Source organism: Rhodococcus sp. 14-2470-1b (genome assembly GCF_002259415.1).
Classification (GTDB): domain Bacteria; phylum Actinomycetota; class Actinomycetes; order Mycobacteriales; family Mycobacteriaceae; genus Rhodococcoides.
The window spans coordinates 56,483-106,400 of record NZ_NPFY01000023.1 but is presented as its reverse complement, the minus strand read 5'-3'; the positions used below and the strand labels follow the sequence as shown (position 1 = coordinate 106,400).

The window sequence follows — 49,918 nt, the reverse complement described above, 5'->3', positions numbered from 1 at the left end:
AAGATGTCACACCCACACCCCAAAAGGCATGAGCACCAAAAACATTCGGCACTGACATTCATCGACACACTGTTGAGTTCTCAAAGAACACGCACACACCGAACAACCAAGAAACCGTAACTTCAGGGTGTTTGGGGCAACTTCTCCAGCCTATCCCAGCTTGGTCTCGGAAGCAAGCTCCGACTCTTGGTGGGTAGAACTGGAATTTCATGTTCCGTCAGGCTCCGACGTCCAACCTCGTGTCCGGGACCGTGTAGGCCCTGGTCGGTGTCCGTGTCGCTCTGACTCGACAAAAGTTACGCGAGCAGAATCCCTCGCGCAAATCGCCAGGTCGAGGAAATTTTGGACAAGATTTCCGCAGGTAGCCCGCTCGTCACGACGAACCGGAAGGCGCCTAGTCACAAAATTCGTAGATGTGACGCCGGACATAGACGCGTTCACCCTTGGCGCACGAGGGCCAGAACATGCTCGGGCACAGGGATTCCCGCGTCCACGTCCGCAGCCCGAGTCGGCTCGGCGAAGTCGTCGCGCACGGGAACGACGCCTGCCCACACTCCACCCGCTTCGACATCTCGCTCGTCGTCCGCCGGGTCGCCGGTTCGCGCCTTCACCGATGCCTCGTAGAGCGGCAGGGCAAGTACCGCCGTTGCCGCCAACTCTTTCCGCGTATGCGCACGAAGATGCTCACTGCGCCCCTCCACCACCTGATCGACGATTGCAGCAAGTGCGCGCACGCGTTCCTCGTCGTCGACAACCATTCGCGGCCGGCCGTACACAATGGCACTTCGGTAGTTCATGGAATGGTGAAACGCCGACCTCGCCAGAACCAAGCCGTCGAGAACAGTGACAGTCACACAGATCTCCCCGTTCGGAGCGTCCACCAAGCTGCGAGCGGCCACCGATCCGTGCACGTACAGAGTCCCGCCCCTGTCGGGACCGTCATGATCGACAGCGAACACCGTAGGAAGAACACGCACACTGCCGTCGACCACCACGCCCAGATGGCATATCCGCGCCGCCGCCAGAACGTCGACAAGGTCGGAACGCTCGGTCCGCGCTCGCGCTCTCCCTCGCCTGATGGTGGTGCGTTCTGTCGGCGACAACTCGGTTTCGATACTCACATCGTCGATCATCGGTCACCATTGGCCTAGTGTCATGATCCAATCGAGTCGCTTTTCAATAGACCACTTGGAGGCGAGCATGCTGCCGATGTCCCTGATCATCTCGGTCGACCGGACGGATCCCCGCACGCTTCCGGTGCAGATCGCGGACGGGATACGACAGGCCATCGACTCCGCTCACCTCGCTCCGAACACCCGATTGCCAAGCAGCAGAGCCCTTTCCGTCGAACTCGAAGTCGCTCGGGGCGTGGTCGAGAGTGCCTACGATCAACTGACCGCGGAGGGGTGGCTACAACCGCGCGCGGGATCGGGAACGTTCGTGCGCCGTCTCACCGGCGCCACCACACCGACGCGGCCGTCGACCACCTCCCGTACGAGCGGAACCACGGACACCCACGGCCGTATTCGACTTGCCACCGGAACACCGTGGGTTCCCCCCATCTCGACGGCGTGGAAGCGCGCGTGGCGGGACGTCGGCACAGTGCCGCAACCGCAGGAATACCCAGACCCTCGCGGGGACCGCAGGCTCCGAGTCGCCATCGCAGACTTACTCGGTCGCGCGCGTGGACTCCACACATCAGCCGAATCGGTTGTCGTCACCACCGGAAGCATGCACGGGATGAGCCTGGCCCTGGCCGCGCTGTCGCCCGAAGACGGCACTTCCCCTCCCGTCCTGGCGCACGAGAACCCGGGCTACCGGGTCGCGACCACAGCCGCCCGACGCTGGGGGTGGTCCGTCTTCGACGTTCCGGTCGACCACGACGGAATTGTCACCGATGATCTGGACATCACGCCCCAGACCACCCGTGCGGTGTACTCGACGCCGTCTCACCAGTACCCCACCGGCGGCCTGCTCCCCGTCGGCCGCCGACGCGCCCTCGCCGCGTTCGCGCGATCACGCAACGCGATGATCATCGAGGACGACTACGATTCCGAATTCCGTTACGACGTAGCACCTTTGCCCACCATCGCGGAACTGGCTCCCGACCGTACCGTCTATCTCGGAACCGTCGCGAAGACGCTCGGCGGCGGTATCAGACTCGGCTGGCTCGTCGCCCCGCCCGACGTCGTCGAACACGTCGCGCACGTTCGCGCAGACCTGGGCGACTACCCGTCGGCACCCGTCCAACAGGCCATGCTCTCTCTGCTGCGAGACGGCGAATGGGACAGAACCGTTCGAGCCGCCCGACGCGTCTACCGCCAACGCGACAGACTGGTGGCCGCCGCACTCGCGCCCTTCGGCGAACTGCGCGGTGTCGGCGCGGGAATGCACACCACACTCCTGCTCGACGCCGCCACCGCGACCGCCGTGGCAGAACGAGCGGCGGCTGCCGGCGTCGATGTCGACACTCTCGCTAGATCCACACGTTCCCCGTCGCCCATGACGGGACTGATCGTCGGGTACGGATCGGTGTCCGACGACGAACTGACCTACGGCCTCGACATGCTGGTCGACGCGCTGACGTCCGTCAGCTGACTCGCTCGATGCTTCCGCCGAGATCGGTCAGGTTCTCCACAAATCTCGGGTAGCCCCGATCGATGTGGTAGACGTCGTGCACCTCGGTGACCCCGTCGGCGCAGAGTCCCGCCAGTACCAGCCCGGCACCCGCTCTGATGTCGGACGACCACACGGGAGCACTAGACAGCTGGGCTACGCCGCGCACTACCGCGTGGTGACCGTCGGTACGGGCGTCGGCGCCGAGCCGAATCATCTCCTCGACGAACCGGAAACGCGCTTCGAAGACGTTCTCGGTGATCATCGACGTTCCGTTGGCCACCGCGGCGAGACCGATCGCCATCGGCTGCAGATCGGTAGGAAAACCTGGGAACGGCAATGTCGCGAAGTTCACGGCGGTCGGCCGCTCACGCTGAACGACGCGGAACCCGTCGGCCTCGGACGTCACCTCCGAACCTGCAAGCCTCAGCTTGTCCAACACCAGTGACAGGTGCTTGGGGTTGACCCCTCGAACTCGCACGTCGCCCCGCGTCATCGCGGCAGCGATTCCCCACGTCGCAGCGACGATTCGGTCACCGATCACCTTGTGCGTCGTGGGCTTCAACGACTCGACGCCCTTGATGGTCAACGTCGACGTGCCGGCACCGCTGACCTGCGCGCCCATCTCGTTGAGCATGTTGCAGACGTCGACGATGTCGGGTTCACGCGCAGCGTTGTCGATGACGGTTTCGCCCTTTGCGAGAACCGCGGCCATCAAGATGTTCTCCGTCGCGCCGACGGACGGGAACGCAAGGCGAATGTTCGCACCCCGCAGTTCCTCGGCTTCCGCAACCACGCAACCGTGCTGGATCTCGCTGTGCGCTCCGAGCAGGCGAAGGCCCGACTGGTGCATATCCAACGGACGAGACCCGATCGCGTCGCCACCGGGAAGCGCAACCACCGCTCGTTTGCACCGGGCGACGAGCGGACCGAGGACACACACCGATGCTCGGAACTGCGTGACCGCCGGGAAATCTGCATGGTGCTTGGGTTCCGCCGGCGTGGTGATGTGCACGACGTCGCCTTCCAGCACGACCTCGCACCCCAGTCCGCGGAGGACCTCGGCCATCAACGGCACGTCGAGGATGTCCGGGCAGTTGGTGATGGTGCTCGTGCCCTCGGCGAGCAGCGCTGCCGCCATCAACTTGAGCACGCTGTTCTTCGCGCCGCCGACCGACACCTCACCGACGAGCCGGTTACCACCGGAGACCAAAAAGCGTTCACTCACAGTTCGACAGCGTAGCCAGGGTTCGGTCGCCCCATCCGGGCGGTACCGTAGCGCCATGGCTGTGCACCTGACTCGCATCTACACCCGCACCGGTGACGACGGAACCACCGGTCTCAGCGACTTCTCGCGAGTCGGAAAGAACGATCCGCGGCTCGTTGCGTACGCGGACTGCGACGAGACCAACGCGAGCCTCGGAGTCGTTCTGGCACTGGGCAATCCGTCGGAGAAGGTCGTCTCGGTCATTCGAACGATTCAAAGCGATCTGTTCGACGCCGGGGCCGATCTCTCGACACCCGTCGTCGCGGACCCCGAGTATCCACCCCTACGCATCGACCAGTCCTACGTCGACCGCCTCGAAGGATGGTGCGACGAGTTCAACGAGGGCCTGCAGGCGCTCGACTCGTTCATCCTTCCCGGAGGTACTCCCCTCGCGGCGCTGCTGCACACATCCCGCACAGTGGCGCGCCGAGCAGAACGCTCGGCATGGGCAGCGGTGGACGCCAACCCCGAGAACACGAGCGTCCTACCAGCGAAATACCTGAACAGGCTCTCCGATCTGCTGTTCATCCTGAGCAGATACGCGAACCCCGAGGGTGACGTGAAATGGGTGCCGGGAGCATCTCGCTCCACCGACACGTAGATCAGGCGGCGGGCCGACCTCGCCGAGAGCGGCCGGACGGCCTCGATTCCAGCCACGACATGAAAGCTGTGAGTGCACCCCGGTCGAGAGCGATTTCGTAACACTGGCCCTGATCGGTCAGCTCGAGAATCGCGATCTCGTCGGACATGATGTCGAATTCGTCGTTGCGTGGCGTGCGACGCTCTCCGACCTCGATGCCTTGACGGCTCATCCGGTGGTCCGGGCCGGGCCGCAGGCTCGACAGCTTGAAGAACACCAGGGTGTTGTCCCCGTACCGGATGACACCGTGCCGCCAACCACTTCCACCCGCGGCGGGCGTCGTGCGCAGAATGGCGGCCGTCCCACCGCGACGAAGAATGGTGAGGCGATACAGAAAAGCCGCGACGAGGCCTGCGAGCAGCACAACCAGAATGATCAGAACGATCACTCCCATGTGCATCACAGAACCTCGTCGCGGCTTTCTCGTGTAACCTAGGCCCGCTCGACGGCGCGAATTCGGCCCTTCGCCACAGCGAGGGCTTCCTTGTCGTCGCCGCCGGCGTCGAGGACCGAACGGGCAGCGTCGACGTCGATGTCCTGAGCGAAGTCCGCGGACTCCGCCAGGACCGTCACGGTCTTACCCGTCACGGACAGGAACCCACCGTGAACCGCAGCAACGATCTTCTCGCCGTCGGTCGTCGTGATGGACACCGTGCCTGCCTCGACGAGCTGGCCGAGCACTGGCTCGTGGCCGGCCATGATGCCGATCTCGCCCTCGGTCGTCTGAGCACTGACCAGGGTCGCGTTGCCGGACCACAGCTCGCGCTCGACCGCGACGAGAGCGACCTCCATGCCGGAGCTTTCCGCAGAAGTCACGTCGGGCTACTTTCCGGCGATCTTCTTGGCTGCAGCCTCGACGTCGTCGAGTCCACCGCAGCTGTTGAATGCCTGCTCGGGAAGGTGGTCGTACTCGCCCTTGGTGACCTTGTCGAACGCCTCGATGGTGTCCGAGAGGGACACGACCGAGCCGGCCTCACCGGTGAACTTCTCGGCGACGATGAAGTTCTGTCCGAGGAACTTCTGGAGGCGACGTGCGCGACCGACCAGAACCTTGTCCTCTTCCTGAAGCTCGTCCATACCGAGGATGGCGATGATGTCCTGCAGTTCCTTGTACTTCTGCAGGATTCGCTTGACCTCGTTGGCGACGCGGAAGTGCTCCGCACCGACGATGCCCGGCTCGAGGATTCGCGACGTCGAGCTGAGCGGGTCCACAGCGGGGTAGATACCCATCTGCGAAATCGGACGCGACAGCTCGGTGGTGGCGTCGAGGTGGGCGAACGTCGTCGCAGGCGCCGGGTCGGTGTAGTCGTCGGCGGGAACGTAGATCGCCTGCAGGGAGGTGATCGAGCGTCCACGGGTCGAGGTGATGCGCTCCTGGAGCTCACCCATCTCGTCCGCCAGCGTCGGCTGGTAACCCACGGCAGAAGGCATACGTCCCAGCAGGGTCGACACCTCGGAACCTGCCTGCGTGAAACGGAAGATGTTGTCGATGAACAGCAGGACGTCCTGGCCCTGAACATCGCGGAAGTACTCCGCCATGGTCAGTGCGGACAGGGCGACGCGCATACGCGTGCCCGGCGGCTCGTCCATCTGGCCGAAGACGAGGGCGGTGTCCTGGAGGACGCCCATCTCTTCCATCTCGAGGTGGAGGTCGGTTCCCTCACGGGTGCGCTCGCCGACGCCGGCGAACACCGACGTACCGGAGAACTCACGCGCGATACGGGTGATCATTTCCTGGATCAGAACGGTCTTGCCGACACCGGCACCACCGAACAGACCGATCTTTCCACCCTTCACGTACGGGGTGAGGAGGTCGATGACCTTGATGCCGGTTTCGAGGATCTCCGTCTTGCCCTCGAGCTGATCGAAGGCTGGTGGCTTGCGGTGGATGCCCCACTGCTCGCCGTCGCGTCCGAGGCCCGGGCTGTCGAGGCAGTCACCGAGGGCATTGAACACGTGGCCCTTGACGACGTCGCCGACGGGCACCGAGATCGGCTTGCCGGAGTCGGACACCGAAGCGCCACGAACCAGGCCGTCGGTCGGCTGCATCGAGATGGTGCGGACCAGGTTGTCACCGAGGTGCTGTGCAACCTCGAGTGTCAGGGTCTTCGCCACCGTCGGCAGCGTGATCTCTGCGTGGAGTGCGTTGAACAAGGCGGGGATGGAGCCGCGCGGGAACTCGACGTCCACAACGGGGCCGATGACCCGAACGACACGGCCGGACTGAGTGTCCGCTCCGCTCGCGTTCTCTTGGGCTACTGCTGCGGTCATTGCTTAGTCACTTCCTGCGCTGTCAGCCAACGCGTTTGCGCCACCAACGATTTCGCTGATTTCCTGGGTGATCTGGGCTTGCCGAGCCTGGTTTGCCTGACGGCTCAGGGTCTCGACCAATTCGTTCGCGTTGTCCGTGGCCGCCTTCATGGCAGTACGGCGCGCGGCCGACTCGGATGCAGCCGCATCGAGCAGCGAGGAGTAGACCCTCGTGCTGATGTACTTCGGCAGCAGAGCCGACAGGAGAGTTCCGGCTTCGGGCTCGAAATCGTACTGAGCCTGAACCTCGGACGCCGACGGGGAATCGGTCAAAGCATCCGCGCCCAGCTCGATTTCCTCGTCCGTGTACGACACCTCGAGCGGAGCCATACGCCGGACCTCGGGCTTCTGCGTCAGCATCGACACGAACCGCGTGTAGACGATGTGCAGCTCGTCGACGCCCTCCACGGTGCCTTCACCGTTGGGAGCCTCGACCTCGGAGCCCGAACCCGCCATGAACAGCTCGACCAGGTGCTTGCTCGCCTTTGCTGCGTCCGCGTAGCCGGGCTCCTGCGAGAAGCCCGTCCACGCACCCTTCACGTCGCGCTGACGGAAGGTGTAGTAGCCGAGGCCCTTTGCGCCGAGCACGTAGATGACCGGATCCTTGCCCTCCTTGCGCAGAAGCTGGAACAGCTCCTCCGCTTCTTTGAGGACGTTGGAGTTGTAGCCACCGCACATGCCGCGGTCACTGGTGACGACCAGAACTGCTGCACGCTTGGGCTCTTCGCGCTCGTTCAGCAACGGGTGGTCGAGCGAACCCGACGCACTGGCCAGCGCGGAGAGGACCTTGGTGATCTCCTCTGCGTACGGCTTCGAAGCCGCAACGCGTGCCTGCGCCTTGGTGATTCGCGACGTGGCGATCAGCTCTTGAGCTTTGGTGATCTTCTTCGTCGAGTTGACCGACTTGATCCGGGAACGTAGCTCGAGAATGCTTGCCATCTAGCTGTTCACGCTCCCTTCTCTGCTCGTAAAGACACTTGGCATCTCGTAAGACCTACTTACTGACTGTCTTGCGAGTGACGTTGACCTGCTCCTGGCTGACCTCGTCGGGGTTCAGCGTGTCCGCCTCTGCCTCGTTGACGACGCGGTTGCCCTCGGAGTCGAGGAACCCTGCCTTGAACTTCTCGGTTGCCTCGAGCAGCGACTTCTGAGCGTCGTCGTCGAGAGCCTTGCCACCGGCGATGCTGTCGTAGACGCCGCTCGCGTTGCGGTGCAGGTCCTCGAGCAGCTCGCTCTCGAAGCGACGGACGTCGCCGACGGGAACGGAGTCGTACGTGCCCTGACCGGCGAGCCAGATCGAGACGATCTGATCCTCGACGGCAACCGGTGCGTACTGGTCCTGCTTGAGGAGCTCGACGAGGCGAGCACCGCGGTCCAGCTGAGCCTTCGATGCAGCATCCAGGTCCGACGCGAACGCCGAGAATGCTTCCAGCTCACGGAACTGAGCGAGCTCGAGGCGAAGCGAACCGGAGACCTTCTTCATGCCCTTGGTCTGCGCAGCACCACCGACTCGGGACACCGAGATACCGACGTTGATCGCGGGACGAACACCCTTGTTGAAGAGGTCCGACTCGAGGAAGACCTGTCCGTCGGTGATCGAGATGACGTTGGTCGGGATGTACGCCGAGACGTCGTTGGCCTTGGTCTCGATGATCGGCAGCGCCGTCAACGATCCACCGCCGAGCTCGTCGGACAGCTTTGCCGAACGCTCGAGCAGACGCGAGTGCAAGTAGAAGACGTCACCGGGGTATGCCTCGCGGCCCGGCGGACGACGCAGCAGAAGCGAGATGGCGCGGTACGCCTCGGCCTGCTTGGTCAGGTCGTCGAACACGATGAGGACGTGCTTGCCCTGGTACATCCAGTGCTGGCCGATGGCCGAACCGGTGTACGGAGCGAGCCACTTGAAGCCGGCCGAATCGGATGCGGGAGCCGCGACGATGGTCGTGTACTCGAGTGCACCCTGCTCTTCGAGCGCAGCCTTGACGCCTGCGATCGTGGAGCCCTTCTGACCGATGGCGACGTAGATGCAGCGAACCTGCTTCTTCTCGTCCCCGGACTCCCAGTTGGCCTTCTGGTTGAGGATGGCGTCGATGCAGACGGCCGTCTTGCCCGTCTTGCGGTCACCGATGACGAGCTGGCGCTGTCCGCGACCGATCGGCGTCATGGCGTCGATGGCCTTGATGCCGGTCTGCAGCGGCTCTTCCACCGGCTGACGCTCGAGCACGGACGCAGCCTGCAGTTCGAGGGCGCGGTTCTCGCTGGACTCGATGTCACCGAGGCCGTCGATCGGCTGGCCGAGGGGGTTGACGACGCGGCCGAGATAGCCGTCGCCGACCGGCACGGACAGAACGTCGCCGGTGCGCTTGACTTCCTGGCCTTCTTCGATGTGCTCGTAGTCACCGAGGATGACGGCACCGATTTCGGTGGCATCCAGGTTGAGCGCCACACCGAGAACGCCACCGGGGAATTCCAGCAGCTCGTTGGACATCGCCGACGGCAGTCCGGACACGTGAGCGATACCGTCGCTCGTGTCGGTAACCGTGCCGACCTCCTCGCGAGAGGACTCCGGTGAGTAGCTCGCGGTGAAGTTCTCGATCGCGCTACGGATCTCGTCGGAGGAGATCGTCAGCTCCGCCATATTTTTTCCTGCTCTTCCTTCAATGTTCGCGGTGTGAAGGGTTTCGAAGGTTCGAAACGCTTCTTCGTAAGAAGTGGTGTCCGCTCGCGGACTACTTGAGGGTCTTTCGTAGTGCGGCGAGACGACCCGCCCCGCTGCCGTCGATGACCTCGTCGCCGACCCGGACCACCAGTCCGCTGAGCAGTTCGGCATCGACCTCGACATGCACGGTGACCGGCTTGCCGTAGGTGCGTGTGAGTGTCGCGGTCAGCTTCTCGAGCTGGCTGGCGCTGAGCGGAGCAGCACTCCGCACGTGTGCGACAGCCCGATCGCGAACCTGTGCCGCCAGGCCTGCAAGCGCATCGAGTGCGTCCGCAGGTGCCGTCTTGCGCAGGCGGCTGACCGTCTGGATTGCCAGGGCTTCGGTCACCGCGGTGACCTTGCCGTACAGCAACCGGCCGAGCAGCTCACGCTTCGCCTGAACCGGCTTGCCGAGATCCGACAATGCCTGTTCCAGCTGAGGGTTCGCGGCGACGATGCGACCGAGGCGGAACAATTCGTCCTCGACCGTGTCGAGCTGATCCTGATCGGCCGCGGCGCGAAGCAGTGCTTCCCGACCCAGTTCGACCAGAGAGTTCAGCAGGTCCGACGCCTTGGACCAGTTGTCCGCGACGGCGGACTTCAGGATCTTCGCCGTGGTGGCGGAGACCTGACCGGCGAACACTTCCTCCGCGAGCGCGCTGCGACGTTCGGCAGAGACCGAAGCGTCGGCCAGCGCAGTACGCAACGTGCGCTGGCCGTCGAGGGCCTCCACGACTGCGAAGAGCTCTGCACCGGTCTGAGCGGCGACCGCTGTCGCGTCCCCCGCCTGTCCCAGTGCTTCGTTCGCAACCGAACGCGTGCGAGCGAGAGCCTCGCGAGAAGTTGCGTACATGGTTATCTCACTTTCCCGCTGCAGAGTCAGCGGTGACGGAGTCGAGTTCGCTCAGGAAGCGGTCGATCGAACCAGCGCGCTTGGCCTCGTCGGACAGCTGCTCTCCGATGACCTTCTCCGCGAGTTCGACTGCAGTGCGTCCCAGGTCGCTACGGAGTTCCGTGACGATCTGCTGGCGCTGCGCAGCGAGCTGGTTGTGGCCTGCAGCCACGATCCGGTCGCTTTCTTCCTGTGCCTTCGTCTTCATTTCGGCGAGGATGGCCTGGCCTTGGGTGCGCGCTTCCTCACGGATCTGCGCAGCCTCGGCGCGGGCGTCGGCGAGCTGCTTCTGGTACTGCTCGAGAGCAGCCTTCGCTTCTGCCTGAGCCTCTTCGGCCTTCTTGATGCCGCCTTCGATCAGATCGCTACGCTGCGCCAACACTTCCTGGAACTTCGGGAGGATGTACTTCCAGAAGACGAAGCCGATGACAGCGATGCAGACCGCAGACCAAACGATGTCGTATGTCGCGGGGAGGAGAGGATTGATGTCCTCGCCTTCCTCCGCGGCCAAGATCGCGATGTTGGTTGCCATAGTGGATTAACCGAACAGGAAGCCGGCGACGATACCGATCAGCGCGAGCGCTTCGGTGAACGCGATGCCGAGGAACATGTTGGTACGGATGGTGCCCTGAAGCTCAGGCTGACGAGCGATGCCCTCGATAGCCTTTCCGACCACGATGCCTACACCGATGCCAGGTCCGATGGCAGCGAGGCCGTAACCGATTGCGCCGTAGCCGCCACCCGTGACGGTGGTTTCGGTGACTTCCTGTGCCAGGTACGCGAGGCTCATTTGATTTCCGTTCCCTTTCTGTTGCCCATCACCGGTCGGTGCGTGGGTCAGGTAGATCTTGGTCGTGCGGTCTAGTGAGAATCGGCGTGCAGATCAGTGCGAGTCTGCATGCAGGGCGAGATCGATGTACACCGCAGTCAGCAGTGCGAACACGTACGCCTGCAGACCGATGACGAGCATCTCGAACAGCGTGAAGCCGAAGCCCGCTGCAAGGGAGAACACGCCGAAAATCTTCATTCCCGCCGCGGCCTGGAAGAAGAAGAACTGAGTCGCGCTGAAGAACAGCACGAGCATGAGGTGGCCGGCCAGCATGTTCGCCATGAGACGAACGGTGAGCGTGAACGGACGGAGGATGAACGTCGAGATGAACTCGATCGGAATCAGAATGATGTGCAGCGCGGGCGGGACGTCCGGAACCACGACGCTGCTCTTGACGTACTTGAAGAATCCGTACTTCTTGATTCCCACGTAGTTGAACGTCACGTAGGCGATCAGTGCGAGCACGATCGGCATACCGATTCGAGCGTTCGGCGAGATGTTCAGGAACGGGATGATGCCCGACAGGTTCATGAACAGCACGGCGAAGAAAATCGTCATGATGATCGGCAGGAACCGCCTGCCCTGCTCCTTGCCGAGAATCTCGTCGGCGATCTGCACCTTGACGAAATCCAGCATGTACTCGATGCAGTTCTGCAGACCACGCGGAACGACCTTCGGGCTGCGCATGGCCACTGCGAACAGCACGACCAACACGAGGGTCATCAGGATGCGGATCAGCATCAGCCGGTCGAGTTCGAAGGGTGTGCCCTCGAACAGCACAGCGGGAGGAAAGAAGTCGGATAGTGACGGCGGGTGGAACTCCGCAGCCAGGTTGGTGACGCTCAGCGGTCTCTCCCGTGTTCGGGCCGCAGACGCCAAAGGACTGCGGTTCGATCGGACATTGACGATCTATCAAGTCGACGAGATCGGCTCGAGGTCGTCAGCAGCTGAGGCCTGGTCTTGAAAGGCCAGCGTCTGTCGGGTGTCGGCGACTCACGTCGACTCGGTAACTTTGCGGCCGCGTCTGTAAGCAATTTCACGCAGCTTCGGTTACCTGCAAGGGCTGTTCTGCACGCCTTTTGTCCTATTAGCGGCAGTCCTACCCTTACTTGGTCGGAACTTTATCAACACAACTACGACGTTGTGTAGGTGGGGCTACTTCTTGACCGATTACGACTGGTTGTCGTACTACGCCTTGTCGGATTCAGGATCGTCGACGTAGGGGGCCTTCGTACGGACGACACCGTATACCTCCGCGCCGAGAACCAGAACCAGTGCGGCGATCACCACCCCGGCAAGAGCTTTTCTGTTGTAGAAGTCCATGTCCTTCAGGACCGCGAGCACGACAACGGCAATCAGCATCTTCACGATCCAGCCACCGAGCAGGACCGCGCCTGCCATGGTCGGCGGAAACTTGGACGTCAGGGCAATGGACAGCGCCGTGGTGAGAATGAATCCCCCACCGAGTGCTGCACCGATGAGCGCACCCCACAAACCGGGAAGACCGGCGGCCAACGTGGCGACGACGGCTCCGAGAACCGTCAGCGCAAGAAGGCCGATGATTCCGTACCGAACCGCGGCTCGCATCGAGTCGGACTGATCGGGCACCGGAGAAGGAGAGAAGCTCACAGCCGCACAGACTACCCAGCCATGTCCGACTTCAGGCCCGACGGCCTCGCCCAGCAGACTTTCTGGTGCGTCTGCGCTGCCTGGCCATATCGAGACGGATGCTCGGCACGGCCGTCACCACCAGCGCGAACACCAATCCGGCAGCGACCAGCAACACCACTATTCGACGGTCGATCAACGACGAGCCGACGGCGCCGAACGCAAGCACACCGACCCAGAGGTAGATCACCAACACCACACGCCGGTGGGAGTGCCCGATCTGCAACAAACGGTGGTGCAGATGCATCTTGTCCGGGCTGAACGGACTCCGGCCTGCGCGCGTCCGTCGGATCACCGCGAGAAGGAGATCGAGGATCGGGATGAACATCACCGCACCGACCAGGAGCAACGGCGACAGCAGACCGAGGAGGTCGCGCGGGCCGTACGCGACGAGCGGGATTCTGCCCGACGCACTGGTCGCGACCGTAGCGAGCATCAGCCCGATCATCATGGACCCGGAGTCGCCCATGAAGATTCGCGCAGGCTGAAAATTGTGCGGAAGAAAACCAAGACATGCACCGGCCAAGGTCGCCGCGATGATCGCCGGTGGGTAGATACCGGTGTCGCCGCCCTGCTCGTGCAACAGCCCGACGGAGAAGACACAGATGGCGAGCGACGCGATCAAACCGAGCCCTGCCGCGAGGCCGTCCAGACCGTCGACGAAGTTCATGGCATTGACCATCACGACCGTCACCAGCACGGTCACCAGCCCGGCCTGGAGCTGATCGAGCACGAGAGTGCTACCGCCGTCCGGTCCCCAGGGCAGATAGACGATGTTCCAACTCACGCCCATCACGACGAGCACCCCTGCCGCCGTCACCTGCCCGACGAATTTGGTGAGCGCATCGAGTCCCCATCGGTCGTCGATGATCCCTACCGCGACGATGACGAACCCGGCGACGGCCGCAGCTCGGACGTCCTGGTTGTAGGCCGAGTCGAAACCACGTGCGAGAGCAGGTAGCTGCGACGCGAACAACAAGGCAACCAGCATCCCGAGGAACATTCCGGTCCCGCCGAGACGCGGCGTCGGCGTCACGTGCACGTCGCGGTCACGCGGAGCGGCGACGGCGCCGAACTTGACGGCGAGAACTCGCACACCGCCGGTCGCCAGGAACGTCACCACGGCAGCCGTGAAGAACACCAGCAGGAGCTCGCGAATCGGGACGCCTGCGCCCTGGCCGGACTGTGCGAGAACCTCGACCGTCATATGACGGGATACGCAGGCTTGCGTGCCACGAGGGTGGTGACCTCGTCCTTGACGGCGGCGAGTTCACGGTCACCGTCCGCGGTGCCTGCCTCCGCGCGGACCGCACGGGCCACGAGAGATCCGACCGCATTCATATCTTCTGCGTCGAATCCCTGAGTCGTCACCGCCGCGGAACCGACCCGGATGCCCGACGCCACCGCCGGCGGCGCAGGGTCGAACGGAATCGCGTTCTTGTTGAGCGTGATCCCGGCTGCGGCACAGCGCGCCTCCGCGGTACGGCCGTCGATTCTCAGATGCTGGAGGTCGAACAGAATCAGATGCGTGTCGGTCCCTCCCGACACTGCGCGCATCCCGGCGTCGACCAGAGAGGTGGACAGTGTCCGGGCGTTCGCGACGACCTGGGCTGCATAGCGCGCGTAACTCTCGGTCTGCGCCTCACCGAACGCGACGGCCTTGGCCGCGATCGTGTGCATCATCGGCCCGCCCTGACCGAACGGAAACACAGCCTTGTCGACGGCGCGCGCATGCTCCGCGCGGCACATCAACATTCCTCCGCGAGGCCCTCGCAGCACCTTGTGAGTGGTCGCGGACACCACGTCGGCGTACGGAACGGGCGACGGAATCGCCTTGCCCGCCACCAGTCCGATGAAGTGCGCCGCGTCCACCCACAAAATGGCGCCCACCTCGTCGGCGATGGCTCTGAAGGCCGCGAAGTCGAGCTCACGCGAGTACGCCGTCGCCCCCGCGACGATGATGCGCGGGCGGTGGACCAACGCGAGTTCACGGACCTCGTCGTAATCGATCAGTTCCGTGTCTTTTCGCACGTGATACGGCACCGCGGTGAACCATCGGCCGGAGAAGTTGACCGTCGCCCCGTGGGTGAGGTGTCCGCCGTGTGGGAGGCTCATCGCCAGAACCGAGTCGCCCGGCTGCGCAAAGGCTGCATAGACCGCGAGGTTCGCCGAAGCGCCGGAATGAGGTTGCACGTTGACGTGATCCGCGCCGAACAGCGCCTTCGCTCGTTCGATCGCAATGGTCTCCGCGCGATCGACGACCTCGCAGCCCCCGTAGTACCGCGCACCCGGGTAACCCTCGGCGTACTTGTTGGTCAGCACGCTCCCCTGCGCCGCGAGACCAGCAGGCGACGTCAGGTTCTCGCTCGCGATGAGCTGCAGACCGCCGCGCTGACGGTCCAGCTCGTCCAGGACGATCCCCGCGATCTCGGGATCGGACGCCTCGAGCGCCGCGAAGTCGGGTCCGTGGAAACGCGGCTCGGTCATGTCGAACTCCCCTGCGTCAGGCTCTCCGCCGTCACTCCGAGCACCTCGGCGACGGCTTCGGTCGCGATGGCGCCGGCGCGCAGGATCCTCGGCTGCTCGGACGTGAGGTCGACGATCGTCGACGCTTTCGCGTGCGCCGCGGGCCCGCCGTCGAGATACACCGCCGCGGATCCGCCGAGCTGATCGCGAGCTTCGACGACCGTCGTCGCCGGGGGTTGTCCGGAGATGTTCGCACTCGAGACGGCAAGCGGTCCGACTTCGCGGAGCAGTTCGAGCGCCACCGGGTGCAGCGGCATCCTGAGCATCACCGTGCCCTGCGCGTCACCGAGATCCCAGGCAAGAGACGGTGCCTGCTGCACGACGAGGCTCAGCGCGCCCGGCCAGAAGGCTCGGATCAGATCTCTGGTGCGCGGCCTGACGCTGCCGACCAGTCCGTCGATGGTGTTCCACGAACCCACGAGAACGGGGACCGGCATGTCGCGCCCACGGCCCTTGGCGCGGAGAAGATCGGTGACCGCGCTGCCGTCGAACGCATCGGCCGCGAGGCCGTACAACGTGTCCGTCGGCATGACCACGAGGCGACCGGATTTGAGTGCGCCTCTGGCTGCAGACAACCCTGCTGTTCGTGAATCGGTGTGCTGGCAGTCGTAGACGGTACTCACCTGTTCATCTTCTCACCTGTGTCTCCCGCGGTGCAGGACGCCTCTGCCGTGCGTCGCCTACCCGTCCGGCGGCAGCCGAGTGACGTCAGCTGTCTGCGGACACTGCGCGCGACGCAACGACGAACCGGGGACGTCCGGACAGGTCGGGGTGCTCGACGACGTTGCCGAACACACGGCGCTTCTCGAACAGCGCAGCGACACGGTCACCGTGAGAATCGTCGTGTTCGACGCCTACTCCCCCGCCGACCCGCAGCCACCGCGCGATGTTCTGGATCATCGGCTCGATGACCGACAGACCGTCGACACCTCCGAACAGTGCGAGATGCGGGTCGTGATCGATCACCTCGGGATCCAGCTCGGCGCCCTCCGGGATGTAAGGCGGATTGGCGACGACGACGTCGACGCGACCGTCCAGTTCTCGCAGCAAGTCGCGGTCGGTGACATCGCCGTGGTGGAGGGTGATGGGCGTGTCTCCCCGCTCTGCCCGCAGGTCAGCGTTGCGCCGAGCCCACGCGAGAGCCGACGGGTCGAGTTCGACGGCGTGGACCTGAGCGTCGGGCCTGGCATTGGCGAGCGCCAGCGCGAGTGCCCCCGATCCGGTACACAGATCGAGAATCACCGGCGGCTTGCCATCGACACCCTCGAGGAATGCGAGCGCCCACCCGAGCAGCAGCTCCGTCTCCGGCCTCGGAACGAAAACCCCCGGTCCGACCTCGACGTCGATGTTGCCGAGCGCCGTCGTTCCGGTGATGTACTGCAACGGGATTCGCTTGGCACGCTGTTCGATGGTGCGGTTGTAGGCCTCGACCACCTCGGGTTCCACGAGAGGGACCAGACCGAGCCGACCGCGCTCGACTCCCACGAGATGAGACGCGAGCAGCTCCGCGTCCACCCGTGGGCTCGGAACACCGGCCGCTTCGAGCGTCGCTGTTGCTTCGAGAATGGCCAGTCGAAGAGGTTTCCGGGTCACGGTTACAGCCTGCCACGTCCCGCCGGCCACCCACGCGACGGTCAGATTCGCTTCAGCAGTTCGGCCTTCTTCGAAAAGAACTCGTCGTCCGTGAGGATCCCTTTGCCGTGCAGTGCCGCCAACGCCTCGATGGCCGCCGTGATCTCGTCCAGATTCGTCGACGGTGGCGCTACCGGGCTCGTCGTGGGCGCGCAATCTGGTGCGGAACCGAAATTCGAATCGGCCTGCGCGGGATCCGCCAGCGGAAGACTTGCCGCGGTGAACGTTCCGTACTGGCTGGCGAACTCCACCGAGCCTGGACTCCCGCCCTGCTGTTGCTGAACACCGCCGATCGAGTGGTCGAGAGTGTCGTACACCGACAACCGTCCACCGACCAGAACAGCGAGCCGCCGCGCAGCAGGAAAATACGCGTACTGCGAACCGTTCTGACCGCCGCTCGAACTGGGGCTTCCGAGGTCGCTCGGCCACCAGTTCCCGCCGAAACCCTGGTTCGACGGCAGCGGCGGATAGATCTGGTGCGAGGCCAGAAGCTCGGACAAATCACGGCACAAACCGTCGACGCGAGCTTTGAGACCGTGATCGAACATGTTGCCGACCATCGTCATTCCGCCGCGCATCCATTGGCCACCGCCACCGAGCTCGGGAATGTGGAACTGAGCCATCGATCCCCGGCCGGCATTCACGGCGTCGAGCATCGCCCGCACAGCGTCGGTGGACACGCCGTGACGAGCGGCCAGGTCCGCCACGGCGTCCTCGCCTGTGGGTGTGAGCTGCTGATGCATCGGTTTCCCCTTCGTGTGCCCGTGCGGTCTCGTGCAGCGGAACCTACGCGCTCACGACCACATCATTCTGCCTGCATCCGAGCGTCGCGGTCGGCCTTGCCCAGGGCGTCGAGGAGAGCGTCGAGCTCGCCGTCGAGCACCGCGTCGAGATTGTGAGACTTGAACCCGATCCGGTGATCGGTGATGCGGTTCTCCGGAAAGTTGTACGTGCGGATGCGTTCCGAGCGGTCGACGGTACGGACCTGGCTCGCCCGACCGGCCGCGGCTTCCTCGTCGGCGGCCTCTTCGGCGGCGGCCTGCAACCGCGCCGCGAGAACCTGCATCGCACGCGCCTTGTTCTGCAACTGCGACCGCTCGTTCTGGCAGGTGACGACGATGCCCGTCGGCAAGTGCGTGATGCGCACCGCGGAGTCCGTCGTGTTGACGCCCTGACCACCCTTGCCCGAGGACCGGTAGACGTCGATGCGCAGGTCGGTCTCGTCGATCTGGACTTCCTCGACCTCGTCGGGCTCCGGGTACACGAGAATTCCGGCGGCCGACGTGTGCACTCTGCCCTGCGATTCGGTCACGGGAACGCGCTGCACGCGGTGGACGCCACCTTCGAACTTCAGCCGCGCCCAGACACCGTCGAGCGGATCGCCCTTGGCCTTGATCGACAGGGTCGCATCCTTGTATCCGCCGAGATCGGACACGTTCGCATCGAGAATTTCGACGCGCCATCCGCGACGCTCGGCGTACCGGACGTACATCCGTGCAAGGTCCGCGGCGAACAGCGCTGATTCCTCGCCTCCCTCACCGGACTTGACCTCCATGACGATGTCGTCGCCGTCGTGCGGATCGCGCGGTGCGAGCAAATCGGCGAGCGTCTGTTCGAGCGACTCGACGGTGCGCTCGAGCTCCGGGATCTCGGCAGCGAACGACGCGTCGTCGGCGGCGAGCTCACGAGCTGCAGCCAGATCATCCGTGGCGGACACCAGCTTTCCGTGTACCGACATGATGGGCGCCAGCTCGGCGAAACGCTTGCCGGCCTTGCGCGCAGCGGACGGATCGTTGTGCAGAGCCGGATCAGCCAACTGCTGCTCGAGGCCTGAATGTTCGGCCAGAATGTCGTCGATGGCCGAAGGCTTCGTGGTCCTCGCCATGGTGTCGCTCCGCTCTGCTTCCCTGAAAAAGAATCGGTGGTGAAAAGCCGAACGCCCGCCCTGCAGACATCGCAGGACGGGCGTCGGGAGAGCAGCTAGCTGTCGGCTGCAGCCTTCTTGCCGGCGCGCTTTCCGTAGCGAGCCTCGAAGCGTGCAACGCGACCACCGGTGTCGAGGATCTTCTGCTTGCCCGTGTAGAACGGGTGGCACTGCGAGCAGACCTCGACGTTGATGCGCTCTTTGTCGGTGGTGCTGCGCGTCTCGAAAGTATTTCCGCAACCGCACACGACCGTGGTCAGCGTGTAGTCGGGGTGAATTCCTGCCTTCATGGTGTCCCTTTCATATGGTCGCCGGGTCGACCTCGCCGTTCGAGGACGTGAACCGGAACCGGACTCGGCCGTTCAGTATGCCAGATATGCGATTCGACCTGCTAATCGCTCACCGACAGTGGCTTCAACACGAACCCCTGTCGGCTTGTTCCCCGCCGTGAGTACTCATGTGTTCCAGAGGACACACAAGTACTCACGAGGTCAGTCGTCGAGCGCGCCCGGTGCCGTCTTCGACACCTGAATCAGGAACTCGATGTTGCTCTTGCTCTTCTTCAACCGGTCGATCAGCAGATCGATCGCCTGATGCGAATCGAGACCGGACAACACGCGACGCAGCTTGTGCAGCACCGCGGCTTCGTCCGAACTCAGCAGCAGTTCGTCCTTGCGGGTACCCGACGGGTTGACGTCGACCGCGGGGAACACACGACGCTCGGCGATCTTGCGATCGAGCTTGAGCTCCGCGTTACCGGTGCCCTTGAACTCCTCGAAGATCACCGTGTCACCGGTGGAACCGGTCTCGACCATCGCCGTGGCGATGATGGTGAGCGATCCACCGTTCTCGATGTTGCGAGCCGCACCGAGGAAACGCTTCGGCGGGTAGAGAGCCGTGGAATCGACACCACCGGACAGGATCCGGCCCGACGCAGGTGAACTGTTGTTGTACGCACGACCCAGACGGGTGATGGAGTCGAGCAACACGACGACGTCCTGACCTGCCTCCACGAGACGCTTCGCGCGCTCGATCGCGAGCTCGGCAACCGAGGTGTGATCGCCCGGCGGACGGTCGAACGTGGAGGCGATGACCTCACCGTTCACCGAACGCTGCATGTCGGTCACTTCCTCGGGACGTTCGTCGACCAGAACGACCATGAGGTAGCACTCGGGGTTGTTGACCGAAATCGCGTTGGCGATGGCTTGCAGAACACTCGTCTTGCCTGCCTTCGGCGGGCTCACGATCAGTGCACGCTGGCCCTTACCGATAGGCATGACCAGGTCGATGATGCGCGTGGTCAGGATGTTCGGCGTGGTTTCGAGCCGCAGACGCTGGTTCGGGTACAGCGGCGTGAGCTTGCCGAACTCGGGACGCTTGCGCGCGGCCTCGACGTCACCGCCGTTGACCGTGTCCAGACGCACCAACGGGTTGAACTTCTGACGCTGGTTGGACTGCTCACCCTCGCGGGCCACCCGGACTGCACCGGTGATGGCGTCGCCGCGACGAAGACCGTTCTTGCGCACCAGGTTCATCGACACGTACACGTCGTTCGGGCCCGCCAGGTAGCCGGACGTACGCACGAATGCGTAGTTGTCCAGGACATCGAGGATGCCCGCTACCGGCTGAAGAACATCGTCCTCGCGGATCTCGGGCTCGCGCTCGTTACCACCGCCGCCTTCGCCGCGGTCACGACCACGTCGACGCTCACGGAACCGACGGCCCCTGCGTCCGCGACCGTCGCCGTCGTCCTCGGCGTTGTCCCGGTTGTCCCGTCCGTCACGCGGACCGTTGCCGCGGTCCTCGGAACGGTTGTCGTTCTGGTTCTGATTGCGATTGCGGTTCCGGCCGTTCTCGCCGCGCGAGTTCTCCCGGTTGCCGTCACGGCTCTCCCGGTTGCCGTCGCGGCTGTCCCGGCTGCCGTCACCACGGTTGTTGTCGCGGTTGCGGTCTCCGCGACCACCCTCGGCGCGGTTGCCCTCGCCGTCCTGGCCTACCGAATCACGACCGGGTGCGTCACCGCGGTTTCCGCGGGCACCGTCGTTGCCGTCGGCAGCGTTGCGGTTGTCGGCAGCGTTGCGGTTGTCGGCAGCGTTGCGGTTGTCGGCAGCGTTGCGGTTGTCGGCAGCGTTGCGATTCTCTCGGTCACCACGATCGGCGCGAGCGCGACGCGGTCGCGTCGACGAACCGGTGTCCGACGCCGGGGCATCGGGGGTCGATCCCGAGTCCTGCTGAGCGGCGTCCGAATCGACCGACTGCGAGGCGGTGTCGTCCAGCGGAAGCTGGTCGGGAGCGCCTGCTCGGCGGCCTGCGGTGCGTCGACCACGTGTCCGGCGGGGTGCCTCGGTCGAAGCGTCGTCGGACGCGGGCGCATCTGCTGCGGCCGGGGCTTCGGCTGCAGGAGCCTCGGCAGCCGGAGCGGCTTCCTGCGCACGAGCCTTGTCGGCTGCGCCTCGTCTTGTTGCCTTGGGCGCATCGGTCGTTGCTGACGCACCACCGCCCTGACGTGCAGAGATGGCGGCGATCAGGTCGCCCTTGCGCATGCCGGAAATGCTTTTGATCCCGAGTTCGCCCGCGAGAGTACGCAGCTCGGTGAGCACCATTCCGGACAGGCCAGCTCCGCGACGCGTCTTTTCGGGCGCAGAGATCAGTTCCGTATCGGTCACGGAGGTCCTTTCCTTCCCTCGCTCGCAGTCTGCGCAGCCAAGGGTTCGTTCCGTAGCTCGAATCTCTTTCGAGCACGGATATTGCCGTTCACGATCACGCCACTTCCGACGGACGACCGACCCGGAACCGCGTGAGAACCACGGTGGGTCGAAGCCGGCGACTTCCGGTCGCTCCGCAGGCTCCTCCCCCAGGACGACAATCGACTCGAGCGTGGAAACCCCCGAAAGCGATGACGTGATTGCCCTGGTGAAAACCGGCGTCTGAAGCGCACGATGTACGGACGACCCTCAGGATAGCGTCGATCCTCTCGGTCGGCAAGAAGCACCTACCGGCGAGTCACGACAGGTTTCTTCAGAACGTGCTGACGCCGTCGGCGACGTCGAGTTCGAGGACACGGAGGCCGTCGGCGACGGCCTTGTCCTTGAGGTCCTGCGGGAACGGTTCTGTACAGAGCGCAAGGACCGTCGGTCCGGCGCCGGACAGTACGGCCGCGATTCCCCTGGACCGAAGTGAAGCAATCAATTCCGTGGCACCCGGGAGCGCGCTCGCGCGTTGACCTTGGTGCAGCATGTCCTCGGTCGCGGGAATGAGAAGGTCCGGACGCTGGGTGAGCGCGACGACGGCCAACGCGCCGCGGCTTACGTTGAACGCTGCGTCACGGTGCGGAACCAACTCGGGCAACAGGCCTCGCGTGTGCGACGTCGACGATCTCTCCGCGGGGACGAACGCCACCACGTGGATGTCGGGGTGCACGGGCAGTCGCACCGCGGAGTACGTCCGCTGCGTGATGCTCGTGGGCTCGCTCCAGGACACGACGGCACCGCCGAGAACACTCGCCGACGCGTTGTCCGGGTGACCTTCGAATTCGGATGCGAGCTGAACCAACTGGGCGTCGGACAGTGCGAACGACGAGTCCAGTTTGGCCGCAAGACCGTTCGCTGCCGACAGACCGCCGACGACAGCGGACGCCGACGAGCCGAGCCCGCGTGAATGGGGAATCACGTTGGTGCACACCACATCCAGACCGTCGGCCCAGACGCCGGCGGCTTCGAGGCCCCGCTCGATGGCGCGGACGACGAGATGCGAAGGTCCCCACGGCACGTCGTCGGCACCTTCGCCCTCGACGTGAATACTCAGACCCGACGCCGTGGTGGTGACCTTGATCTCGTCGTACAGCCCGAGAGCAATCCCCAAGGTGTCGAATCCAGGGCCGAGGTTGGCGCTCGACGCGGGAACCCGCGCCGTGACCGTCAAGCCGTGCGGCAGTGTCGTCGTCATGGAACGAGACTCTGCCACTACGCCAACTCGAGCGCAGATGCCACAGCGACAGGGTCGACGGGAATAGGTTCGACCACGGGCATTCCGGACAGCGCGGTGTCCGGATCCTTCAGTCCATTGCCGGTGACAGTGCAGACGACGCGCAGGCCGCTGTCCAGCCAGCCTTCCTTGCGGGCTGCGATCAGGCCGGCGATGGATGCCGCGGAGGCGGGTTCGACGAAGACACCTTCGGTCTTCGCGACCAGACGGTATGCCTCGAGGATTTCCTCGTCGGTAGCCGCGCGGAAGGCGCCGCCCGACTCTTCTTTCGCGGCGACCGCACCGTTCCAGGACGCGGGCGAGCCGATCCGGATGGCCGTGGCGATGGTCTCGGGCTCCGAGACGGGCGCGCCGTGAACCAGAGGTGCCGCACCGGCGGCCTGGACACCGAGCATGCGCGGCTTCACCGTGGTGAGTCCGTCACGGAAGTACTCGGAGTAGCCCCGCCAGTAGGCGGTGATGTTGCCGGCGTTGCCCACCGGCAGCGCATGGACGTCGGGCGCGTTGCCCAGTGCGTCGCAGATCTCGAACGCAGCCGTCTTCTGGCCCTCGATGCGCACCGGGTTGACCGAGTTGACGAGGCCGATGGTCGGGAACTCGGCAGTGGTCTTGCGCGCCAGCTCGAGGCAGTCGTCGAAGTTGCCTTGTACCTGAATGATCTTGGCGCCGTGCATGACTGCCTGCGCGAGCTTGCCCATCGCGATCTTGCCCTGCGGGACAAGGACAGCGCAGCCCATTCCTGCCTTCGCGGCATACGCGGCGGCGGACGCAGACGTGTTGCCCGTCGACGCGCACAACACCGCTTCCTGTCCGCGCGCAAGGGAATCCGTCACAGCCATGGTCATGCCGCGGTCCTTGAACGAGCCCGTCGGGTTCAGGCCCTCGACCTTGAGATGGACTTCGCAGCCGGTCAGCTCGGAAAGACGCTCGGCGTGGATCAGCGGTGTGCCGCCCTCGAGCAGCGTGACGGTCTTCCAGTCCGGTCCGATTGCCAGACGATCGCGGTACGCCTCGATCAGTCCCGGCCACGGCGTATGCACGGTCATTCGGTGCCTTCCAATCTCAGAACACTGACTACAGAGGTGACGACGTCGAGCTTGTCCAACGCCGACACGGTTTCGGACAGAGCAGAATCGGCGGCGAGGTGCGTGACGACGACGAGTCTCGCCCCGTCACCCGAACCGGCCTGGCGAACGGTGGAGATGCTGACGTCGCGAGTCGCGAACTCGGCCGCCACGGTCGCGAGGACCCCTGGCTTGTCCGCCACCTGCATGCTGACGTAGTACCGCGTCGGGATGTCGCCCATGGGAGCTACCTTCAGCTTCGCGTACTTCGACTCCAGCGGGCCTCGGCCGCCGTAGAACTTGTTGCGGGCAGCCATGACGAGGTCACCGAGAACGGCCGACGCGGTCGGGGCCCCGCCTGCACCCTGCCCGTAGAACATCAGGCGTCCAGCGGCTTCCGCCTCGACGACGATGGCGTTGAAAGCCCCGTTGACGGTGGCAAGCGGGTGGTCGCGCGGAACGAGCGCCGGGTAGACACGCGCCGAGATGCGCTCCTTGCCCTTGGGCGTCGTGATGCGCTCGCAGATCGCCAGCAACTTGATGGTGCAGTCGAGCGAGCGAGCCGTCTCCAGGTCCGCCGAGGTGATCTTCGAGATTCCCTCACGGTAGACGTCGCCCGCGGTCACGCGGGTGTGGAAGGCGATGGACGCCAGAATCGCAGCCTTCGACGCCGCGTCGTATCCCTCGACGTCGGCCGTGGGATCGGCTTCGGCGTAGCCCAACCGTCCGGCCTCGGCCAGGGTTTCGGCGTAGTCGGCGCCGGTCTCGTCCATGGCGGACAGGATGAAGTTGGTGGTGCCGTTGACGATTCCGGCGACCTTGTTGACGCGGTCACCTGCAAGCGACTGCATCAACGGACGCACGACAGGAATGGCACCGGCGACCGCGGCCTCGAAATACAAGTCTGCGCGGGACTTCTCGGCAGCATCGGCGAGCTCGCCGGTGTACTCCGCGAGCAGAGCCTTGTTGGCCGTGACGACCGACTTGCCCTTCTCCAGAGCCGACAGGATCAGTTTGCGCGGGATGTCGATACCACCGAGCACCTCGACGACCAGGTCCACATCGTCGCGGGCGACGAGGGACTCGGGATCGTCGGTGAGCAGCGCGGTGTCGACTCCGCGATCTCCATCGACTCGCCGGACCGCGATGCCGCGAATCTCGAGAGGCGCGCCGACACGTGCGGCGAGGTCCTCGGCGTTCTCGGTCAGAATTCGGACGACTTCACTTCCGACGTTCCCGAGGCCGAGAACGGCTACTCCCAACGGCTTCGTTGTCATGGCTGCACCTCCAAGCTGAGCAGGTCTTCGAGTGTCTCTCGGCGCAGGACGAGCCGAGACTTTCCGTCTTTCACCGCGACGACGGCAGGTCGCGTCAACAAGTTGTACCGACTGGACATCGAGTAGCAGTACGCACCGGTTGCAGCGACGGCAAGCAGATCACCGGGGCCGACATCGCTGGGCATCCAGGTGTTCTTGATCACCACATCGCCGCTTTCGCAATGCTTTCCGACGACACGAGCGAGAACCGCATCGGCGTCGGAGTCACGCGAGACGAGTCTGCAGTCGTATTCCGCTTGATACAGAGAGGTGCGGATGTTGTCGCTCATTCCGCCGTCCACACTCACGTAGCGTCGACGAGTCTGCGCGTCGACGGTGACGTCCTTGATGGTGCCGACCTCGTACAGCGTCACCGTGCCCGGGCCTGCGATGGCGCGGCCGGGCTCGACGTCGATGTTGGGCACCGGAAGACCCACCAGAGCGGATTCCGTGGCAACGATCGACTTCAGCTTCGCGGCGAGCTGATCGACCGGCGGCGGATCGTCGCTGGGCACGTAGGAAATTCCCATTCCTCCGCCGAGATCGACCGTCGAGATCTGCGAGGTCTTCTCCACGCCGAACTCTGCGACCACATCTCGGAGCAGACCGAGCAACTTGTGCGCGGCGAGCTCGAAACCGTCGACCTCGAAGATCTGGGAACCGATGTGACTGTGCAATCCGACGAGGCGGAGATTGTCGGTCGCGAACACACGCTTGATCGCTTCCAGGGCCGAACCGTCGGCCAGGGAGAAGCCGAACTTCTGGTCCTCGTGCGCCGTTGCGATGAACTCGTGGGTATGAGCTTCCACGCCGACGGTCACGCGAACCAGAACGTCCTGGACCTTCTTCTCGTCCGCCGCGACTGCGTCGAGGCGGTCGATCTCGATCATGGAATCGAGGACGACATGCTCGACGCCCGCTCGAACACCGGCCGTCAACTCTGCGACGGATTTGTTGTTGCCGTGCATCGCAATTCGCTCGGCGGGGAAGCCCGCTGCGAGTGCAATACCCAGTTCACCGCCGGAACAGATGTCGAGAGAAAGACCTTCGTCCGCCACCCACCGCGCGATCTCGCCACACAGAAAAGCCTTCGAGGCGTAGTGAACCCGCGCGGGATCACCGAACGCCTCCGCCATCTCCCGTGCGCGAGAACGGAAATCGTCCTCGTCGATGACGAACAACGGTGTGCCGTACTGCTCGGCCAACTCGGTGACCGGCACACCCGCAAGCGTGACCACACCGTCGTCGCCGCGAGCAGCGTTGCGTGGGTAGACGTGCGCGGGAAGAGCCGTCATGTCCGAAGCGATCTTCGGGCGCTCGGCGAGCCCGTCCTGGGACCGCACGTCCGCGTGCTTCGGGCCCGCCGGATGCGCGCTCACATCCGCTCCGGTGCGCTGACACCGAGCAGGCGCAGGCCGTTGGCCAGTACCTGACGGGTTGCGTTGCCCAATGCCAATCGAGCAGTGTTCACGGGTCCTGGCTCCTCGTCTCCTTGTGGTAGTACTCGGCACGCGCCGTAGAACCGGTGGTAGGCGCCGGCCAACTCTTCCAGATACCGCGCGATGCGATGCGGTTCACGAAGGTCGGCAGCGCTGGCGACGACCCGCGGGTATTCGCCGATGGTCCTTATCAATTCGCCTTCCTGATCCTGCGTGAGGAGGCTCAGGTCCGGATCGTCCCCGCTGATACCCAGGTCGGCGGCGTTGCGCGCCAGGGACGCGAGCCTCGCGTGCGCGTACTGGACGTAGTAGACCGGATTCTCGTTGCTCGCGCTCGCCCACAGTTCGAGATCGATATCGATGCTGGAGTCCACCGACGAACGAACCATCACGTAGCGGGCCGCATCCACACCGATGGCCTCGACCAGGTCGTCGAGGGTGATGACGGTGCCTGCACGCTTGCTCATCTTCACCGCGACACCGTCGCGAACCAGGTTGACCATCTGGCCGATCAGCACCTCGACCGTGTTCGGATCGTCACCGAATGCTGCCGCGGCTGCCTTGAGACGGCCAATGTACCCGTGGTGATCCGCGCCGAGCATGTAGATGCACAGGTCGAAACCGCGCTGGCGCTTGTTCTGGAAATACGCGATGTCCCCGGCGATGTAGGCGGCATTGCCGTCACTCTTGATGACGACGCGGTCCTTGTCGTCTCCGTAGTCGGTACTGCGCAGCCACCACGCACCGTCGTCCTCGAAGAGGCTTCCCGAGTTCTTCAGGAACTCGACGCACTTCTCCACCGCACCGGATTCGAACAACGAGTTCTCGTGGAAGTACACGTCGAAGTCGACGCCGAATTCGTGCAGATCGTTCTTGATCTGGTCGAACATGAGCTCGACGCCGATCGACCGGAAGGTCTCGGCCTGCGGCACATCGGCCATGGCAAGAACCTCGGGGCTCTTGGCGAGCACCTGCTGCGCGATCTCGTGGATGTAAGCGCCTGCGTATCCGTTCTCCGGAGCAGGCTCGCCCTTGGCCGCAGCGATCAGGGAGTTGGTGAACCGGTCGATCTGAGCACCGTGATCGTTGAAGTAGTACTCACGTACCACCTCGGCTCCCTGAGCCGACAGGATGCGACCGAGTGCATCACCGACCGCGGCCCACCGCGTTCCCCCGAGGTGAATGGGACCCGTTGGATTGGCCGAGACGAACTCGAGGTTGATCTTGGTGCCGGTCAGCGTCGACGACGTGCCGTACGCGGCACCGGCGTCGAGTGCCTGCGCGACGATCGCGCCCTGGGCGTCGGCATCGAGACGGATGTTCAGAAAGCCGGGACCAGCCACTTCGGCGCTGGCGATCGACACGTCGGCGCTCAGCGCCTCGGCGAGCCACCCGGCGAACTCACGCGGGTTCGCGCCCGCCTTCTTCGCGACCTGCAGGGCGACGTTGGTGGCGTAATCGCCGTGTTCGGGGTTGCGAGGGCGCTCGACCGTCACCTTGTCAGGCAGGACGGATACGTCGAGGCCGCGGTCGGCGAGCACCGCACTTGCGGTCGCGCGTAGTAGTTCGGCAAGGTCGGCGGGAGTCACAGGTGTCTATCCTATGGTCTGAGGTGCCCGAGGTACGAGGCGCCCGTGGTCTGAGGCGGGGGCTGTCGGCAACCACTGGCCTGAGGCGACAACAGCCTGTACTGGCGGCACCTCAAAGCAAGCACTCAGACAAGGACCGTACAGTAAGGGCGCTCTGCGATCACAAGTAGTTTTGCGCACCCAACTGCACCTCCGACAACCGAAAGAGCGACGACAGCGATGCCCACGGGTTCCAACAACGGCGGTCCGGACAAGAAGTCTGCAGCCAAAGCCAACAAGGCCATCAAGGCTGCAAAGAAAAGCAGCGGCGTCCCTGCGACGAAGAAATCGGGCGCGCCCAAGAACCGCCAGGTCCCGTGGCTGACCGTCGGAGCCGTCGTCGTCGTGGTCGGCCTCATCGCGGCTCTGGCCATCAACCTTTTCCCGAAGTATCAGGACCGCGCCGAAGCCCAGCGATGGGAGCCCAGCGAGAGCAACCAGGACCCGTCGTCGAACATCGCCGACGTCGTGGTTCAGCCGTACGAGGCCGCCTTGCACGTGTCCCCCACGCAGCGCGTCGCCTACGACCAGACGCCTCCGTTCGGCGGCCCCCACGACGCGACGTGGGCCACCTGCACCGGCGTCGTGTACCCGGAAGCGATCCGCACCGAGAACGCAGTCCACTCGCTCGAGCACGGAGCCGTGTGGATCACCTACAACCCCGACGTGTTGTCCGAGGATCAGATCCAGGTGCTCGCCGACAAGGTCGACGGTGAGACCTACATGCTGATGTCGCCCTACCCCGGTCAGGAATCTCCCGTCTCACTGCAGTCCTGGGGACACCAGCTCAAGGTCGACAGTGTCGACGACGAACGAGTGAACCAGTTCATCTCCGCGCTGCGGCTCAACCGGTACCAGTACCCCGAGGTCGGTGCGAGCTGCGCGACCGTACCCGGTGGCGGATTCGATCCCGACAACCCACCGCTGTTCGACGCCTCGGCACCCGGACCCGACGCAGTCCCGATGGACGGCGCAGGCATCACACCCGACGCCAGCGAGACGGGCGCAACCGGTGGCCTGCCGTCGGACCTGCAGCTTCCGAGCGACCTTCAGATCCCGACCGAAGCACCGGCAGCCCCGGCACCCGCTTCCTGATGACTGCTCCCACGAAGCCGAGGGTCAGCAGGCCACAATTGGTGGCTCTGCTGGCCCTCGGCGTCGTCGCCGCAGTCGCAATCGGGTTCGCTCTGGGATTCTTGGCACGAACGAACTTCCTCGGTGGAAACGACAACGTTCCTGCATCCGATTCGGTGGACGTCGGCTTCGCGCAGGACATGTCGGTGCACCACAATCAAGCCATCGACATGTCGTCGATCGCTATGACCAATGCCACCGACCCGCTCGTCCGTAACCTCGCGTTCGACATGCTCACGTCGCAGCAGAACCAGGTCGGCCAGATGCAGGGTTGGCTCGCCATCTGGGACCGCTCCCCCGTCGGGACCGACGGCTACATGGGCTGGATGACCGGTGACGAACACGGCCACTCGATGGCCGGAATGTCAGCCGGCTCCGACGGATCCGAGACGACGGGGCCCGTCGCGGCAATGCCGGGAATGGCCACCAGCGACGAACTTGCCGCCCTCCGCCAGGCAACCGGACCGGCCGTCGACGTCATGTTCCTGCAACTGATGCTGCGTCACCACCAGGGTGGACTCTCGATGATGGAATACGCGGCGGATCACGCTGAAACTCCTGCACTCGTTCGTCTCGCTCAGTCGATGATCTCGACTCAGGAAAGCGAATCCACCCTGATGACACAGATGCTCGCCGACAAAGGTGCTCAGCCCCTCGGTACTAACTGAGAGTCGGCGAGTACGTCCAGTCCGCGACCTCGGGCATGTCCTCCATGTGCTCGACGACGTAGGTCGCATGCCGCTCGAGTTGGGCGTTGCAGTACGACACCAGTTCTGCGCCGCGCTCCGGTACCCGCCTCGACCGACGCAGGGCCTCGAGCACAAGGTGGTAGCGGCTCATTCTGTTGAGCACCACCATGTCGAACGGCGTTGTGGTCGTGCCCTGTTCGTTGAAGCCGCGTACGTGGAACCGATCGACCTTCGGCCTGCCGTGCAGTAGTTCGTGCACCGCGCGGGGATAGCCGTGAAACGCGAACACCACGTCGGTGTCCGCGGTGAAGAGATCGACGAACTTCTCGTGCGTGAACCCGTGTGGGTGGTCCCCCGGCGTCACCAGTGCCATCAGATCCACGACGTTGACGACGCGGACACGCAGGTAGGGAACCCACTCGGCGAGGATCTGTGCGGCGGCGAGGATTTCCTGGGTCGGTACGTCACCCGCTGCGGCGAGCACCACGTCGGGTTCGCTGGGGCTCCCGGCGGACTCGGTTTCCGTTCCCGCCCAGTGCCACACCGACGCGCCCGCGGCACAGTGCTCGGCCGCCTGTTGGAGCGTCAAATACTGCAGGTGAGGTTGCTTGTCCACGACGATCAGGTTCACGTGGTCCCTGCTGCGGAAGCAGTGATCGGCGATCGACAGCAGGGTGTTGGAGTCCGGTGGTAGCCAGATTCGCACGACCTCGGGCGAGAGCGGAATCGCCGCGTCGATCATGCCTGGTCCTTGATGGCTGAACCCGTTGTGGTCGTTGCGCCAACACGTACTGGTCAGCAGCACGTTGAGCGACGCCACCGGTTCTCGCCACGGCAGATCGGCGGCGTGCTGCAGCCACTTGACGTGCTGGATCATCATGGACACGCTCACCATCGCGAATGCCTCGTAGCTCGCGAACAGTCCGTGGCCTCCCGCCAGAAGATAGCCCTCGAGCCACCCTTCGCACAGGTGCTCGCTGAGTACCTCCATCACACGTCCGTCGGGTGAGAGGTGGTCGTCCCAGTCCTTCGTCGGGAGTTGCCAGCAGCGGTCGGTCTGCTCGAAGACCGCAGCCAAGCGGTTGCTCGAGGTTTCGTCCGGCGAGAACAACCGGAAGTTTCCTCCACCGTCGTCCGAGGTGTTCCCCGCGTAGATGTCGCGCATCAACTCACCGAGCACCCTCGTCGTCTCGTGAAAACCTGCGCCGGGCGACTCGATCGAGATCTCGTAGTTCTCGAGTGGCGGGATACGTAGTGGTTGCAGCAGACGGCCGCCGTTGGCGTACGGCGTCGACCCCATTCGTTTGTCCCCCGCCGGAGCCAGCGCGGCGATCTGCGGGGCAAGGGTTCCGTCGCCGTCGAACAGTTCATGGGGACGGTAGGACTGCAGCCAGGTTTCCAACTGCGCCAGGTGCTCCGGGTTGGTCCTGACACCGGACAGGGGCACCTGGTGCGCCCGGAAAGTGCCCTCGACGAGGACACCGTCGACGGTGTGAGGGCCCGTCCAGCCCTTGGGCGTGCGCAGGATGATCGCGGGCCATCGGGCACCGGTCTCGGGCTCACCGGTTCGAGCGGCGCTCTGGATCGCTCGGATTCTCCGATGCGACTCACGAAGCACGCGCAGCAGTTCCGGGAACACCACACGTGGATCGTCACCGGCCACCACGACGGGTTCCCATCCTTGCCCGTGCAGAAAGTCGACGATGTCCTCGTCGCGACTCCGGCCGAACACCGTCGGCCCCGCGATTTTCGCGCCGTTCACGTTGATGATCGGCAGCACCGCACCGTCGCGTCGCGCGTTCAGGAACGCCGGGAGCTTCCAGGAGCCCGCGAGCGGACCCGTCTCTGCCTCTCCGTCACCGATGACGCACGCAACCGTCAACTGTGGTCGGTCGAATGCTGCTCCGCCCGCATGAACAAGTGCATAGCCGAGTTCGCCGCCCTCGTGGATGCTGCCCGGCGTCTGCACGCTGACGTGACTCGGTATCCCGCCGGGAGCGGAGAACTGACGACACAAGCGTCGTATTCCGTCCGCGTCGCGGGACACGTGCGGGTAGATCTCGGTGTACGTCCCTTCGAGATAGGTCGACGCCACGAGGGCCGGTCCGCCGTGTCCCGGGCCTGTCACGTACAGCCAGTCGGTGTCGGTCTCGTTGATGTGACGGTTGAGCAGGGTGTAGATCATCGACAGGCACGGGCTTGTCCCCCAGTGCCCCAGCAGGCGAGGTTTGATGTGCGACGCGTCGAGCGGCTCACGCAGAAGCGTGTTGTCCTTCAGGTATATCTGCGCGACGGTCAGATAGTTCGCTGCCGACCACCACGCCAGGTCGAGATCGAGAGCGTCGTCCGAATACTCGTAGTCGGTCATGCCCTCGACTGTCCTCCTCTTCCGTTAACACCAGGTGCGATTTCAGGTGACGGTTGCAATGCGCTAGTCTTGGAGCCGCCCAACAGGCACGCCGGATACGTAGGTTTTCTTCGTCTCGGCGCGCCCCCGTAGCTCAGGGGATAGAGCGTTCGCCTCCGGAGCGAAAGGCCGCAGGTTCGAATCCTGCCGGGGGCACATATTCTTGCCGCACGGTGCAACAATTGCGCACATGTCCTCCGCCGAACTCGACGACATTGCAGCCGAGCTGTATTCCGTCGATCCGGCCGAGTTCGTCGCCGCTCGCACATCCGCTGCTGCCGCCGCCAAGGACTCGGGCAACCGCAAACTAGCGGCCGCGATCACCAAGCTCCGTAAGCCGACGACCGTCGGATGGATGGTCAATCTCCTGGTCCGCGAAGAACCCGAGGACGTGGCAGATCTGTTCGACCTCGGCGACAGGCTTCGCGACGCCCAGCGCCGATCGGCCGCCGGGGACCTCAGAGAACTGTCGGCGGACCGTCAGAAATCGATCCGCGCCCTCTCCGCCCGTGCCGTCGAGATCGCCGCCGATCGCGGACGGACCACCACGGAGGACGCGGCCCGCGAAGTCGGTCAGACCCTCGGTGCCGCACTCGCAGATCCCGATGTCGCCGAGCGTGTACGCGCGGGACGAGTGGTGACGGCCGAGTCCTACAGCGGCTTCGGCCCCGCCGTGCTGTCGTTGGCCCCGGAACCGACCACATCCACCGACACTGCCGAATCCGAGCAGCCGGACGAGGCGACGCACGAGGAGGACACAGAGGCAGCCGCCAGGGCCGCGGAGGTGCAAGCGGAGGCTCGGAAGCGATTCGACGAGGCCAGGGAACGGTTCGAGGAGGCTCGGGAGGACGAGCAGGCAGCCGAGAACGCCGCCGCTGTCGCCGACGCCGCAGCCGAGGCGGCGTCGACCCGGCTGACCGAGATCAAGGAGCGGTTGGCTCAGCTGCGCTCCGAGTTGCACGATGCCGAAGAGCACGAAGCCGACGCCAGAAAGGACGAGAAGTCGACCGAGCGCGAATCCCGCCGTCTACGAAGGATTCTCACCGATGCACAGGCACGGACGGCGGAGCAACGGGCAGCTCTGGACGAACTGGACCGTCAGGATTCCTGAGCACGAGGTACCTGTCCAACTCCGCGGCACCGGTCAGCATCGCGCGCCCGCGAGCATGGATCCGGCCGCGCCAGTCGTCCATCAGATCCGCAAGCGGTTCCACGCCGCCCGCGCTCCGAACGTGGGCGATCAACGGCGCGATCTGGCGCAGCGCAAACCCTCCTCGCCGCAGCTGCCGGGTCAGCTGCGCGTCGCGTACCGCGGACTCGGCGTAGACGCGATACCCCGTCTTCCTGTCACGGTGGGGTCTCACCAACCCCGCGCGCTCCCACTTGCGCAAGGTCGCGGGCTCGACACCCAGCTTGTGAGCAAGCGGGCCGATGAACAACCCGGCGGGCGTCGTTCCTGCAGGCTCCACTCCCCCTCGAGTCGTTCCTGCAGGCTCCACTCCCCCTCGAGTCGTTCCTGCAGGCTCCACTCCCCCTCGAGTCGTTCCTGCAGGCTCCACTCCTGCCAGAGCATGTTCGACCGAGCGCAGGGTTGCACGTTCTTCGCGCAGCTGTACGTGTGCGTCGTCGATCATCTGGAGCGCGGAGCCGACGTCACCGGAATTAACGGCGCACATGATGGCCGTCGACATCGCGTGGCCGTGCCCCGCAGTGAGAGCTCGGAACGTCCTCGAGGCTTGCGCGTGCATCGGCGTGTACGTCCGATAACCGTGCTCGGTTCTCGTGGCCGCGGGAAGTATTCCGGCATCCTCGTAATTACGCACAGCCTGCGTCGACATCCCGTGTTCGCGAGCCAGGTCGACGGGACGCAATCGAGGCTTTTCGGTGGTCGACATGGCAGGATCCTTTCAAAGCTTCAAAGGACGGTTCAACGATAGCGTTCACTGTATGCCTGCTTCTATCGACCACGTCGTCCATCCAGCCCAGGGGTCTTCCCTCGTCCAACTGCTGGGTACCCGGCCGCAACTGCTCGCCGTCGGAGAGCCGACCCACGGCGCTCATGGACTCCTGGAACTGCGGAACGACCTTTTCCGCGAACTCGTCGAGAACGAGAGCTACCGCACCATCTCCATCGAAAGCGACTGCCTGATGGGTCGATTGGTGGACGACTACGTCGTGAGCGGCGTCGGCACGCTCGATCACGTTCTAACACACGGCTTCAGCCACGAATGGGGCACGTTGGACGGAAATCGGCAGCTCGTGCAGTGGATGCGTGAGCACAACCGTCGGCACCCGGTCTCCGAGGCCGTCCGATTCGCTGGTTTCGATGCACCGCTGGAGATGGCGTCGGCAGCCAGCCCACGGCACGCACTCACCGAACTCCATGCCTACCTCGCCCGTTGGGTGCAATCGGATCTGATTCCCGTCATCGGTGAGACTCTGGATCGGTTGCTCGGTCCGGACGAGCGATGGACCGATCCCGATGCGATGCACTCCCCGTCACGGTCCTTCGGACGCAGTGCAGAAGCCATCGAATTGCGGCTCGTCGCAGACGATCTGGCGAGTCTCCTCGATATGCAGGCGCCACGTCTCCGCGCGGTGACGGCCCGCGAGTCCTGGTTCGACGCACACCTGTGTGCTCGGACCGCCATCGGTCTACTGCGCTACCACTACTGGATGGCGGACGGCTCCGCGGCACGCATGACAAGGTTGTGCAGCCTACGAGATTCCATGATGGCGGAGAACCTCCTGGCACTCGCCGAGCGGGGACCGACGTTGGTATCGGCGCACAACAGCCACCTCCAACGCTGGAAGAGCAGCATGCAGATGTGGCAGGGCTCGATCGAATGGTGGAGTGCGGGCGCCCTCGTCGACGCCCGGCTCGGCGCCGACTTCGCTTTTCTGCCGACCGCAGTCGGCACGATCGAGCGCCACGACGTCGGCCCGCCGTTGCCGAACACCGTGGAGGGCCATCTGTTTTCGTTGCGTGCCGGGCGGAGCCTCGTCGACACGCGCACCCTGTCCGAAGCACTGGGAACGGAGCGCCCCGACGCCCGCGTGTCACCGTGGTTCGGTTATGCGCCGCTCGACCCCGATCACCTCGTCGACAACGACGGCTTGCTTTTCGTCGACGACGCAGATCATTCGACCGGCTACGGTCCCGCGGGATCGACCGATTGACGATCCGGAACGACGATCGTCGTGATGGCCGTGATGTCGCCGGCGGGTATGGCGAAATGTTCGACCGTGGACAGTGTCGTGTTGTCGTCCAGTTCGATTCGGTACCGTGCGACGACGAAGGACTCCCACTCCTCGATGTCCACGTCACGTACTGCGGTGACGCGACGGTACCGCGACGACTGTTCCAGGTCGTCCCGAATGTGTTGCCCGCTCTCCCCGGTGACGTCGCCGTTCTCGACGCGTCGACATCCTTCCGCGAGGCGTAGTTTGGTGGCGTCGTGACTCGTCAAGGCCTTGATGTATTCGCGTGCCATCGCGACGCGCCCAGTGTCTGCTTTCCTCGTCGCATGCCGAGCGATGCTCGCCAGCAACGACTCTGCGAGTTCGGTGCGGCAGATCAGGAGATCCGGGAGGTAGGGATGAGACTGGTTGTACAGCAACGGCGTTCCGTCGATGCGTGAGCAATGCAGGCCTGCCGCGAGGGCAACGCCCACTGGCGCAGCCGAATCCCATTCCCACTGACCGCCCGAGTGCACGTACGCGTCGACGTCCCCGCGGACGACGGCCATCGCCTTCGCCCCGGCCGATCCCATCGTGACGACATCTCCACCGACGTCGCCGGCGACCGCTTCGATGTAGTAGGGCGGACGACTGTCGCTCACGACGAGGGTCAGCCTGCCGCTCGACGGTGCTCGCTGCCCCGTTTTCACCGTCGAATAGACGGCTCCGAGAGCAGGTTGGGCGACTGCGGACGCGGTCATCCCCTTCCCGGCCTCCCACAGTCCGACGTGGACGGCCCAGTCCGCGCGCCCCTGGATGCCGTACTCACGTGACCCGTCCAGTGGGTCGATGATCCAGACGCGTTGCGCGTCGAGCCGGGCCGGATCGTCGGCGGACTCCTCGGACAGCACGGCGTCGCCCGGCCGATCGGCACTCAATCTGGCCAGGATCAGCTGGTTCGCCTCGGCATCTCCGAGGCGGCCGAGCTCGCGGCCTTCCGTTGTTCCGTTCTCGCGCGCACGAATGTCGAGCAGCACTCTGCCCGCAGCCTGCGCAACGTCGGCCGCGAACCGCGCGTCGTCTTCGGGTGTAAAAGATGCACTCACGGGTTCACCATTGCACGATTGCGCTCGACCGTGTGGCGGAGGTGTGCGCAGCGGCCGCCTAGAGTGTCCACCATGGCTCCGACACGCTGGCAGACCGAGAACGACGAGGCTCAGTCCAGGAAATACGTCGAGAGGTTCGCTCGCCTCGAGGCTCGCGGCGTCGACATGCACGGTGAGGCACGGATGGTCGACGCGCTGCTTGCGCCGGGCAGTTCGGTCCTCGACGCGGGTTGTGGCACAGCGCGTCTCGGCGCGGAGCTCGCCCGTCGCGGACATCGGGTGACCGCAGTGGACCTCGACCCCGTGTTCGTCGATGCAGCCCGCCTGAACCCCGACATCACCGTTCACCAGGCCGATCTGACCCAGCTCGACCTCGGTGGGACGTTCGACGCAGTCGCCGCGGCTGGGAACGTGATGGTGTTCATGGAGCCCGGGACCGAACGCACTGCGGTGGAGCGGATCGCAGCGCATCTCACGCCGGGCGGCGTGTTCGTCGCAGGGTTCGCCACCGATCGCGAGTACACCGTGGGACAGTTCGACGACGATCTCGCCGCGTCCGGCCTTATCGTCGAACATCGTTTCGGCACCTGGGATTTGCGGCCGTGGCGATCGGACTCCGACTGGGCGGTCACCGTGGCGCGGGCGGCTCAGCTCCTGGCCTGAAGCTCCCGGCCTGAAGCTGGTCGGGTAGTGCATCGAACCAGTCGAGTGTCGCCTGCTCGTACCTGATCCCGAAATCCAATGTGGCCAGGTCGAAGACAGTCGCGCCGTCCGACACGGCGCGCTGCTCCCGATAGCGAGCCAGGGTGTCTGCGTGCCGACGTCGGTGGTCGGCCAGTATCCCCGCCACCCGCCCCGGGGCGAGATGCTCGCCGAACGCCAAAGTCAACAACAGCGGGTGTCGGATGTTCTCCTCACCGGGAGCCCGATCGATCCACCGGGCGAACTCGACCCGCCCGTCGTCGGTGATGGTGAACGGTTTCTGAGCCCTGGCACCGACCGCGCCTTCCTCGACCAAGCCTCGCTTCGTCAGCGCCGCGAGTTCTCGGTACACCTGACTCCGCGTGACGGTCCAGAAGCCGCCGATGCAGGCAACGGCAGTGGCATGAAGGTCCCAGCCGGTCATGGGGCCGCGATGCAGAAACCCGAGCAGTGACGCCGCGGTCGCGTTCAACGGTGGTGTTTCGGGCACACGTCATGCTCCCACACCTTGACATTCCACAGTGGTAGGTCGATGCTGGACACACCGACAGTCCACAATGGAACGTCAGTCCGGAGTTGGAGTGCAGATGCCGTACCAACCGAACGTCCGTGAAACGAACTCGAACACCCGCCTGTCCGACGCGCACCGCGACACCGCCGTCGACCTCCTGACCAGCCACGTAGCGTCCGGCCGCCTGACGATCGAGGACTTCGACGGACGCGCCGCCCAGGCCTACGCCGCCGTCACGCACGCCGACCTCGACGACGTGTTCCGCGACCTCCCCGCACCTGCGACCTCGAAGCAGATGGCCTCGAAAGCGGTGGCCTCGACACCGGTTGCCTCGACACCGATCGAGCCGCAGTCCCCGCAACGCCCACCGATGAGCCGCGAACTGCTGACGTGGGCGAGCGTCGGAGTCCTGTGCCTCACCATCTGGGCCGTCACCTCGGTCGCCACCGGGAACTTCCTCTACCCCTGGCCGGTATGGGTCATCGGTCCATGGGGAGCGATGCTGGCACTGCACCGGGTCACCGGCATGCCGATGGGCTGCACCAGTCGCTGACACGACGTCACGAACCGGGAATCACGACGACCTTGCCCGGCAGGTTCCCCGCTGCGGCGCGGGCGTGCACCGTCGCGAGGTCGCGCAGCGGAACTCGGTCGGCCACGTCGACGACGAGCTCGCCTCGGTCGACACGCGTCGAGAGTTCGGACAGTTGCGCGGCGTCGCTGCGGAGGTACATGTCGATGCCGCGAACACCGCGCGCCTCGTCACTCGGCGCGGGCATCCAGACCGTGGTGTTGACGACCACGCCGCCGTCCGCGACTCGGGTTGCCAGGGCGCCGAACAGGTCCGGCGTGATGGGCGCGAAGTTCACCAGAACGTCGACGGGCGTCGTCAGCGCGACCACGACGTCGACCGCCGAGTGGTCGACGACCTCGTCGGCACCGAGCTTCCTCAGGCGCTCCGTCTCCGACGCACGACCCGTCGCGACGACGTACGCGCCTGCCTCGTGGGCCAACTGCACTGCGAAACCACCGACGGCTCCGCTCGCGCCGTTCACCAGGATGCGCTGTCCGCGCTTCAGCTCGGCGTGATCGAACAGAGCCTGCCACGCAGTCAGTCCAACCACGCCGAGCACTGCCGAATCGGCGAGCGGAATCGACGTCGGCGCCGGAGCGAGCGCGTCGGCGTCGACGACCACGAAGTCTGCTGACGCACCGTCCGTGACGAACGGCAGGAATCCGATCACTCGGTCCCCGACTCGTTGATTGTCGACTCCGTCGCCCAGCGCGTCGACGGTTCCTGCGACATCGACACCCGGGATGTGCGGCAGTGTCAGTGGCATCGGCTCCTGCATGTTGCCCGCCCGGATACTTCCGTCGACACCGTTGAAGGTGGTGCCTGCAACGCGAACTCGAACCTGGCCGGCTGCGGGAACGGGAGTCTCGACGTCCTCGTACCGCAGAACATCGGCGTCGCCGTACTGGTGGAAGCGAATGGCCTTCATGGTATTGCCTTTCCTCGAACTCGAAGTGCTTCGATTTCGAAGCACACCGCAAAGCTAGCATTGTTGCGAATTCGAAGCAAGTCTTTCGAATCCGAAGCAGTTGTAGAGTGGCCTCATGCCGGAACAACCGCCCGCCCTCGACTCCGTTCAACTCGGCGCGTACTTCTCGCTCATGGAGGTCGCCGGCCTGCTGCGTCACGCGGTGGAGCAGCAACTGAGGGAGGACGGAGACCTCAGCTACGTGCAGTTCCAGTTGCTCGCTCGCCTGGCCCTCGACTCGCCGTCGGGCAGCGAACGCATGACCGACCTCGCCGACGGCGTCGTCTACAGCCGTAGCGGACTGACCTACCAGGCAGGTTTGCTCGAAAAAGCGGGGCTCGTGTCCCGCGGACCGTCGCCCGACGACGAACGCAGCGTCGCCGTCACGGTCACCGACTCCGGACGGGCGTTGATCGCCAAGGTGATTCCCGGCCACGTCGAGATCGTTCAGCAACAACTGTTCTCGTCACTGTCACCGTCGGACACCCGGGCGCTCGGAGAACTCCTGTCGCCGGTCCGCGATCACATGCGGACAGCACCCCCACGCTCGGCGGCAGCACGCCGGAAGCGCTGAGCAGAACCAGCGAGAAGCATGAGCCGGCGGACGAGGCAAGGTGAGAAAAGCGGAACCGCCAGGCATGACGCCTGGCGGTTCCTTCGAGCGAGCGACGGGATTCGAACCCGTGTAAACGGCTTTGCAGGCCGGTGCCTAGCCACTCAGCCACACCCGCATCGAGGACAAGATTGCCCCAGTGAACCCGATGTGACCATCGTTCTGCTCAGCGTGATTTCAAAGACACGGCAGACGACGGCGCCCAGGCCGGATGCCATGGGAGGATGGAGGGCATGTCTGCTTCGTCGCCGCTTCCACTCGATCCCATTGCAGAGGCCCATCGTCAGTGGACCAAGCATGGATGGGGCGACGTCGCCGACGGGATGGCCGCGGTCACGTCGTTGATGCGTGCGCAGCAGATCATGCTTGCGCGGGTCGAGGAAGTGCTGAAGCCGACTGGTTTGACGTTCTCTCGCTACGAGTTGTTGACGTTGCTGACCTTCACCAAGACCGGTGCGATCCCGATGGCAAAAGCAAGTGCGCGCCTGCAGGTCCATCCGACGAGTGTCACCAATGCGGTGGATCGGTTGGAGACCGCCGGCTACGTGCGCCGGACGCCGCATCCGAGCGACCGACGCACCACCCTCGTCGAAATCACCGACAGCGGCCGCGAACTGGCAGTCGATGCCACCGAGAAGCTCAATGCGCAGGTGTTCGGCAAGCCCGGTCTGGCGAAGGATCGGTTGACGTCGCTGGTGCGAATCCTGGCCGAACTGAGGCGCACCGCTGGCGATTTCGAGGACGACGGGGCCGCTGCGGCCTGGTGAATCGCGCTCGCTCACCCGTTTCATGATCAAATGGGCACTGGGGGTGGCGGGGGCCGCTCCCAGGTTGGAGCAAAGCAGTGTTGGTTGTGGGTGTAGGCGCGGGTGCACACGGTGCGCGCGCAATCCTGACGTATCTCGACAGTCCTCATCGAGCGCCGGTGGCGTCGCGCACCGTGCGTCGTCGACGAGGTCAGTCGTTGGTCTCCACGATCTCCGACGGGGTGTCCGCCCTGCACACCATCGCCGCCAAATTGTCTCTGCCGGTGCAGCATTCGGCCATCGCGTACCGATTGGCCGAGGAAGCCGACGCCATCAGCGCCCACCGTGATCCGCGCTACGCCCAACTCGTCCACGAAACCGCAGCGCAGCTGCGTTACCTTCGGTTCACCGGAACCGTTCCCGCGCACGGCTCGACAGTATTGTGCGATCTGGGGAGTACTGGTATGACGGTGTCCGTGCTCGACCTTGCCGCGGGCCACACCGTCGCCGCGCGTCGAACAGAGACGTTCTGCGGTGACGACCTGGACCACCTCGTTCGCCGACATCTCGCCGACCACGGAGTCCGGACGGACATCGACTCGTCCCGCGCACTCAAGGAGCGGCTCAGTGACGGCGGTGTGGTGAACGCGCGCGATCGCGACGGCGCGGGCCACCACGTACTGACGCGAGGGGACTTCGACGACATCATCGCCGGTCCGGTGCGTTACGCGACGATGGTGGTGGAACAGACGATCGAACTGTCCGGCACCAAACCTGCGTCGATCGTCCTGCTCGGTGGGGGCGCCAACGTCACGTCGATCGGCGCGGCCTTCGAGAAACGCCTGCGCCTGCGCACGGTGGTGCCGCAGCGCCCCGAGCTGGTTTCAGCCCGGGGAGCCGCATTGCTGTCCACGATCAGTGGTGCAACCGATCAGCAGTTCAGCGATTGACGAACTTGGCCGGACGCTTCTCCACGAACGCGGCCATGCCTTCCTTCTGATCCTCGGTCGCGAACGTCGAATGGAACAGGCGACGCTCGAACCTGACTCCCTCGGCGAGCGAGGACTCGAACGACCGATTCACGGCGTCCTTCGCCATCATCGCGACAGGAAGCGACATCTCCGCGATCGTGGTCGCGGTGGCGATGGCGTCCTCGAGCAGGTCGGCTACTGGGACGATGCGCGAGACAAGGCCGGCTCGCTCGGCTTCCTCGACCTTCATGTTTCGCCCGGTCAGCACCATCTCCATCGCCTTGGCCTTGCCGACCGCGCGGGTAAGACGCTGCGAACCACCGATTCCGGGAATGACACCGAGCTTGATCTCGGGTTGACCGAACACCGCGGTGTCGGAGGCGATCAGGACGTCGCACATCATCGCGAGTTCGCACCCACCGCCGAGCGCATAGCCGGATACCGCCGCCACGATCGGTGTTCTGGCCGCGGCCAGACGATCCCATGCCGTGAAGAAGTCGTCGAGGTACACGTCCATGTAGGACTTCGGCTGCATCTCCTTGATGTCCGCTCCGGCAGCGAACGCCTTCTCCGAACCGGTGATGAGGATGGCGCCGATGTTCTCGTCACGATCGAGTTCCTCGACGACCGAGACGACCTCGTGCATCAGCTGAGAATTGAGCGCGTTCAATGCCTTCGGCCGATTCAGAGTGACAATGCCGACCCGTCCACGACGCTCGAGCAGAATGGTTTCGAAGTCAGTCACTGCGCTGCTCCCGTCGAACGCTCACGAATGTCGTTGATGATGCCGGAGAAATCGACGTCGGTACCGCCGCCGGACGTCTCCTTGAACTTCGCGTAGATCTCGGCGGCCTGCAGCCCCAGGACTCCCTCGACACCGTTGTCGCGCAACGCGTTGGCAGCGAGACCGAGGTCCTTGTCCATGAGGGCTGCGGCGAAGCCCGGCTTGTAGTCGTTGTTCGCCGGCGACGTGGGGACCGGGCCCGGAACCGGGCAGTTCGTGGTGAGCGCCCAGCACTGACCGGACGCCGTCGACGCAACGTCGAACAGAGCCTGATTGCTGAGTCCGAGCTTCTCCCCCAGCACGAACGCCTCACTGATCGCGATCATGGACACGCCGAGGATCATGTTGTTGCAGATCTTGGCGGCCTGGCCGTTACCGGCCTGCCCGCAGTGCACGACCTTGCGGCCCATCACATCGAGAACCACTGCTGCCGAAGCAAAGTCCTCCTCCGAGCCACCGACCATGAAGGTCAACGTTCCCGCGGCCGCCCCGCCGACTCCGCCGGACACCGGCGCGTCGAGGCCGCGATGGCCCGCGTCGTCGATCAGCTTGTGCGCGGCGTGGGCGTCGGCGACATCGATCGTGGAACTGTCGATGAACAACGTGCCCGGCGCCGCCGCCGGCAGCAGATCCTTGTACAGATCGAGGACAAGCCGCCCGTTCGGAAGCATCGTCACGACGATGCCCGCATCCTTCACTGCTGCCACCGCAGAGTCGACGACGGTCACCCCGTCGGACTCGGCCTGCGCCAACGCTGCCGGGACCAGATCGAAACCCTGCACCGTGTACCCGGCCTTGACCAGATTAGCCGCCATCGGGCCGCCCATGTGGCCGAGACCGATGAAGCCGATCGTCTTCTCACTCATGCGTTCTTCTCCAGTCCCATCGGTCGTTTCTGCAGGCTCCACTCCAGCCCCAGTTCCCTGTCACCCAACGATGCGAAGTACCGATCGACGTCGGCGTCGGTCACGTCTGCGAGCGTCGCAGGCGACCACTTCGGGTTTCTGTCCTTCTCCACGACCTGCGCACGGATGCCCTCGACGAGATCGTGTGATTCGAGGCTCGCGAGCGAGACTCGATACTCTTCGTTCAACACCTCCTCGAGCGACGACGCCGTGGCCGCGTGCCGCAGCGAGCGCAGGGTCACCTTCAGCGAGACAGGCGATTTCGATTCGATGTCGGCCGCAGCTTTCTCTGCGTCGGGTACGCCGCTGCCGCGCAGTCCGTCCACGATGGCCTGGACACTGTCTCCTGCGTAGTACCTGTCGATCCACTCACGCGATGCATCGAGAGTCGACGCAGGTGCTTCTTCGGTGAACTCGTCCAGAGCGTCGGACAATTCACCGGATTCGAGAGCGTCGAAGAACTTCTCGAGATTCGCCGACGGCATGTAGTGGTCCGCGAATCCGGCGGCGATCGCGTCGCCTGCATCCATGCGCGCCGTCGTCAGGCCCAGGTGGGTGCCGAGTTCTCCTGGCGTCCGCGCGAGAAGGAACGTGCCGCCGACGTCGGGGACGAACCCGATCCCGACTTCCGGCATCGCGATCTTCGATCGCTCGGTGACGATTCGGACGTTGCCGTGAGCGGACAACCCGACGCCGCCGCCCATGACCACACCGTCCATGATGGCGACGTACGGCTTCGGGAATCGGGCGATCGCCGCGTTGAGAATGTATTCGTCGCGCCAGAAGTCCTTCGAACCGTTGCCGCCCTCTTTCGCATCGTGGTAGATCGAGACGATGTCGCCGCCCGCGCACAGGCCACGTTCACCGGCTCCCACGAGCAGTACGAGGTCGACATCGTCGGCGGTAGCCCACTGTTCGAGCTTCGGCGCAATCTGCTGCACCATGGCGTGATTGAGCGCGTTGATGGCCTTGGGGCGGTTCAGCGTGATCCGGCCGACCCCACCGCGGACGTCGAACAGGACTTCTGGTTCGGATCCGGTCACTGCCTCGGTCATGCTGCTCCCACTATCGAGCGAGCCACCACGACTCGCATGATCTCGTTGGTTCCTTCGAGGATCTGGTGCACACGAAGATCGCGGACGATCTTCTCGACTCCGTACTCCGCGAGATAACCGTAGCCACCGAGAAGTTGGAGTGCATCGTTGGCAACCTGGAATCCGGTGTCGGTGGCGAATCTCTTCGCCATCGCGCACAGTTCCACCTTGTCCGGCGCGTTCTGCTGCAGCGCATCGGCGGCGCGCCACAGCATGGTGCGTGCAGCTTCGAGTTCGGTCTTCATGTCGGCCAGACGAAACTGAAGAGCTTGGGCGTCGAGCAAACGAGCTCCGAACGCCTTTCGCTCCAACAGATATGCGACGGCCTTGTCCAACGCGGACTGAGCGCCACCGATCGAACACGCCGCGATGTTGAGCCGACCACCGTTGAGTCCGTTCATCGCGATGCGGAAACCGTCGCCCTCGTTACCGAGGACATTGGCGGCCGGGACGCGAACGTCCTCGAAGATGACCTGGCGTGTGGGCTGGGCGTTCCACCCCATCTTCTTCTCGTTGGCCCCGAAGGACAGGCCGGGCGAATCCTTGGGCACGATGATCGCGGAAATCCCCTTGGGGCCCGTACTCCCCGTCCGGACCATCACGACGTACACGTCCGACGTACCCGCACCGGAGATGAACTGCTTGACGCCGTTCAGCACATACTCGTCTCCGTCGCGAACAGCCCTGGTACTCAAGGCCGCCGCGTCGGACCCCGCACCGGGCTCGGTCAGGCAGTAACTACCCAGCTGGTCCATCGAGCACAATCCCGGCACCCACTGGCGACGCTGGTCGTCGTTACCGTAGGTGTCGATCATCCACGTCACCATGTTGTGGATGGAGATGTAGGCCGCGATCGACGGATCACCCGTCGCGAGCTGCTCGAATATGCGCACGGAATCGAGCCGCGTCAAGCCGGACCCACCGACGTCCTCACCGATGTAGATGCCGCCCATTCCCAGACCGGCCGCCTTGCGCAACACATCCACCGGAAAGTGCTTGTTCTGGTCCCACTCGACTGCATCGGGAGCGAGGAACTCGTCGGCGAAATCCCGTGCGGTTTCGTTGATCGCCTTTTCGTCTTCGGTCAGTGTGAACATGCGTCAGTCCATGTTGGGGATGACGAAGTGGTTGGCTGCCTGCTCCTTGGTGCCCGACGGCCACCGCTGTGTGACGGTCTTGGTCTTTGTGTAGAAGCGCACCGAGTCCGGTCCGTGCTGGTTGAGATCGCCGAAGCCGGAGCGCTTCCAGCCGCCGAACGTGTGGTACGCGATCGGCACCGGAATCGGGACGTTGACGCCGACCATGCCGACCTGCACGCGCGAGCAGAAGTCGCGAGCAGTGTCGCCGTCGCGAGTGAAGATGGACACGCCGTTGCCGTATTCGTGCTCGGTCGGTAGACGCAGTGCGTCCTCGTAGTCCTTGGCGCGCACCACGATCAAGACCGGTCCGAAGATCTCTTCCTTGTAGATGCGCATGTCCGTGGTGACCTTGTCGAACAACGTTGCGCCCGCGAAGAATCCGTTCTCGTGGCCCTCGAGCACGAAGTCCCGGCCGTCGACGACGAGCTCGGCTCCTTCGTCGATGCCGATCTGGGTGTAGTCGTTGACCCGCTTCAGCGCGTCGCTTCCGACGAGTGGTCCGAAGTCCGCGGCCTCGTCGTCGGAGCGGCCGATCTTCAGGGTCGCGACGCGTTCCTTCAGCTTGGCGACGAGCGCATCGGCGGTCTCCTCACCGACAGGAACGGCAACCGAGATGGCCATGCAGCGCTCGCCCGCGGAGCCGTAGGCGGCACCGAGGAGGGCGTCGGCGACCTGGTCGAGATCGGCGTCGGGCATGACGAGAGCATGGTTCTTGGCGCCACCGAAACACTGGGCGCGCTTGCCGTTCCTGGCGGCTTCCTCGTAGATGTACTGCGCGATCGGAGTCGATCCGACGAAGCCGATGGCCTTGACGCGATCGTCGTTCAGCAGCACGTCGACGGCGTTCTTGCCGCCGTTGACGACGTTGAAGATGCCCGGCGGCAAACCGGCTTCGAGGAACAGCTCGGCCAGCTTGAGCGGTACCGACGGGTCACGCTCGGACGGCTTGAGGATGAACGCGTTGCCGCACGCAATGGCCGGGCCTGCCTTCCACAGCGGGATCATCGCCGGGAAGTTGAACGGGGTGATACCCGCGACGACGCCGAGCGGCTGCCGCATCGAGTAGACGTCGATTCCGCCGCCCGCGCCTTCGGTGTACTCACCCTTGAGCAGGTGCGGGATGCCGACGGCGAACTCGACGACCTCGAGGCCGCGCTGGATGTCGCCCTTGGCGTCGGCGATGGTCTTGCCGTGCTCGCTCGACAGCAAGCGAGCGAGCTCGTCCATGTCGCGGTTGATGAGCTGCAGGAACTTCATCAGCACACGGGCGCGGCGCTGCGGGTTCCACGTCGCCCACTCGCGCTGGGCCCGCTCGGCGTCGGAGATGGCCGCCTCGACCTCGGCGTCACTGGCCAGCGGAACGAGCGCCTGAACCTCGCCGGTATTGGGGTCGAACACGTCGCCGAAATTCCCCGACTCTCCGGGAACGTGCTTGCCGCCGATGAAATGCGTGAGTTCGCGAGCCATGGAATCCGTCCTAACAGGTACGAGAATGAAGTGTGCTCATCCTATAGTCGGACTTCCACGTATGTCCAGCACGTGAGCGGGTCAGAGCCTGTCGTACAGCGCCCGCAGCTCGGCAACAGCGCGGCTGACCTCGGCCTCGTTGGACCCGTCGGCTCGGAAGACCTTGCGCAGGATCAGCGGGTCCAGGTCGTCCATCGCCGGCGCCGACGTCGGTTTCGGAAGAGCGGGCAGCCTGGCGTCGTCCCCGAACCAGTCTCCGGAATTCAGTTCGTCGTCGCCGTCACCGACACCCTCGATCAGTTGATCCAGGTCGACGCCGCGGAGCGTCAGAATGGTCGCGGCGGACGCATCGACGTGTTCGGCGGCGATGTACATCAACGCGGCCGCATGCTTGCACGGCCAACCGTCGTCCGGGCAGGTGCAGTCGAAGTCCAGCTGACCGCGGTCGTGCGGAAGAAGAATCGACGCCAGTGCCTGTGGGATCGAGTTGGACGCCAGTTCGGCCAACATTCCGGGGTTGGATGCGACGCGGCTCATCAGCGCCGAGATCTGACCGTCGGTCAGCGGATCGACGGTGATCGACGCCGAGAACGGTTCCAGCTGGCTGCCCTGGACCTCGCCGTAGATCTGGCCGCGTTCGACACCGAGGTTGAGTACTTGCCCCTGTCGCGCGTACGTCCGGCCACGGGCGATTCTGCCCGGATCGGCCAGGTCCTCCATGGCGGTGACGAAGTGCCTACCCCACCAGGTCTGACCGAATGCGCCTCGCTTGTTGCGGGCCTCGATGCCGCCCTTGGCTTTCCGACGCTTGCCGTACTGACTGAAGTCGACCATCACTCACCTACCGCGTCTTCGCTGAGACGGAACAGTTCGTGTAGTTCGGCGGTATCCATCTCGGTCACCCAGTTCTCACCGGTGCCGACGGCGAGGTTCGCGAGGTCCTGTTTGGAGTGCAGCATCGAATCGATGCGTTCCTCGACCGTTCCGACACAGAGCAGCTTCTGCACCGAGACGTTCTTGCGCTGGCCGATACGGAAGGCGCGGTCGGTCGCTTGGTTCTCGACCGCCGGATTCCACCAGCGGTCGAGGTGCACGACGTGGTTGGCCGCGGTGAGGTTCAGTCCGGTTCCACCTGCCTTGAGCGAGAGCATCATGATCGGTGGGCCGCCGTCGGTCTGGAAGGCCTCCACCATCGCATCACGCTTCGATTTGGTGACGCCGCCGTGCAGGAACGGCACGTCGGTGCCGAACCTTTCCGCGAAGTACGGCGCGACGATGTCGCCGAACTCCCGAAACTGCGTGAACAGCAACGCTTTCTCGTTCTCTCCGAGGATCGAATCGAGCATGTCCTCGACGAGGCCGATCTTTCCGGAACGATGGTGCCCGCGCTTGAGCACCGGAGAGCCGTCCGACAGGAAGTGCGCTGGATGGTTGCACACCTGCTTGAGCCTCGTCAGCGCAGACAGCACCGCGCCCTTGCGCTTCATCCCCTTGGCGTCGGCGATCTGGGCCATCATCTCGTCGACGACGGCCTTGTACAGGCCCGCCTGCTCGGCGGTGAGGTTCGAGCGCACCGTCATCTCGTTCTTCTCCGGAAGATCGGAGATGACGGCGGGATCGGTCTTGACCCGTCGGAGAATGAACGGAGAAGTGATGGCGCGCAGGCGCGTCACCGCGTTCTCGTCCTTTTCGCGTTCGATGGGAACGGAGAAGCGCTTGCGGAAATCCGTTGGTCTGCCCAGCATTCCAGGGTTGGCGAAGTCGAGGATCGAGCGGAGCTCGTCCAGTCGGTTCTCGACGGGAGTTCCGGTCAGGGCGATCTTGTGCTCGGCCGGAATGGCGAGAGCCGCCTTCGCCTGTCCCGTACCGGAGTTCTTGATGTGCTGCGCTTCGTCGAGCACGACCCGACGCCACGTCCGCTCCGCCAACTGCGCCCGATCGCGCGCCATCAGTGCATACGTCGTCACGACGAGATCGTGCGCGGAAATGGCATCTCGAAGCTCGTCACCGCTCAACCGCGCCGCACCGTGGTGAACCATCACGCGTAGGCCGGGGGTGAACTTCGCGGCTTCGCGCTGCCAGTTTCCGACGACCGACATCGGCGCCACCAGGAGCGTCGGCGTCGTACTCCGTTCGTGCGCGAGGAGGGTGAGTACCTGCAGAGTCTTGCCGAGCCCCATGTCGTCGGCGAGTACCGCTCCGAGTCCCAGCCTGCTCATGAACGCCAGCCACTCCACACCCCGCTGCTGGTACGGCCGCAGAGTTGCGTTCACGCCCGGTGGAAGCGGAATCGGCTCCGGGCTCGCTCCCGGCTCGAGCAGCGCCTTCGCCCATCCCGTCGCCCGGATGTCCTGAACGGTCGCCGGAGGCGGATCGGCAAGGGTCATCTCGCGCATCAACTTGCCGAGCGGGGTCCCGTCGCCGTGGTGCTCGGCGACGTATTTGGCGGCGCGGGCGAGTTGACCACCGTCGGCGAGCACCCACTGCCCGCGCAGA

Annotated in this window: 48 protein-coding genes and 2 tRNA genes (1 of these 50 only partly in view); 12 read left to right on the top strand and 38 right to left on the bottom strand. The window is 64.7% G+C overall.

Annotation, left to right across the window (positions count from 1 at the left end; all coding sequences use genetic code 11):
• Window positions 1–437: 437 nt before the first annotated feature.
• Window positions 438–1,133 (bottom strand): pyridoxamine 5'-phosphate oxidase family protein, encoded by a 696-nt coding sequence (locus CH293_RS18235; RefSeq protein ID WP_255122900.1) that lies wholly within the window; start codon window positions 1,131–1,133, stop codon window positions 438–440.
• A 76-nt stretch (window positions 1,134–1,209) separates the two neighbouring features.
• On the opposite strand from CH293_RS18235, the gene CH293_RS18230 reads away from it, so the two are divergent.
• Complete coding sequence (locus tag CH293_RS18230) at window positions 1,210–2,598, top strand: PLP-dependent aminotransferase family protein (protein WP_255122899.1); 1,389 nt, start codon at window positions 1,210–1,212, stop codon at window positions 2,596–2,598.
• On the opposite strand, the gene murA is transcribed toward CH293_RS18230, so the two are convergent.
• A complete protein-coding gene (murA, locus tag CH293_RS18225; protein ID WP_094721016.1) occupies window positions 2,591–3,844 on the bottom strand; it encodes a UDP-N-acetylglucosamine 1-carboxyvinyltransferase in 1,254 nt (417 codons plus the stop codon). The genes CH293_RS18230 and murA overlap by 8 nt on opposite strands.
• A gap of 55 nt (window positions 3,845–3,899) precedes the next feature.
• Between murA and CH293_RS18220 the strand changes: the two genes are divergently transcribed.
• Window positions 3,900–4,484 carry a cob(I)yrinic acid a,c-diamide adenosyltransferase gene (locus tag CH293_RS18220; protein WP_094721015.1) on the top strand — a complete coding sequence of 195 codons (585 nt, stop codon included), beginning with the start codon at window positions 3,900–3,902 and terminating at the stop codon, window positions 4,482–4,484.
• A 1-nt stretch (window position 4,485) separates the two neighbouring features.
• Here CH293_RS18220 and CH293_RS18215 read toward each other — a convergent pair whose 3' ends face one another.
• The 23 genes from CH293_RS18215 to argS all read right to left on the bottom strand — a co-directional run bounded on the left by CH293_RS18215 (window position 4,486) and on the right by argS (window position 28,394).
• Window positions 4,486–4,923, bottom strand: coding sequence for a DUF2550 domain-containing protein (locus CH293_RS18215; RefSeq protein ID WP_037104705.1), 438 nt, complete (start codon window positions 4,921–4,923; stop codon window positions 4,486–4,488).
• A gap of 32 nt (window positions 4,924–4,955) precedes the next feature.
• On the bottom strand, window positions 4,956–5,315 hold the full coding sequence (locus CH293_RS18210; RefSeq protein ID WP_019667286.1) for a F0F1 ATP synthase subunit epsilon: 360 nt from the start codon (window positions 5,313–5,315) through the stop codon (window positions 4,956–4,958).
• A gap of 30 nt (window positions 5,316–5,345) precedes the next feature.
• The gene (gene atpD / locus CH293_RS18205) at window positions 5,346–6,794 is read right to left on the bottom strand and encodes a F0F1 ATP synthase subunit beta (protein ID WP_019667285.1); all 1,449 of its coding nucleotides are present in this window, start codon (window positions 6,792–6,794) and stop codon (window positions 5,346–5,348) included.
• Between the two features lie 3 nt (window positions 6,795–6,797).
• The gene (locus CH293_RS18200) at window positions 6,798–7,772 is read right to left on the bottom strand and encodes a F0F1 ATP synthase subunit gamma (protein ID WP_094721014.1); all 975 of its coding nucleotides are present in this window, start codon (window positions 7,770–7,772) and stop codon (window positions 6,798–6,800) included.
• 55 nt (window positions 7,773–7,827) lie between these two features.
• Window positions 7,828–9,471, bottom strand: coding sequence for a F0F1 ATP synthase subunit alpha (gene atpA / locus CH293_RS18195; RefSeq protein ID WP_019667283.1), 1,644 nt, complete (start codon window positions 9,469–9,471; stop codon window positions 7,828–7,830).
• A 91-nt stretch (window positions 9,472–9,562) separates the two neighbouring features.
• Window positions 9,563–10,384, bottom strand: coding sequence for a F0F1 ATP synthase subunit delta (locus CH293_RS18190; protein WP_037104703.1), 822 nt, complete (start codon window positions 10,382–10,384; stop codon window positions 9,563–9,565).
• Between the two features lie 7 nt (window positions 10,385–10,391).
• Complete coding sequence (locus tag CH293_RS18185; protein ID WP_037104701.1) at window positions 10,392–10,955, bottom strand: F0F1 ATP synthase subunit B; 564 nt, start codon at window positions 10,953–10,955, stop codon at window positions 10,392–10,394.
• A 6-nt stretch (window positions 10,956–10,961) separates the two neighbouring features.
• Window positions 10,962–11,213: an ATP synthase F0 subunit C gene (locus CH293_RS18180; protein ID WP_019667280.1), complete on the bottom strand. Its 252-nt coding sequence runs from the start codon at window positions 11,211–11,213 to the stop codon at window positions 10,962–10,964.
• A 93-nt stretch (window positions 11,214–11,306) separates the two neighbouring features.
• Window positions 11,307–12,131 carry a F0F1 ATP synthase subunit A gene (gene atpB / locus CH293_RS18175; RefSeq protein ID WP_094654595.1) on the bottom strand — a complete coding sequence of 275 codons (825 nt, stop codon included), beginning with the start codon at window positions 12,129–12,131 and terminating at the stop codon, window positions 11,307–11,309.
• A gap of 309 nt (window positions 12,132–12,440) precedes the next feature.
• A complete protein-coding gene (locus CH293_RS18165) occupies window positions 12,441–12,881 on the bottom strand; it encodes a hypothetical protein (protein WP_037104697.1) in 441 nt (146 codons plus the stop codon).
• A gap of 31 nt (window positions 12,882–12,912) precedes the next feature.
• Window positions 12,913–14,127, bottom strand: a complete 1,215-nt coding sequence (locus CH293_RS18160) for a glycosyltransferase family 4 protein (RefSeq protein ID WP_019667276.1) — start codon at window positions 14,125–14,127, stop codon at window positions 12,913–12,915.
• Window positions 14,124–15,407 carry a serine hydroxymethyltransferase gene (gene glyA / locus CH293_RS18155; protein WP_094721013.1) on the bottom strand — a complete coding sequence of 428 codons (1,284 nt, stop codon included), beginning with the start codon at window positions 15,405–15,407 and terminating at the stop codon, window positions 14,124–14,126. Before glyA ends, CH293_RS18160 begins: the two co-directional genes overlap by 4 nt.
• On the bottom strand, window positions 15,404–16,069 hold the full coding sequence (locus tag CH293_RS18150; protein WP_037104693.1) for an L-threonylcarbamoyladenylate synthase: 666 nt from the start codon (window positions 16,067–16,069) through the stop codon (window positions 15,404–15,406). The genes glyA and CH293_RS18150 overlap by 4 nt, the downstream gene beginning before the upstream one ends.
• Window positions 16,070–16,154: 85 nt before the next feature.
• Entirely contained in the window at window positions 16,155–17,039 is an 885-nt protein-coding gene (prmC, locus tag CH293_RS18145) for a peptide chain release factor N(5)-glutamine methyltransferase (protein WP_094721022.1), read from the bottom strand.
• A 41-nt stretch (window positions 17,040–17,080) separates the two neighbouring features.
• Complete coding sequence (locus tag CH293_RS18140) at window positions 17,081–17,821, bottom strand: SHOCT domain-containing protein (RefSeq protein WP_094721012.1); 741 nt, start codon at window positions 17,819–17,821, stop codon at window positions 17,081–17,083.
• Between the two features lie 62 nt (window positions 17,822–17,883).
• Window positions 17,884–18,963 carry a peptide chain release factor 1 gene (prfA, locus tag CH293_RS18135; RefSeq protein ID WP_094721011.1) on the bottom strand — a complete coding sequence of 360 codons (1,080 nt, stop codon included), beginning with the start codon at window positions 18,961–18,963 and terminating at the stop codon, window positions 17,884–17,886.
• 95 nt (window positions 18,964–19,058) lie between these two features.
• A complete protein-coding gene (gene rpmE, locus CH293_RS18130) occupies window positions 19,059–19,292 on the bottom strand; it encodes a 50S ribosomal protein L31 (protein ID WP_019667270.1) in 234 nt (77 codons plus the stop codon).
• Window positions 19,293–19,493: 201 nt separating this feature from the next.
• Window positions 19,494–21,668, bottom strand: a complete 2,175-nt coding sequence (gene rho, locus CH293_RS18125) for a transcription termination factor Rho (RefSeq protein ID WP_094721010.1) — start codon at window positions 21,666–21,668, stop codon at window positions 19,494–19,496.
• 352 nt (window positions 21,669–22,020) lie between these two features.
• A complete protein-coding gene (gene thrB, locus CH293_RS18120) occupies window positions 22,021–22,947 on the bottom strand; it encodes a homoserine kinase (RefSeq protein ID WP_037104682.1) in 927 nt (308 codons plus the stop codon).
• 17 nt (window positions 22,948–22,964) lie between these two features.
• The gene (thrC, locus tag CH293_RS18115) at window positions 22,965–24,032 is read right to left on the bottom strand and encodes a threonine synthase (RefSeq protein ID WP_094721009.1); all 1,068 of its coding nucleotides are present in this window, start codon (window positions 24,030–24,032) and stop codon (window positions 22,965–22,967) included.
• Window positions 24,029–25,327: a homoserine dehydrogenase gene (locus CH293_RS18110; protein ID WP_019667266.1), complete on the bottom strand. Its 1,299-nt coding sequence runs from the start codon at window positions 25,325–25,327 to the stop codon at window positions 24,029–24,031. Before CH293_RS18110 ends, thrC begins: the two co-directional genes overlap by 4 nt.
• A complete protein-coding gene (gene lysA, locus CH293_RS18105) occupies window positions 25,324–26,745 on the bottom strand; it encodes a diaminopimelate decarboxylase (RefSeq protein ID WP_037104675.1) in 1,422 nt (473 codons plus the stop codon). The genes CH293_RS18110 and lysA overlap by 4 nt, the downstream gene beginning before the upstream one ends.
• Window positions 26,742–28,394, bottom strand: a complete 1,653-nt coding sequence (argS, locus tag CH293_RS18100; protein ID WP_094721008.1) for an arginine--tRNA ligase — start codon at window positions 28,392–28,394, stop codon at window positions 26,742–26,744. The genes lysA and argS overlap by 4 nt, the downstream gene beginning before the upstream one ends.
• Before the next feature lie 219 nt (window positions 28,395–28,613).
• Between argS and CH293_RS18095 the strand changes: the two genes are divergently transcribed.
• The gene (locus CH293_RS18095) at window positions 28,614–29,528 is read left to right on the top strand and encodes a DUF3105 domain-containing protein (protein WP_094721007.1); all 915 of its coding nucleotides are present in this window, start codon (window positions 28,614–28,616) and stop codon (window positions 29,526–29,528) included.
• Complete coding sequence (locus tag CH293_RS18090) at window positions 29,528–30,235, top strand: DUF305 domain-containing protein (protein ID WP_037104669.1); 708 nt, start codon at window positions 29,528–29,530, stop codon at window positions 30,233–30,235. Before CH293_RS18095 ends, CH293_RS18090 begins: the two co-directional genes overlap by 1 nt.
• On the opposite strand, the gene CH293_RS18085 is transcribed toward CH293_RS18090, so the two are convergent.
• Window positions 30,228–32,624 (bottom strand): phosphoketolase, encoded by a 2,397-nt coding sequence (locus CH293_RS18085; RefSeq protein WP_094721006.1) that lies wholly within the window; start codon window positions 32,622–32,624, stop codon window positions 30,228–30,230. The genes CH293_RS18090 and CH293_RS18085 overlap by 8 nt on opposite strands.
• Window positions 32,625–32,746: 122 nt before the next feature.
• On the opposite strand from CH293_RS18085, the gene CH293_RS18080 reads away from it, so the two are divergent.
• Both CH293_RS18080 and CH293_RS18075 read left to right on the top strand, forming a co-directional pair.
• Window positions 32,747–32,819 (top strand) — tRNA-Arg (locus tag CH293_RS18080).
• A 34-nt stretch (window positions 32,820–32,853) separates the two neighbouring features.
• Window positions 32,854–33,774 (top strand): hypothetical protein, encoded by a 921-nt coding sequence (locus CH293_RS18075; RefSeq protein WP_141217181.1) that lies wholly within the window; start codon window positions 32,854–32,856, stop codon window positions 33,772–33,774.
• On the opposite strand, the gene CH293_RS18070 is transcribed toward CH293_RS18075, so the two are convergent.
• A complete protein-coding gene (locus tag CH293_RS18070; RefSeq protein WP_094721004.1) occupies window positions 33,704–34,558 on the bottom strand; it encodes a TioE family transcriptional regulator in 855 nt (284 codons plus the stop codon). The two genes, CH293_RS18075 and CH293_RS18070, sit on opposite strands and share 71 nt — an antisense overlap.
• Before the next feature lie 52 nt (window positions 34,559–34,610).
• On the opposite strand from CH293_RS18070, the gene CH293_RS18065 reads away from it, so the two are divergent.
• Complete coding sequence (locus CH293_RS18065) at window positions 34,611–35,843, top strand: erythromycin esterase family protein (RefSeq protein ID WP_094721003.1); 1,233 nt, start codon at window positions 34,611–34,613, stop codon at window positions 35,841–35,843.
• Here the strand turns inward: CH293_RS18065 and CH293_RS18060 are convergent.
• Window positions 35,816–36,949, bottom strand: a complete 1,134-nt coding sequence (locus tag CH293_RS18060; protein ID WP_094721002.1) for a 3'(2'),5'-bisphosphate nucleotidase CysQ — start codon at window positions 36,947–36,949, stop codon at window positions 35,816–35,818. The genes CH293_RS18065 and CH293_RS18060 overlap by 28 nt on opposite strands.
• A gap of 72 nt (window positions 36,950–37,021) precedes the next feature.
• Here CH293_RS18060 and CH293_RS18055 point away from each other — a divergent pair, with 72 nt between their 5' ends.
• A complete protein-coding gene (locus CH293_RS18055) occupies window positions 37,022–37,612 on the top strand; it encodes a bifunctional 2-polyprenyl-6-hydroxyphenol methylase/3-demethylubiquinol 3-O-methyltransferase UbiG (RefSeq protein ID WP_176460049.1) in 591 nt (196 codons plus the stop codon).
• On the opposite strand, the gene CH293_RS18050 is transcribed toward CH293_RS18055, so the two are convergent.
• On the bottom strand, window positions 37,578–38,141 hold the full coding sequence (locus CH293_RS18050) for a PadR family transcriptional regulator (RefSeq protein ID WP_094721000.1): 564 nt from the start codon (window positions 38,139–38,141) through the stop codon (window positions 37,578–37,580). The genes CH293_RS18055 and CH293_RS18050 overlap by 35 nt on opposite strands.
• Before the next feature lie 97 nt (window positions 38,142–38,238).
• Here CH293_RS18050 and CH293_RS18045 point away from each other — a divergent pair, with 97 nt between their 5' ends.
• Window positions 38,239–38,715, top strand: a complete 477-nt coding sequence (locus tag CH293_RS18045; protein ID WP_255122898.1) for a DUF1707 domain-containing protein — start codon at window positions 38,239–38,241, stop codon at window positions 38,713–38,715.
• A gap of 7 nt (window positions 38,716–38,722) precedes the next feature.
• Here CH293_RS18045 and CH293_RS18040 read toward each other — a convergent pair whose 3' ends face one another.
• Window positions 38,723–39,664 (bottom strand): NADP-dependent oxidoreductase, encoded by a 942-nt coding sequence (locus CH293_RS18040; RefSeq protein WP_094720998.1) that lies wholly within the window; start codon window positions 39,662–39,664, stop codon window positions 38,723–38,725.
• A gap of 115 nt (window positions 39,665–39,779) precedes the next feature.
• Here CH293_RS18040 and CH293_RS18035 point away from each other — a divergent pair, with 115 nt between their 5' ends.
• Window positions 39,780–40,277 (top strand): MarR family winged helix-turn-helix transcriptional regulator, encoded by a 498-nt coding sequence (locus tag CH293_RS18035; RefSeq protein ID WP_094720997.1) that lies wholly within the window; start codon window positions 39,780–39,782, stop codon window positions 40,275–40,277.
• 86 nt (window positions 40,278–40,363) lie between these two features.
• Here the strand turns inward: CH293_RS18035 and CH293_RS18030 are convergent.
• Window positions 40,364–40,434, bottom strand: a tRNA-Cys gene (locus CH293_RS18030).
• 115 nt (window positions 40,435–40,549) lie between these two features.
• Here CH293_RS18030 and CH293_RS18025 point away from each other — a divergent pair.
• Window positions 40,550–41,083 carry a MarR family winged helix-turn-helix transcriptional regulator gene (locus CH293_RS18025; RefSeq protein ID WP_037104743.1) on the top strand — a complete coding sequence of 178 codons (534 nt, stop codon included), beginning with the start codon at window positions 40,550–40,552 and terminating at the stop codon, window positions 41,081–41,083.
• Between the two features lie 77 nt (window positions 41,084–41,160).
• Window positions 41,161–42,012, top strand: coding sequence for a hypothetical protein (locus CH293_RS18020; RefSeq protein ID WP_255122897.1), 852 nt, complete (start codon window positions 41,161–41,163; stop codon window positions 42,010–42,012).
• On the opposite strand, the gene CH293_RS18015 is transcribed toward CH293_RS18020, so the two are convergent.
• The 7 genes from CH293_RS18015 to CH293_RS17985 form a co-directional block, all read right to left on the bottom strand.
• On the bottom strand, window positions 42,002–42,778 hold the full coding sequence (locus CH293_RS18015; protein ID WP_037104649.1) for an enoyl-CoA hydratase: 777 nt from the start codon (window positions 42,776–42,778) through the stop codon (window positions 42,002–42,004). The genes CH293_RS18020 and CH293_RS18015 overlap by 11 nt on opposite strands.
• On the bottom strand, window positions 42,775–43,683 hold the full coding sequence (mmsB, locus tag CH293_RS18010; RefSeq protein ID WP_037162317.1) for a 3-hydroxyisobutyrate dehydrogenase: 909 nt from the start codon (window positions 43,681–43,683) through the stop codon (window positions 42,775–42,777). The genes CH293_RS18015 and mmsB overlap by 4 nt, the downstream gene beginning before the upstream one ends.
• Window positions 43,680–44,777 carry an enoyl-CoA hydratase/isomerase family protein gene (locus CH293_RS18005; RefSeq protein ID WP_094720995.1) on the bottom strand — a complete coding sequence of 366 codons (1,098 nt, stop codon included), beginning with the start codon at window positions 44,775–44,777 and terminating at the stop codon, window positions 43,680–43,682. Before CH293_RS18005 ends, mmsB begins: the two co-directional genes overlap by 4 nt.
• Window positions 44,774–45,913: an isobutyryl-CoA dehydrogenase gene (locus CH293_RS18000; RefSeq protein WP_094720994.1), complete on the bottom strand. Its 1,140-nt coding sequence runs from the start codon at window positions 45,911–45,913 to the stop codon at window positions 44,774–44,776. Before CH293_RS18000 ends, CH293_RS18005 begins: the two co-directional genes overlap by 4 nt.
• Before the next feature lie 3 nt (window positions 45,914–45,916).
• A complete protein-coding gene (locus tag CH293_RS17995) occupies window positions 45,917–47,422 on the bottom strand; it encodes a CoA-acylating methylmalonate-semialdehyde dehydrogenase (protein ID WP_094720993.1) in 1,506 nt (501 codons plus the stop codon).
• Window positions 47,423–47,503: 81 nt separating this feature from the next.
• A complete protein-coding gene (locus CH293_RS17990) occupies window positions 47,504–48,256 on the bottom strand; it encodes an SWIM zinc finger family protein (RefSeq protein ID WP_094721021.1) in 753 nt (250 codons plus the stop codon).
• Window positions 48,256–49,918: the 3' portion of a DEAD/DEAH box helicase gene (locus CH293_RS17985; RefSeq protein WP_094720992.1), read on the bottom strand. Its footprint extends 1,154 nt past the window's final position; 1,663 of the gene's 2,817 nt are visible here — the last part of the coding sequence; its start codon lies off the right edge, out of view; its stop codon occupies window positions 48,256–48,258. Before CH293_RS17985 ends, CH293_RS17990 begins: the two co-directional genes overlap by 1 nt.

Coding starts and splice junctions, on each gene's coding strand:
- CH293_RS18110 (WP_019667266.1), bottom strand. CDS start 25,327: ATGACAACGAAGCCGTTGGGAGTAGCCGTTCTCGGCCTCGGGAACGTC.
- CH293_RS18200 (WP_094721014.1), bottom strand. CDS start 7,772: ATGGCAAGCATTCTCGAGCTACGTTCCCGGATCAAGTCGGTCAACTCG.
- CH293_RS18065 (WP_094721003.1), top strand. CDS start 34,611: ATGCCTGCTTCTATCGACCACGTCGTCCATCCAGCCCAGGGGTCTTCC.
- CH293_RS18140 (WP_094721012.1), bottom strand. CDS start 17,821: ATGCATCAGCAGCTCACACCCACAGGCGAGGACGCCGTGGCGGACCTG.
- CH293_RS18235 (WP_255122900.1), bottom strand. CDS start 1,133: ATGATCGACGATGTGAGTATCGAAACCGAGTTGTCGCCGACAGAACGC.
- CH293_RS18040 (WP_094720998.1), bottom strand. CDS start 39,664: ATGAAGGCCATTCGCTTCCACCAGTACGGCGACGCCGATGTTCTGCGG.
- CH293_RS18185 (WP_037104701.1), bottom strand. CDS start 10,955: ATGGCAACCAACATCGCGATCTTGGCCGCGGAGGAAGGCGAGGACATC.
- thrB (WP_037104682.1), bottom strand. CDS start 22,947: ATGACGACGACACTGCCGCACGGCTTGACGGTCACGGCGCGGGTTCCC.
- CH293_RS18190 (WP_037104703.1), bottom strand. CDS start 10,384: ATGTACGCAACTTCTCGCGAGGCTCTCGCTCGCACGCGTTCGGTTGCG.
- CH293_RS18085 (WP_094721006.1), bottom strand. CDS start 32,624: ATGACCGACTACGAGTATTCGGACGACGCTCTCGATCTCGACCTGGCG.
- CH293_RS18075 (WP_141217181.1), top strand. CDS start 32,854: ATGTCCTCCGCCGAACTCGACGACATTGCAGCCGAGCTGTATTCCGTC.
- prfA (WP_094721011.1), bottom strand. CDS start 18,963: ATGGCGAGGACCACGAAGCCTTCGGCCATCGACGACATTCTGGCCGAA.
- CH293_RS18160 (WP_019667276.1), bottom strand. CDS start 14,127: ATGACGGTCGAGGTTCTCGCACAGTCCGGCCAGGGCGCAGGCGTCCCG.
- CH293_RS18035 (WP_094720997.1), top strand. CDS start 39,780: ATGCCGGAACAACCGCCCGCCCTCGACTCCGTTCAACTCGGCGCGTAC.
- CH293_RS18005 (WP_094720995.1), bottom strand. CDS start 44,777: ATGACCGAGGCAGTGACCGGATCCGAACCAGAAGTCCTGTTCGACGTC.
- CH293_RS18000 (WP_094720994.1), bottom strand. CDS start 45,913: ATGTTCACACTGACCGAAGACGAAAAGGCGATCAACGAAACCGCACGG.
- mmsB (WP_037162317.1), bottom strand. CDS start 43,683: ATGAGTGAGAAGACGATCGGCTTCATCGGTCTCGGCCACATGGGCGGC.
- CH293_RS18180 (WP_019667280.1), bottom strand. CDS start 11,213: ATGAGCCTCGCGTACCTGGCACAGGAAGTCACCGAAACCACCGTCACG.
- thrC (WP_094721009.1), bottom strand. CDS start 24,032: ATGACCGTGCATACGCCGTGGCCGGGACTGATCGAGGCGTACCGCGAT.
- glyA (WP_094721013.1), bottom strand. CDS start 15,407: ATGACCGAGCCGCGTTTCCACGGACCCGACTTCGCGGCGCTCGAGGCG.
- CH293_RS18220 (WP_094721015.1), top strand. CDS start 3,900: ATGGCTGTGCACCTGACTCGCATCTACACCCGCACCGGTGACGACGGA.
- atpA (WP_019667283.1), bottom strand. CDS start 9,471: ATGGCGGAGCTGACGATCTCCTCCGACGAGATCCGTAGCGCGATCGAG.
- CH293_RS18045 (WP_255122898.1), top strand. CDS start 38,239: ATGCCGTACCAACCGAACGTCCGTGAAACGAACTCGAACACCCGCCTG.
- rpmE (WP_019667270.1), bottom strand. CDS start 19,292: ATGAAGGCAGGAATTCACCCCGACTACACGCTGACCACGGTCGTGTGC.
- CH293_RS18230 (WP_255122899.1), top strand. CDS start 1,210: ATGTCCCTGATCATCTCGGTCGACCGGACGGATCCCCGCACGCTTCCG.
- CH293_RS18025 (WP_037104743.1), top strand. CDS start 40,550: ATGTCTGCTTCGTCGCCGCTTCCACTCGATCCCATTGCAGAGGCCCAT.
- CH293_RS18095 (WP_094721007.1), top strand. CDS start 28,614: ATGCCCACGGGTTCCAACAACGGCGGTCCGGACAAGAAGTCTGCAGCC.
- CH293_RS18055 (WP_176460049.1), top strand. CDS start 37,022: ATGGCTCCGACACGCTGGCAGACCGAGAACGACGAGGCTCAGTCCAGG.
- CH293_RS18090 (WP_037104669.1), top strand. CDS start 29,528: ATGACTGCTCCCACGAAGCCGAGGGTCAGCAGGCCACAATTGGTGGCT.
- atpD (WP_019667285.1), bottom strand. CDS start 6,794: ATGACCGCAGCAGTAGCCCAAGAGAACGCGAGCGGAGCGGACACTCAG.
- CH293_RS18070 (WP_094721004.1), bottom strand. CDS start 34,558: ATGTCGACCACCGAAAAGCCTCGATTGCGTCCCGTCGACCTGGCTCGC.
- CH293_RS17990 (WP_094721021.1), bottom strand. CDS start 48,256: ATGGTCGACTTCAGTCAGTACGGCAAGCGTCGGAAAGCCAAGGGCGGC.
- CH293_RS18215 (WP_037104705.1), bottom strand. CDS start 4,923: ATGCACATGGGAGTGATCGTTCTGATCATTCTGGTTGTGCTGCTCGCA.
- CH293_RS17995 (WP_094720993.1), bottom strand. CDS start 47,422: ATGGCTCGCGAACTCACGCATTTCATCGGCGGCAAGCACGTTCCCGGA.
- CH293_RS18210 (WP_019667286.1), bottom strand. CDS start 5,315: ATGGAGGTCGCTCTCGTCGCGGTCGAGCGCGAGCTGTGGTCCGGCAAC.